General features: G+C 36.3%; 35 protein-coding genes and 3 tRNA genes. 21 read left to right on the forward strand and 17 right to left on the reverse strand.

Translation table 11 applies throughout. The annotated features are described in order from the left end of the window. Positions 1–144 precede the first annotated feature (144 nt). The 3 genes from ACFIO5_RS06865 to ACFIO5_RS06875 form a co-directional block, all read right to left on the reverse strand. A tRNA-Val gene (locus ACFIO5_RS06865) sits at positions 145–219 on the reverse strand. 97 nt (positions 220–316) lie between these two features. Continuing rightward, complete coding sequence (gene cpdR / locus ACFIO5_RS06870) at positions 317–679, reverse strand: cell cycle two-component system response regulator CpdR (protein WP_005773448.1); 363 nt, start codon at positions 677–679, stop codon at positions 317–319. An 842-nt stretch (positions 680–1,521) separates the two neighbouring features. Then, entirely contained in the window at positions 1,522–2,439 is a 918-nt protein-coding gene (locus tag ACFIO5_RS06875; protein WP_375655011.1) for a serine aminopeptidase domain-containing protein, read from the reverse strand. Positions 2,440–2,699: 260 nt separating this feature from the next. On the opposite strand from ACFIO5_RS06875, the gene ACFIO5_RS06880 reads away from it, so the two are divergent. After that, entirely contained in the window at positions 2,700–3,167 is a 468-nt protein-coding gene (locus tag ACFIO5_RS06880) for an Hsp20 family protein (protein ID WP_375613075.1), read from the forward strand. Positions 3,168–3,419: 252 nt separating this feature from the next. Here the strand turns inward: ACFIO5_RS06880 and ACFIO5_RS06885 are convergent. Then, a tRNA-Pro gene (locus ACFIO5_RS06885) sits at positions 3,420–3,496 on the reverse strand. A gap of 607 nt (positions 3,497–4,103) precedes the next feature. Between ACFIO5_RS06885 and ACFIO5_RS06890 the strand changes: the two genes are divergently transcribed. Next, the gene (locus ACFIO5_RS06890) at positions 4,104–4,469 is read left to right on the forward strand and encodes an iron-sulfur cluster assembly accessory protein (protein WP_375633160.1); all 366 of its coding nucleotides are present in this window, start codon (positions 4,104–4,106) and stop codon (positions 4,467–4,469) included. Between the two features lie 70 nt (positions 4,470–4,539). On the opposite strand, the gene mazG is transcribed toward ACFIO5_RS06890, so the two are convergent. The 8 genes from mazG to ACFIO5_RS06930 all read right to left on the reverse strand — a co-directional run bounded on the left by mazG (position 4,540) and on the right by ACFIO5_RS06930 (position 18,242). Next, positions 4,540–5,355 (reverse strand): nucleoside triphosphate pyrophosphohydrolase, encoded by an 816-nt coding sequence (mazG, locus tag ACFIO5_RS06895; RefSeq protein ID WP_375633159.1) that lies wholly within the window; start codon positions 5,353–5,355, stop codon positions 4,540–4,542. A 33-nt stretch (positions 5,356–5,388) separates the two neighbouring features. Continuing rightward, entirely contained in the window at positions 5,389–6,318 is a 930-nt protein-coding gene (locus ACFIO5_RS06900) for a lipid A biosynthesis lauroyl acyltransferase (protein WP_273791402.1), read from the reverse strand. 6 nt (positions 6,319–6,324) lie between these two features. Then, the gene (locus ACFIO5_RS06905) at positions 6,325–7,353 is read right to left on the reverse strand and encodes a zinc-binding dehydrogenase (protein WP_375633158.1); all 1,029 of its coding nucleotides are present in this window, start codon (positions 7,351–7,353) and stop codon (positions 6,325–6,327) included. Between the two features lie 57 nt (positions 7,354–7,410). Further along, positions 7,411–8,685, reverse strand: coding sequence for a beta-ketoacyl-ACP synthase (locus ACFIO5_RS06910; protein WP_375633157.1), 1,275 nt, complete (start codon positions 8,683–8,685; stop codon positions 7,411–7,413). A 15-nt stretch (positions 8,686–8,700) separates the two neighbouring features. Next, complete coding sequence (locus tag ACFIO5_RS06915) at positions 8,701–9,876, reverse strand: beta-ketoacyl-ACP synthase (RefSeq protein WP_375705167.1); 1,176 nt, start codon at positions 9,874–9,876, stop codon at positions 8,701–8,703. Between the two features lie 10 nt (positions 9,877–9,886). Continuing rightward, a complete protein-coding gene (locus ACFIO5_RS06920) occupies positions 9,887–10,171 on the reverse strand; it encodes an acyl carrier protein (RefSeq protein ID WP_005773457.1) in 285 nt (94 codons plus the stop codon). 189 nt (positions 10,172–10,360) lie between these two features. After that, entirely contained in the window at positions 10,361–12,679 is a 2,319-nt protein-coding gene (locus ACFIO5_RS06925) for an NADP-dependent malic enzyme (RefSeq protein WP_375705168.1), read from the reverse strand. Between the two features lie 1,003 nt (positions 12,680–13,682). Further along, positions 13,683–18,242 (reverse strand): hypothetical protein, encoded by a 4,560-nt coding sequence (locus tag ACFIO5_RS06930; protein WP_375705169.1) that lies wholly within the window; start codon positions 18,240–18,242, stop codon positions 13,683–13,685. A 652-nt stretch (positions 18,243–18,894) separates the two neighbouring features. Here ACFIO5_RS06930 and hfq point away from each other — a divergent pair. The 4 genes from hfq to ACFIO5_RS06950 all read left to right on the forward strand — a co-directional run bounded on the left by hfq (position 18,895) and on the right by ACFIO5_RS06950 (position 23,729). Next, positions 18,895–19,134 carry an RNA chaperone Hfq gene (hfq, locus tag ACFIO5_RS06935; RefSeq protein WP_005773461.1) on the forward strand — a complete coding sequence of 80 codons (240 nt, stop codon included), beginning with the start codon at positions 18,895–18,897 and terminating at the stop codon, positions 19,132–19,134. A 53-nt stretch (positions 19,135–19,187) separates the two neighbouring features. Next, entirely contained in the window at positions 19,188–20,525 is a 1,338-nt protein-coding gene (hflX, locus tag ACFIO5_RS06940; protein ID WP_375633154.1) for a GTPase HflX, read from the forward strand. 149 nt (positions 20,526–20,674) lie between these two features. Beyond that, positions 20,675–22,501 (forward strand): hypothetical protein, encoded by a 1,827-nt coding sequence (locus ACFIO5_RS06945; RefSeq protein ID WP_375642967.1) that lies wholly within the window; start codon positions 20,675–20,677, stop codon positions 22,499–22,501. A 151-nt stretch (positions 22,502–22,652) separates the two neighbouring features. After that, a complete protein-coding gene (locus tag ACFIO5_RS06950) occupies positions 22,653–23,729 on the forward strand; it encodes a COX15/CtaA family protein (protein ID WP_375636981.1) in 1,077 nt (358 codons plus the stop codon). A 20-nt stretch (positions 23,730–23,749) separates the two neighbouring features. Here the strand turns inward: ACFIO5_RS06950 and argC are convergent, their stop codons facing one another. Beyond that, positions 23,750–24,682 (reverse strand): N-acetyl-gamma-glutamyl-phosphate reductase, encoded by a 933-nt coding sequence (gene argC / locus ACFIO5_RS06955; protein WP_375633151.1) that lies wholly within the window; start codon positions 24,680–24,682, stop codon positions 23,750–23,752. 323 nt (positions 24,683–25,005) lie between these two features. On the opposite strand from argC, the gene glyA reads away from it, so the two are divergent. From glyA to nusB, 6 genes are all read left to right on the forward strand, one after another. Further along, complete coding sequence (gene glyA, locus ACFIO5_RS06960) at positions 25,006–26,319, forward strand: serine hydroxymethyltransferase (protein ID WP_375634485.1); 1,314 nt, start codon at positions 25,006–25,008, stop codon at positions 26,317–26,319. 11 nt (positions 26,320–26,330) lie between these two features. Continuing rightward, positions 26,331–26,813: a transcriptional regulator NrdR gene (nrdR, locus tag ACFIO5_RS06965; protein WP_375633149.1), complete on the forward strand. Its 483-nt coding sequence runs from the start codon at positions 26,331–26,333 to the stop codon at positions 26,811–26,813. Continuing rightward, positions 26,806–27,936: a bifunctional diaminohydroxyphosphoribosylaminopyrimidine deaminase/5-amino-6-(5-phosphoribosylamino)uracil reductase RibD gene (ribD, locus tag ACFIO5_RS06970; protein WP_375633148.1), complete on the forward strand. Its 1,131-nt coding sequence runs from the start codon at positions 26,806–26,808 to the stop codon at positions 27,934–27,936. The genes nrdR and ribD overlap by 8 nt, the downstream gene beginning before the upstream one ends. Further along, the gene (locus ACFIO5_RS06975) at positions 27,918–28,535 is read left to right on the forward strand and encodes a riboflavin synthase (RefSeq protein WP_375633147.1); all 618 of its coding nucleotides are present in this window, start codon (positions 27,918–27,920) and stop codon (positions 28,533–28,535) included. The genes ribD and ACFIO5_RS06975 overlap by 19 nt, the downstream gene beginning before the upstream one ends. 81 nt (positions 28,536–28,616) lie before the next feature. Beyond that, positions 28,617–29,072 carry a 6,7-dimethyl-8-ribityllumazine synthase gene (locus ACFIO5_RS06980; protein ID WP_375611572.1) on the forward strand — a complete coding sequence of 152 codons (456 nt, stop codon included), beginning with the start codon at positions 28,617–28,619 and terminating at the stop codon, positions 29,070–29,072. 2 nt (positions 29,073–29,074) lie between these two features. Next, entirely contained in the window at positions 29,075–29,545 is a 471-nt protein-coding gene (nusB, locus tag ACFIO5_RS06985) for a transcription antitermination factor NusB (protein ID WP_015856452.1), read from the forward strand. Positions 29,546–29,620: 75 nt separating this feature from the next. On the opposite strand, the gene ACFIO5_RS06990 is transcribed toward nusB, so the two are convergent. Then, positions 29,621–30,100, reverse strand: coding sequence for an outer membrane protein assembly factor BamE (locus ACFIO5_RS06990; protein WP_375618522.1), 480 nt, complete (start codon positions 30,098–30,100; stop codon positions 29,621–29,623). A 221-nt stretch (positions 30,101–30,321) separates the two neighbouring features. On the opposite strand from ACFIO5_RS06990, the gene ACFIO5_RS06995 reads away from it, so the two are divergent. The 5 genes from ACFIO5_RS06995 (at position 30,322) to ACFIO5_RS07015 (ending at position 34,215) form a co-directional block, all read left to right on the forward strand. Beyond that, positions 30,322–30,879, forward strand: coding sequence for a YceD family protein (locus tag ACFIO5_RS06995; protein WP_375618504.1), 558 nt, complete (start codon positions 30,322–30,324; stop codon positions 30,877–30,879). A 149-nt stretch (positions 30,880–31,028) separates the two neighbouring features. Beyond that, positions 31,029–32,099, forward strand: a complete 1,071-nt coding sequence (gene plsX / locus ACFIO5_RS07000; protein WP_375618503.1) for a phosphate acyltransferase PlsX — start codon at positions 31,029–31,031, stop codon at positions 32,097–32,099. Between the two features lie 49 nt (positions 32,100–32,148). Continuing rightward, positions 32,149–33,123: a beta-ketoacyl-ACP synthase III gene (locus ACFIO5_RS07005; RefSeq protein ID WP_375607115.1), complete on the forward strand. Its 975-nt coding sequence runs from the start codon at positions 32,149–32,151 to the stop codon at positions 33,121–33,123. Positions 33,124–33,200: 77 nt separating this feature from the next. Next, the gene (locus ACFIO5_RS07010; protein ID WP_375633144.1) at positions 33,201–33,515 is read left to right on the forward strand and encodes an integration host factor subunit alpha; all 315 of its coding nucleotides are present in this window, start codon (positions 33,201–33,203) and stop codon (positions 33,513–33,515) included. Between the two features lie 196 nt (positions 33,516–33,711). Then, a complete protein-coding gene (locus ACFIO5_RS07015) occupies positions 33,712–34,215 on the forward strand; it encodes a MerR family transcriptional regulator (RefSeq protein ID WP_375633143.1) in 504 nt (167 codons plus the stop codon). Between the two features lie 1,047 nt (positions 34,216–35,262). Here ACFIO5_RS07015 and thrS read toward each other — a convergent pair. The 3 genes from thrS to ACFIO5_RS07030 form a co-directional block, all read right to left on the reverse strand. After that, positions 35,263–37,239 (reverse strand): threonine--tRNA ligase, encoded by a 1,977-nt coding sequence (gene thrS, locus ACFIO5_RS07020; protein WP_375636985.1) that lies wholly within the window; start codon positions 37,237–37,239, stop codon positions 35,263–35,265. Positions 37,240–37,351: 112 nt separating this feature from the next. Continuing rightward, entirely contained in the window at positions 37,352–37,702 is a 351-nt protein-coding gene (gene yidD, locus ACFIO5_RS07025; protein ID WP_375633141.1) for a membrane protein insertion efficiency factor YidD, read from the reverse strand. After that, positions 37,703–38,131 carry an iron-sulfur cluster assembly scaffold protein gene (locus tag ACFIO5_RS07030; RefSeq protein ID WP_375634486.1) on the reverse strand — a complete coding sequence of 143 codons (429 nt, stop codon included), beginning with the start codon at positions 38,129–38,131 and terminating at the stop codon, positions 37,703–37,705. It lies immediately after the preceding gene. A 125-nt stretch (positions 38,132–38,256) separates the two neighbouring features. Between ACFIO5_RS07030 and folE the strand changes: the two genes are divergently transcribed. From folE to ACFIO5_RS07050, 4 genes are all read left to right on the forward strand, one after another. Continuing rightward, positions 38,257–38,868 (forward strand): GTP cyclohydrolase I FolE, encoded by a 612-nt coding sequence (gene folE, locus ACFIO5_RS07035; protein ID WP_375633139.1) that lies wholly within the window; start codon positions 38,257–38,259, stop codon positions 38,866–38,868. Positions 38,869–39,005: 137 nt separating this feature from the next. After that, positions 39,006–39,090: transfer RNA gene (locus ACFIO5_RS07040), tRNA-Leu, on the forward strand. Between the two features lie 192 nt (positions 39,091–39,282). After that, positions 39,283–40,455, forward strand: coding sequence for an alpha/beta hydrolase (locus ACFIO5_RS07045; protein ID WP_375618498.1), 1,173 nt, complete (start codon positions 39,283–39,285; stop codon positions 40,453–40,455). A gap of 137 nt (positions 40,456–40,592) precedes the next feature. Further along, entirely contained in the window at positions 40,593–41,099 is a 507-nt protein-coding gene (locus ACFIO5_RS07050; RefSeq protein ID WP_015856440.1) for a hypothetical protein, read from the forward strand. Positions 41,100–41,522: the final 423 nt, after the last annotated feature.

The following is a 41,522-nucleotide window of genomic DNA, read 5'->3' on the forward strand; positions in this document are numbered from 1 at the left end:
ACTTCAAAGAAACATTAGAAACATTGTGCGAAGCGTGCTTTATAGAGAAATGTTAAAAATCCTATTCCCTTAACTTTATTAAGGTATCCCTCACTTAAAAAAACATATGTAAAATCAATAAATTATTGTTGATATAAAATGCAATGGTGGGCGTGACAGGGATTGAACCTGTGACCCCTACGATGTCAACGTAGTGCTCTCCCGCTGAGCTACACGCCCATTCATTGATGTTGCATACACCATATAGAATGCCAAACGTCAATGCCTAATTTTATTTTCTCTTTCAACAGATGCAAATAACTTTAAAAAATACTTTTTAAGCAGCGATAAGGATCTTTTCAACTTCATTGACAAGTTCACGTAAGTGAAATGGCTTAGAGAGAACCTTTGCATCAGGAGGGGCATCACTATTTGAATTGAGTGCTACCGCTGCAAAACCCGTAATGAACATTACTCGTAAATCGGGGTCAATCTCAGTCGCACGTCGTGCAAGTTCGATTCCGTCCATCTCTGGCATCACAATATCAGTCAGGAGAAGGGAAAATGGCTCTTCTTGTAAACGTTCATATGCGCTAATACCATTATCGAAATCGGCGACTTCGTAGCCTGCACGTTCTAGGGCTTTTACGAGAAAGCGACGCATATCGTTATCATCTTCTGCGAGCAGGATTCGTTTCATGATTATATTCCAATGGCTCCATTTGTCAGAGTTTTGCCGCATCAATTATACAATATAGAGTATTTATAAAAAAGATGGTAAAATGCTCATAATTGAAATGAATGGCAAAATGGTTAATTCTTACATTCTGATTCAAAATACAGCATATTCGTTGTGAGTTGGTTAAATTCGAAATATATGTGATTTTGAAAAAAGAAGGGGTTCTCTAAAACTACTAAGATGATTTATTACTATCTTTTCTTTTAAAGTTACTGATTATTATCAGAATTCCATTAAAAAACTTATGAAAACCGTTATTGTAGGGTTTTCATATATCGAGAAATTAGAAGAATATTATGTTAATTTATTGTTTTTAAAAAGTTCTCCTAAGAAATAGAAATTTTATAGTTATTTGTTTTTATAGAGATTTGTAATAAATATTATAAATGCGCTTTATTTCAATTTTTTTCTTAAATAGATGAAAACTATTGTTTTCCTAGATATAATATTAAATTATCACTTAATAAAAGATCAAAAATAGTATTTTGATGCTTTATTTGTAAATATGTATCATGTTATATTAAGATATATTTATTATTTTTATTTATATAAATAGTTTTTTTATTAAGTTATTTTTTATGATGTAAAATAATATTATTTAATGTAATGATATACTTTGTATATTAGTTTTTTATTAGAATGCGTGGTGAATATTTAGGTCATGGCTTGCCTGTAAAGGCTAGAAAACGAATCATATGAGTGGTTGGAAAGAAAAATCTATTATATTTATAAAGTGTTTGTAGATCCAATGCTCGTAGAAATTTTCTTTTTTGATGGGGTGGAGCGGAAATTAAGGTTTAGTGTTATTTTACAGATACATTATCGGGAATAAAGGCATCAAATGCAGCCCAAAATTGTTTTTTATAATCTTCGTTAACCATAATTGTATCCAGTTCAGCGCCTGTAATAGTAATACTTTCTGTTAGACGTGTGTGTTGGCATAATTGCCGCACTTCAATGTTGTTTGCAATATTGTTTTGATTGGCAAGAATAAAGAGTGTTGGGATTCGTAAATTTCCATGAAGTACATTTCTCTTCATAGAATCAATCGCATTAAATACTGAAGCCATCCATTGGGATGTTGGGGGCTTAATGGAAGGGAGCGGCACTTTATGTATGTGTCCCAATTGTATATTTTTTTGTTTTGTCTTGTTTAATTTTTTCCCATCTTTCACTGGTATAAAGCCAAGACCTATATCAGAAAGAAATTGTGTTAATTTATGTTGAAAACTATTCGTTTTATTGCCGAATGGAGCAAAAAGAGGAGAAACACAGAGCAATCTATTAAACTGATGATTAATGAGATCTAATCCGCTAAGTGCTATCAATCCACCTATGCCATAGGTGAGCATAGAGTAAGGCGGCGGATAATTAGGATAAACAATATTTTTAAGAAATTTATATAAGTCATTAATATCATTATTTATATCAAAACAATGATATCGTCTTTGTTTTCTTATCTTGAAGGATATTTTTTTTTGATCAAAGCAGTCAAATATTGCTGTATGAAAACCGCGTTTAGAAATTTCATTTATTAATAAAAAATATTTTTCTAAAGTATTTGCGTAGCTTTTGAGAATAACAATTGTTCCCTTAGATTTTTTCACCTCAGGATATGTTATAGCAAAACGAATTTCGTGATCTATTGCTATTTTAAGAGTATCATGATGGATATTAAGAGAAGTGGAACCCCAGTCTATGGGATAAAGAGGTGTTTCCAATTGAAATCCTTTTTACAGTGTATTTGCCGTTTAGTGCTTTGATATTTATGTAATGAAGAAAGAGGATTAAAAAAGGGGTATATTGCTTTTTAGATAGTTTTTATCAATTTAGGTCCCAAAGAGTTGAAATAAAGAAAAACGATTACTAGATAATATAGTGCGGTTGCCATGATGGGGCCGCAGGTTCACAAGTAAGTTTGCCATGTGGGAACTTTGTGAATTAATTATAAATTATAGTCGCTCTAGAGGAGGGCAATATTATGCGTCAAGTAGATTTTTCACCATTTTATCGTTCCACAGTAGGTTTTGATCATCTTTTTAACTGGTTTGATTCTAGAACACAACCAGACGAAGTTTCTTCTTATCCCCCTTATAATATCGAGCGTTTAACTGAAGATTCTTATAGAATTTCTATGGCTGTTGCTGGTTTTTCTCAAGATGAAATTGATATTGAAACGCATTGTAACCAGCTGATCGTTAAGGGAGACAGAAAGTCTAAAAATGATGATGAAGAGCGAGAATTCCTTTATCGAGGTATTGCTTCGCGTGCTTTTGAACGGCGTTTTCATTTGGCTGATCATGTTAAGGTTATTGGGGCAGAACTTGGAGATGGGCTTCTTCATATTCAGCTTAAAAGGGAAATGCCAGCTGAATTAAAACCCAAAAAGATAACCGTACAGATGTCACCATCCATTACAAAAAATGATAACAGCGACGTTATCGTGTAAAGAAAATTTAGAAAATATGAGATCGGATAATTATAAATTTTTCTGAAGAATAAAAAACGCGAGGCAAAAGGTCTCGCGTTTCGTATGTGTTTTCCTAAGAGCGAAGCGCATTTTAATAAAACAGCTTATCTCGAATTTATGATAAAATATCATTGCACATTATTCTACGTTGAAGAAAAAAATCATGTGTGTGCAATTGAAATGCATAATAATTCACTTTTTAAGTAAGCTTATTTTATAGCATTTTAAAAATGGTCGGAGCGGCGGGATTTGAACCCACGACCCCTTGACCCCCAGTCAAGTGCGCTACCAAGCTGCGCTACGCTCCGAGTTCGTGTAAAACGATTAAATGACTGTTTCTTTAAAGGCAAGAGAAAAAATAAACAGAATAAAATCTAAAATGCTTTTGCACTTAGAGCTTTTGAAAGTAAAAATTTTGGACATCAATATTTTGTTGTTAATTCAAGATAAATAACGAATTTGTAAAATTCTTTGTGATCATTAAATTTTTAGCTTTATAGTTAATAGATGTATGCATTTAATTACTTTTGAGATTGTGAGGAGGGGGGTAAGATTGGTGACTTTAGGGGTATGAATTGGAGCAAATGAGTGCGGAAGGTATATTGTTTTCTTACCTAATCGTTACTTTTCTAAAAAGATAAGGATTTTCAAAAGAAGAGGAGTGAATGTATGGTTTTGAAAAGTTTCGTTTTTTTAGAGTTTTATAGATGAGGTATTTTGCATTTTATGTGGATAAAAAATTGTAAGTTCTGGATTGTATAATTACAAATCTCATTTTACGGGTATGTATTTTTATCCAAATAAACAAGGTCAGAATGCTTTAATTTATGTTTCGTTTTTTTTCTAAAAGATCAGATAAAATATTATAGAGGAAAAACTTTCAAAGTGTCTATTGAACTAAGAAAAGAGTAAACTATGAGCCGTTTTTCGGTAATAAATTTGACGCAAGCAGCAGTGGATCGTGTTAAAGCGATTATGGATGCAAAAGATGCACAGGGTATTCTTGTTGGTATCAAAAAAGGTGGTTGTGCAGGGATGGAGTATACAATTACTCTTGTCAAAGAAAAGGGGATAGCTGCGGATGTTGTTGAAGTGAATGGTGCCCGTGTTTTTGTAGCACATGATGCGGTATTATTTTTATTAGGAACGCAGATGGATTATGAAGTGACAACGTTGCGGTCTGGTTTTGTCTTTAAAAATCCTAATCAAGTTTCAGCATGCGGGTGTGGCGAATCGGTGGAACTTCGTCCTGCTACGCAGGATCAATATAAAACAAATTGAGCTGAGCTAAATTATAATTTAGTAATTTTAGAGGGGCTTGTTCTTTTAGGTAGAAGAAATCTACTATTTTTTATCGTTCATTTTTAGCTTGCTTCCAAAGTGCTTCCATTTCATTCAAGGATGCGTCAGTGAGTGTTTTAGATTGAGTGGATAGCTTTTCTTCAATATAGGCGAAACGATTTCGAAATTTTATATTCGTTTTTTTTAATGCTTTTTGTGAATCAATCGCTAAGTGGCGCGCGAGATTAAGAAGTATAAAGTAGAGATCTCCAAACTCTGCTTCTATTTCTGAGTTTTGTTTACTTTTGATGGCTTCTTTGAGCTCTTCCAGTTCTTCTTCTATTTTTTCAAAAACTTTATCACTTTTTTGCCAATCAAAACCTACTTTAGCTGCTGCTTCTTGTAAAGCAAGTGCCTCTTGGTTTGCTGGCTGGATTTGTTTTACTGTTGCGAGTATGCTTGTGGAGGAATTGTTGTTTTTTTCTTCGCACATTCTTTTTTGTTCAACCTGTTCTCTTTTTTTTATATATTCCCACTCCTCTTTTATAAATCCTCGTTTTTTTTGCTCGGCATTTCCAAAAACATGAGGATGGCGTCGAATCATTTTTTCCGTGATTGCATAAACAACATCTTCAAAAGTAAAGCTGCCTTCTTCTTGTGCTATGGTAGCATGATAGACAACTTGTAAAAGAAGATCCCCAAGTTCTTCACAGAGATCCTTTCGATTTTTTCGTTCAATGGCATCGATGACTTCGTAAACTTCTTCGAGCATATAGGGTATGAGGGATTCAAAAGTTTGTTTTTTATGCCAGATACAACCATTATCAGAGTTTCGTAATGCAGTGATAATTGTAGTGAGATCTCTGATATCTTTTGAGGCTAACATTTTGCACTTCCTTTGTAAGCAATAGAGCTTATGTTAGATGTCCCAACGTCTATGTAACCACATCCATTGTCCAGGATATTCACGGACCCAAGATTCAACAATATCATTTAATTTTTGCGTAGAAGCAGCTATATCGATATCATTTTTTTCATCACGTGGAAGTTCTACATGTTCATATAACTCTAAACGATGACGTCCACTAGGCAAACGAATACAACGTGCTGGATAAATATCACAGTCATATTGTCGAGCAAGTTTTATAATTAAGGGGTTTGTTTTAAGAGGTCTGTTAAAAAATGTTCCCATGATACCGCGGCGAAATTTTTGATCAACGAGCATACCAACATTTTCACCTTCTTCTAATTTGGCTGCTAATGCCCATGCTGCACCGGCCTTGGAGGGAACAAGATGTCCCATAGAAGTTTGTCGTGCTTTAAGGATTCGTTTGGCAACATAGGGATTATTGGGTGGTCTAAATAATACCGTAACATTAAGATCAAAACTTTGTGCACAAATAGGCAGAAGTTCAAAATTGCCAGTATGTGCGGTGAAAAAAATATGTGGTTTTTTTTCATTTTTTAATCGCTCAAATATTTCAATGCCTTTAACCTCAATGAAACCTGGCTCGTCTGCATGAGGATCAAAATCAAAAATTTTATCAAGAAAAATATATTCAGCTAGGAAACGTCCTATATTTTCCCACATTTCTATTGCAATCGCACGGAGTTCTTGCTCTGTTTTTTCTGGATATGCACTCCTAAGGTTTGCAAGTGTGATTTGATGACGATGTACAAGGGGACCAATTTTTTTTGCTAACCAAGCAAAAAAAGAAATTCCCATTTTGGCTGGAAAACATTTTAGAATAAATAAAGAACCAAAGAGTAGATATGCCCATAACAAGTAGGATATTTTTTTAGCTATAATTTTAATACGATATATGAGATTTTTAAGAGAAAGCTTCATCATGATTTAATCGATTTTAAGGATAATTTTACCAAAAACATCACGACTCTCCATTCGTTTTAAAGCTGTATCAATTTCATCCAGCCCAACAATTGTATCAATGACAGGGTGTACGGCTTTTTGTGCCATTTTTTGCATGGCATTTTTCATATTTTCCATACGGCAGCCAAATGAACCGAATATCTTGAGCTGTTGCTGGAATAATTGCATGAGATTTATTGGTGCTGAAACACCAGAGGTAGAACCGCAAGTCACTAAGCGTGCTCCTTTTTTCATACATAACAGAGAACCGTTCCATGTATCGACACCAACATGCTCAAAAACAACATCAACACCTTTTTTTTGGGTTAATTTACGCACTACACCTTCAAAACGATCTTTACGATAATTAATCACATGATCTGCCCCAAGAGAGTGCGCTTTTGCAATTTTTTCATCTGAACCTACAGTTGTGATAACTGTACAGCCCATGTGTTTTGCAAGTTGAATGGCTGCAGAACCAATACCTGAGCCACCAGCCTGTACCAGGATTGTTTCTCCTGCTTGTAGTTTTGCGTTATCGAAAAGCATATGTTCTACGGTACCAAAAGTAATTGGAGCAACTGCTGCTTGCAATTCATCACATTGGGGAGGTGATGGAACTAATAAACGTGCTGGCAAATTGACAAGCTCACACGCAAATCCATCAAGGTGAAAACCATAGACTCCCTTTACATTACTGCAAAGATTATCCCGTCCTTCATGACAAGCTTGGCATACTCCGCAGGTTTGTGCACCATAAATTGAGACAATCTGTCCAAGTTGGAGATGTTCAACGCCATCTCCTATTTGTATAACCTCACCAGAGGCTTCTGCACCAATGATGAGTGGCATTTTTCTTTTCGCAAAAGCCATGCCACGCCATCCCCATACATCAATATGATTAAGAGCAACGGCTTTTATCCGCACAGTTACTTCACCTATACTAGGTGAAGATGGCGGGGAAATATTGGTGATTTCAAGCCGACGATCATCGAAGAGTTTCAGTGCACGCATTATCATCCCCCTTAAATATATTATTGGTTAGCGTTATAAAATTTTATTATTAAAGGATTATCCTTTATATGCAGTGATAACAAGACTCATATTTTGACCACCAAATCCAAATGAGTTTGACAAAACCGCATTGACACAGGACTTACGGCTATGATGAGGAACAACATCTAAAGGGATAGTAGGGTCAGGATTATCATAATTTATTGTCGGTGGAAGTATTCCCGATTGAATGGTTAAAAGCGAAAAAACCGCTTCTATTGCACCAGCAGCAGTTAATGTATGCCCAATCATTGATTTATTAGAAGAGACAGGAATATGCTCTAAAAGATCACCGAATACTGTTGATAATGCAAGATATTCCATTTTCTCATTTTCAGGTGTTGAAGTTCCGTGGGCATTAATATAGTCAATTTCATTGATGGTTATTTTTGCATCGTCTAAAGCTTTGCGAACGGATTCAATTGCTGGTGATGCATCGGGTTTTGAACGTGTACGGTGAAAGTCATCGGCGGTTTCTCCACAGCCAGCTAAAATTCCTAAAACTGTAGCATTACGGTTTAATGCGCTTTGAAGAGATTCAAGAACAAGAGCGCCTGAGCCTTCTGCCATAACAAAACCATCTCGATCACGGCTAAAGGGTTTTGCTGCTTTTTCTGGAGGCTCATTCTGAGTTGAAAGAGCAGATAGTAGCGAAAAACGAATAAGAGATTCTGCTGAAACTGATCCATCTGTCGCAATTATGAGAGCTCTATTTGTCTCTCTCCGTCTAATAGACTCAACACCTAATTGAATTGCTGTTGCACCAGATGCACAGGCAGTGGAAAGTGTAACAGGAAGTCCTTTTGTGCCAAATGTTTTTTGAAGTTTTTCTGCAATTGCACCAAATTGTGTGGATTCAAAAAGCGTCTCATGGAGTTTATCCTTACAGACTTTAAGAAGATGTGCATAAGAAGGCTCATTATTGAATTCTTCCTCTTGATCAAGACTAAAACGTGCTTTCCATTCAAGTTCAACAGGAGGAGCAGCTAGAAAGAGTGGTCCATTAAAATTTTTTTTATCAATAGTAGCTTGTTCTAAAGCTTCTTCAGCAGAAAGATGTGCAAGCTTCTCAGAGAGAGCTGAAGCACCAAGTGTACTTTCTTTAAGAAAATCAATTGTTCCAGCAATATATGTATTTAATCCCTCAACGGGAAAACGTGTTATTTTGTGGATACCACTTACACCGCTAGTTAATTTTTGCCAATTTTCATGTTTCCCTTGTCCCAGTGATGTGACAATGCCTGCACCAGTTATTGCTACAAGTGGACGCCCAAAATGATCATGATATTTCACTATAGAAATTCCCCTTCAAACAGCAGTAAGACGCACAATACCTTCAGCTCTTTTTATACCAATCGTTGTAACAAATATTTCACGTACTTCTTTAGAAAAAGGTTTTTCATGAGGACTTAACACTGGAAAACCGCGTTTTTTTTCAATTGAAAGTGCTGCAAGAGCTAGAGCTAGAGGAAATTGTGCTTCCCGCATATAACCAAATAATGTTGTAATGCCACGGTAAAATAGATCAGCATTATCAAGAGCATTTTGTTCTGCTTTTGTTGCTTCGTGAGCTCCTGAGGCTGCTGAAATGGCTAAGGCAGATTTAGCGCCCGCAGTTTTTAACATTGTTGCAATTGAATCTCTAAGTGGAATTTTGGTTCTATCTGTTTGGTCTGTAATAATTTGGCTAATTTCAGCATAAGCACGTGCGTTGCGTTTTTTGGCATGTTCTCCACTTTCAATAACTAGGAAGATCCCACCAGAACCTGCTATGACACCGCCGCCTGGATAGATTCCACGATCCCACACTGGGCTCCATCCATTATGGGTTAAAAGACCACCAAGCTCATGCGCCAACAACATATCATAACTTTGTGCATTATAGGAACTTCCTACAAGAGCATGGGTACTTTGACCTGATTTAATACGAGCTACAGCAATTTGAAGTGCAGAAAGACCACTGCCTTCTTCTCCCATAAATGTACGAGATGATCCAGTGACTTTATGAACAATTGAAATGTTTCCTGCCAAAAGGTTTGAAAGTTGTGCCAAAAATAATGTTGGACGAAGTTCAGTTGAAAGAGCAACATTTAACATAGAAGCATGATCGGCAACTGCGCGCGCTTTAGAAAGAATCTGTGTATCAACAGTAATATCACGTTCTCCCCCACTTGCCGCTACGATCATATCCATTGTTGAAGTGAGTTGTTCATTATTTTTTATGCCGGCATCATCAAGAGCAAGACCAGCCGCATAGGTACCAAGACGCTGCCATGTTCCCATTTGCCGTTGATCACTTTTTTTAGGAATTTGTAAACTCCAATCAATTTCGGGCAATTTATGAACCGTGTAAGGTGAAAAAGTTGTATAATCTAGGTTTGGTGTACGGATTGGATCATTTAAGAGATTCCAATGTTGATCAGTTCCTTCCCCCAGAGAGCTTATGAGACCTATACCAGTGATGAATACAGATTGATCATGCATGGCGAAAAAACTACTCCGCCTGTTTTAAGGCAACGAGATCATCAATTTTTGCACAAAGGTTTTTAAGAACAAAGTATTCTTCTGTTGCAACGGTACCTTCGTTGACTTCTTGTGTCCATTGTTCTAGAGGGACTTTTATTCCAAAAGCTTTATCAATAGCGAAAACAATATCAAGAAAATCAAGACTGTCGATTCCTAAATCGTCAATTGTATGACTCTCAGGTGTAATTGTATTGCGATCAATTTCACTGATTTCTGCAATGATATCAGCAACTTTATCAAACGTGGAAGGCAATGTACGGATTCCTTATTATAGAGTTAGTAAATTCAAAATACATTTAATATTGTTCTTCTAGCCTTTTTTCTCTTTAAAAAAAAGACTTAATCCAGAATATAGCTGTCTTTATCTATAGAGAAAAGAGGTTTACAGTACATGAAATACTATATCTCAATATTTAAAAAACTTTGAAATTTTATTACGCATTTATTTTACGAGACTATTTTTTCTATTGGCAGCAAGGACAGCAAGGGCTGTTATATTAACAACTCCCCGGGAAGTTACTGAAGGCGTTAAGATATGGGCGGGACGTGCTGCCCCGATTAGAATAGGACCAACATGGAGTGCATTTGTGAGGCTTTTAACAGTGTTGAGCGTGATATTGGCTGAATCAAGTGTTGGAAAGACAAGCAAATTAGCTTCACTTTTAAGACGAGAATTAGGAAAAACACGATCACGAAAAACTTTGGAAAGGGCAGCATCAGCATGCATTTCACCATCTGCTTCTAAATCAGGGTGTAATTTGGCAAGAATTTCTGTTGCACGTCGCATTTTACGCGCACTTTCTGTGTTTTTAGAACCAAAGTTTGAGTGTGATAATAAGGCTGCTTTTGGTGTTATTCCAAATGCTTCAACTTCTTGAGCTGCCAACACAGTCATTTCAGCGATTTCTTCTGCAGAAGGATTTTCATTGACGTAAGTATCTGTAAGGAAAAGAGTACGTTGTTGAGAGATAAGCAAACTCATAGCAGAAAAACGGTGAACATGAGGATCAAGACCGATAATTTGTTCAATCAATTCAAGTTGACGTTCAAAGCGTCCTTCTAAGCCGCAAATCATTGCATCTGCTTCTTCACGCATAACGGCAAGGGCAGCAATAGCCGTTGTTGATGTTCTCACTACTGTTTTTGCCATTTCAGGCGTAACACCACGCCTTCCTGTATAATGAAAAAATAAATTAACATAATCACGAAAACGTGGATCATCTTCAGGGTTTGTTAATTCAAAATCTATACCGGGACGAATTCTTAAACCAAAGCGTTTTAATCTTGCTTCTACGACATGTGGACGGCCGATAAGGAGGGGCGTTGCTGTTTGTTCTTCAATGACAATTTGTGCCGCACGAAGGACGCGTTCATCTTCACCATTGGCATAGATGACGCGTTTACGTTTTGCTGTTTTTGCTGCAGCAAAAACAGGTTTCATTGTTAAACCAGAAAGAAAGACAAATCGATTGAGGATATCATAGTAGGCCTCCATATCTTCAATGGGACGAATGGCAACACCAGTTGTCATTGCTGCTTTAGCAACAGCGGGGGCAATACGCAGTATTAAACGCGGATCAAAAGGAGAGGGGATTAGATAGTCTGGTCCAAAATTGGGTGGTTCTTTTGAGTATGCACGTGCTACAACATCTGAAGTTTCTTCACGTGCAAGGGCAGCAATCGCATGAACAGCGGCCATTTTCATTTCTTCATTAATTGCACTAGCACCTACGTCTAATGCACCACGGAAGATATAGGGAAAACAAAGGACATTATTAACTTGATTGGGATAATCAGAGCGTCCTGTGCAGATCATTGCATCTGGTCGTATAGAGCGTGCTTCTTCAGGCATAATTTCTGGTACTGGATTAGCCAGTGCTAAAATGAGTGGATTTTGAGCCATTCTTTTAAGATATTCAGGCTTTAAAACACCACCTGCAGATAGGCCTAGAAAAATATCCGCATCATCAATAATATCAGATAAAGTTCGTGCGTCCGTTTTTTGTGCGTAATTGATTTTCCAACGATCCATAAGGGTCTTGCGACCTTCATAAACAACTCCCTCTAAGTCACTAAGCCAAATATTTTCAACTTTTGCCCCAAGACGAACCAAAAGATTAAGGCAAGCGAGGGCAGCAGCACCTGCACCTGAGGTAACTATTTTTGCATTTTCAATTTTTTTTCCTGAAAGATTTAAGGCATTTAATACAGCCGCAGAAACAATAATGGCAGTTCCATGTTGGTCATCATGAAAAACTGGAATTTTCATTTTAGCACGAAGCTTTTCTTCGATGTCAAAACATTCAGGAGCCTTAATGTCTTCAAGATTAATACCACCAAATGTAGGTTCTAAAGTCGATACCGTTTGTACCATTTGTTCTATATCGGATGCATCAATTTCAATATCAAAGACATCAATATTCGCAAATTTTTTGAATAAAACGGCTTTACCTTCCATAACTGGCTTTGAAGCAAGAGGGCCAATATTTCCTAAACCAAGAACAGCAGTTCCATTGGATATAACAGCGACTAAATTAGAACGGGAGGTATATTGAGCAGCAAGATTAGGATCTTCATGAATTGCAAGACATGGTGCAGCAACACCTGGAGAATAAGCAAGAGCTAAATCACGTTGGTTATCAAGAGGTTTTGTTGCTTGTATTTCCAATTTTCCAGGTTTAGGGTACTGGTGATAAAAAAGTGCGGCACTGTCAAGTTCAGCTTTTGGTGAACTGAAATCACTATTTCGTTCTCTAGACATTTTTATGATATCCAAGTTAGCGTATGTGTATATGAGATGTTCCATCTACGATAAGGTTTTGTCCACTAATAGATCCTCATTTCTCTGAATATCAAAATGCATGAGTATGAGAAAACTCTTCTGGATCGTAAAACCAGTTTGATGATTCTTTTTGTTTGTGTGCATGAATAATTTCATTGATAGAAGCACGATTAGTTTTTTCTTTCCTTAATAAAACGCGTAAAAATTGATTAGTCTACAAACGAATAAAATATTACTAATAATTACATTACCAAGCCATTATTTTTTTTGCAATGCTTACAACTTAAGGAAAGAAAAGAAGAGTGTTTTCTATTAACTTCATCTTCTTTATTTAAATTTCTATAGGGAGGTAGAAGAAATTTTAAATAACAATTTGCAATTTATAAATTATTTTTGCAGCTATTTAAAAGGAAATTGGAACTTTAAAAATGGGAGTTGTTTTGTTTATTATTCAATTGAACTCTTAATAATGCAAACTTTATAATTTATAATGAATCATCTCGTATGTTGAATGAGAAATTTGAATACAATAAGATTCTTTTAGCTCAAACTCATCTAATATAATAAAAAATATTTACTTACATAATTCAAACGAGAGTAATATGTGGATAAAAAACATTAAAAAAAATAAATAGAAGTGTTTCTATGAGCTATTTTAATACAAAAGCATGAATTTTTTTCACAATTAATAAAAATAATTATTACCGATTTTGTACCTTTATGAAACTATGAAAAATAAAGGAGTTAAGAAAAAGATAAGGAAATAGAAAACATGCTTTATCATTCTTAGAATGATACGTTGTTTGATAAGCCATTACGCTTCTTTAGGGTTATTGCTTAGGATATCAAAGAAAACCGCATGCCAATTATCCCAACCTTTGAAGTACAAAGCTACAGTTGAAAAAAAAGCATTCTATGATGAGCCATTAAAACAACTGGAGAGAGAAAGTGGAAAAAATATCTTTTTCCACTTTCTTATTTGTTATTGGATTCGACCACTTGCATGAGCAAGCATAGTATAAACTTTTCCGGTATCTGATATCAAGTACTTGCGAACTGAGTTGGAAGAGCCAGAACTGCGCGATATATCACGTAAGAGCTTTTCGAAATCTGTAACATATTGATTCACTGAACGTTTAAACCCAAAATCGCTCATATATTTTTTCTTAATCATTTCAAATATTTTTTGTCCATTTAAGGTATAAAGGCGTTCTGTTACGATGTTTTTTTGTCCACGTTGATAATGATCCCATAGCTCAACAATGGCATTGTGATTAATAGCTTGCACTATACCAGAAGCTAATGAATTAAGAGAGCAGTTTGCAGGAGATGGTTTTGTTTGCACTGATGTTAAAACATCATCACTAGGGGGAGCATCATAAAATGTTTCTTCACGTGAAGCTCTTTCTAAGAGATTTGATACCCATTTATTTGGTCTTTTTTTGCTTTGATCTTGTTGCAAAATAGGCTTAGGTGGCACAATCTTTTTAACAGACTCAGTGGAACTGTCACTTTTTTGATTAAACATTGATGATGTAGGAAATGCTGACATTAGCTGTTTTTGTGCGCTCTTTTGATCATTTTGTATAACACTGACTAAATCTTGTAACGCTGTAATCTGTTCATTCAAAGCTGTGCGAATTGTTTGCGTTGTTTCTTTTGTTTTTTCTGGAAGTTTTTTTACATTTTCATTGATATCATTATTAATCTTTGAAAGCTCTAAACGAACTTCATCAGCGGAGCGACGTATATCTTCTGCTGCTTCTGAAAAACGCGTTGATGCTTCACTAACAAGCTTATTAAGTGATTGTTGGAATGAATTTGTGGAGTTACGCGCATTCTTATCAGAGCGTTCAAGTGCTAAGTTGAAGATTTTTTCATAATGCCCAATCATTTGATTAATTTCATGAGACTTTGAAACAAGAGCATCGCTTAATACAGAAAGCGTATTATGTTTTTCTTCAAGTGTTGCACTAAGTGAATTTTCAGACTGTTCAAGAACATGAATAGTTTGGGAAAGTGTCTTTGCATGTTCACCAAAACTGCTCGTTATATGATTAATTTGTTCAAAGGTACTCTTTGAAAGTCCTTGCAGAATTTCAACATTAGTATTGAGCGCTTGATTTGAAGCTGACAAACGCTCTGCTACTTGGTCCGTGTTGCGGAAAAAATTATTCGTACTCTCATTAAACTGCCCATCAATATTTTGAACAGCCGATAATAAAACATTACTATTTTCCTGAAAATTGTAAATTGATTGATTCAACTGTGTTAAGATGGATGAGACATTATTAACAAGCTCTTCCTTCATAATCGTTATTGTTTGAAGTGTTTCAGAGTTAGCTTTGGTTAAGCTATTCACTAAAGATTCGTTATGTGCATAAATTCTTTGTTCAGCATCTTGTGTGGAAAGAGAGAGTTGTTCACCGATATGCTGTGTTAAAGAATCAATTGATTCTGTCGTATTTTGCGCTGCTTGATTTAAGTGATTTGTAAGCTCTGTTATTTTTCCAACATGTTTTGAAATTTGTGTTGTTGTTTGATTTCCAGCATCTTCCAGACGGCTCGTTACATCAGAGAGTTGATATCCTAAATTATTTTTAAGATTTTGCATAGAGTGATGAAGAACATCACAGCGTTCATTAAGAACTTGTTCTATTGCTGTTGTTGATGTGTGAATAGTTTCATTCAATAATGCTTGTGCATTATGACTGGCTGTTGCGAAAGCTTCGACAGTATGCGCTGTTTGTTCAGACAGAACGGACAGAACTTTTTCACTGGTATCATAAACAGTTTTTTTGACATTTGATACAATGCGATTGCCTGATTCTGAGAGAATATTTTCTGCTTGTGCAGTAACATTTGTAACAGATGAAAGAATTTGTTCACTCGTAGAAGAAAGAATATCAGAAGCTTTTATAATCTTATTATGCAGGTTATCTGTCACTGTATTAACAGAGTCTTCTAAGGTTACACGCATATTGTCAACACTGCTTTCCAGCGCTTGTTGAATTATCTGACTTTGCTCATTATTAATCATGAGAGACGTTTTTAATGTGTCAGAACGTTCCTCAATAACAGATGTTTGCATATCAATGGCTTCACAGATTTGGCTAAATTTTTCAGATAATGTTTCCTCTAGCGTTGTTGTCCGTTCAAAAATTTTGTGTGCACGATCTTCTAGATCTGTATCGAATGATTCCATACGTGTTTCAAGGGTTTCAAAGAAAACACCACTCGATTGAGAGAGCGTATTCTTTAAAATTTCGGCATGGCTTTCAAGGTTTTTGATATGATCTTGAACCGTTTCAGTAATGTTTTTATTATTGGCGACAATTGCACTCTCAACTAAATCTATTTGTTGTTTCAATGCAACATCGACACGTATATCACTTTTTGCAATGAGGTTATGGATTGTTTCCATGCGTTGTTCAAGTGTGCGTGCTTGATCGGCAAGAACTTCATTGAGAGAAAAACTATTAATCGCTAAAGAGTCGCGCAGAGCATCGGCACGGATATCAATATTTCTCGCTTGTGCTTCTAAAGCATCTTGGGTTGTATTACAACTTTGTACAATGACATCTTGTAACTTTTCAGTGCATTGAATGATGTTTGTAATATGATTTTCAGCTTGTTTATCAACGACTTGAACATTGTCAGCCAAAACTTTTTCAATATGAGAAGTATTTTGGGATAAAACATCAATTTGATTTCTTAATGTATCGGCAATTTTATTCTTCTCGTTATCGAGCATGTCTGCCATAAGAGCTCGTTGATCAGAAAGTTGTACTTTAAAATCTTGTGAACGTTCTTGTATGATATCAACAATGGCATTGTCGACATATTGAATTTCTTCTCTCAGACTTTCTTTACTTTTATCAATTGCAGAAAGAATAGCTTCACGTCCATTTGTAAATGCATGGGTAATGTCTGCTGTTTTTTCTTGGAGGTTCTCATTTATTTTCAAGACATGAGCTTCCAAGAAGTTACCAAGTTTTTCAGCATTATCCTCTAAAGCCTGACTGCGTTCTATAAAGGAATCAATGATGGAATCACTATGTTCTTTAAGAGAAAGATCAACCGTTGCTAAACGTTGTTCAAAGGCTCCAATTGCTTGCGAGGTTACGTTATCAAATTTAGAAGAGAGTTTATGTGCTTGGTCGTCGAGCTTTAAGATCTTCTCATCAAAATTCTGTAGAGATTGATTATTACGATCAATAAGAGCTTTATCCAAGGCTTTAAACTTTTCATCGACAGCGTGCAAAGTTTGATCTGTTACTGCTTGTATATGTGTTGCAATTTTAGCAACATGTACTTCTGCTTTTTCAGCTGTTTCATTAAAAGTTTTTTCTATTTGTTTTTCATTATGATCAAATCGTTTTGCAAAGCCATCGAAGTTTTTTCCTAATTCATGAAAAAATTCCGTGTTTTTCTGCTGAATTTGTGTTGTTGTTTTGTTAAATTTTTCAACAAGCTGATTTGTTACGCCATCACCAGCATAGGAAAGTTTTTCAACGAGGTCTTCGCCTTGTTTTTGTAAAGTTTGAGAAAGGGTTTGTGCAAGCTTTTCAACATTGGTTACAATGTTAGAGGTAACCAAACCAAATTCATCACTCAGTTGTTCTTGGGTTCCTTTAATTGTTGATTGTACGCGATCTGCATGATTCAAAATGGCTATGCGTTCATTACTCAATTCTTTGATTAATGTGTGAATGCGTGATTCATTTTCAGCATAGGCTTGTTCTAGATTATGAACTTCACCTTGTATGATTGCTTCAAGTTCAACAGCACGTCCGAGGGTACGTTCAATACCTTCGTTCATTGCTGCTACTTCTTCACGAATGGTTTGCCCTATAGCAATAGCTTGTTTTTCAGATAGATGTTGTGGTTCACTAAGGCGCTGTGCAGCATTGGTCATAAGAAGCGCAATATTATGCAAGTCGTTTGAACGTTTTGTTAATTGAGCAACGCCCCAAGATATAAGGATAGGAATTGCTGTTCCGGCTGCTACAGCAAGTCCTGTTGGGGATGTAACAAAAGTGCTGATATTGGATAAGGAGCTGAGTCCGGTAGGTGCGAGCTTATGCGCAATAAAAGCTCCTCCCGTTGCCCATAAAGCACTAAGCGCTGTTGTATACCAGTAGACTCGAGAGGAAGAACGCTGCTTGAATGGTCCAAAATTTACAGGGGTTGTTATATCATCATTTGCGGGAAGAAGTTTTGTAGGCAATAATGTATTATGAACAGTTCCACCTGAAATATCAGGTGAAGGTTTTGGAGCAAAAAGCTGTTCAACAACGGATTTATCAATAACAGCTTCATCATGAATATTAGAAACAAAAGTTGACGTACCGTTTTCAGCAAAAAATTCTTCTTCTGCCATTGCAATTTTTTGAATCAGATCATCGACATTAACAACATTTTCAGAATTATTGGATGATATTGTTTCAAATCCTGTGTCATCGAAATCAAAGTTCATAGCTTTTGTGAGGGCTTCTTCAACTTCAACTTCAAATGTTTGCAATTTTGTTCTGCGTGCCATACTCGCCTCGTACTCTTACAGCCGGAAAAGGGATACGTCCTCTTCCACATAATTTCTACATACTAGCTGTTAATTATTTAGAAAGGAATATGCTTAGGGAAAAATTTTAAAAACTTATCAAGATAAAGTTAACGCGGTTTCTTATACCCTGTTTAAAAATGTTATAAAATATAGTGAAAACAATTTATTATTTAAATCTAACTAAAACAAAAATACTGTTTACAACTTGTGTTTATAGAAAGCTTTATAAGCCGGCAGTCTTTGAAATAAGGACTTTAATAGCGGTTATATATACAGTAAGGTGCAAATGCCTCTCTTTAATATCGATAATCGTTAATAAATGTTGTTGTCCGCTTACTTTTATTGATTCTAAACGAAGCAGATTCATCATCACATATAGTCTGTAATAGCTTAGGATGTATAAAAGTATGCCTTTGAATTGTAAGCTCATAAAAAAGTAAACGTGGAAAAATTTTTAATTTAATATAGCTTTTCGTAAGTTGTACTTTATTATTGTCTTAAAGAGCCGTTTTTTCTCTAATTTCAGTTGTTTGTTGCTGAATTTTTAAGCTTCTACGTTGACAATTGGATATTTTTCAGTCGATATGCATGCACGAATATTTTATGCAATCTAGATAAAGGTGTAAGAATAATGGCAGAGCGATCACAACACCTGCAAGATGTGTTTTTAAATACGGTGCGTAAGCAAAAAATTTCCCTTACAATTTTTCTTGTCAATGGCGTTAAACTCACGGGTATTGTAACTTCATTTGATAATTTTTGTGTTCTTTTGCGCCGAGATGGACACGCGCAATTAGTTTATAAGCATGCTATTTCTACGATTATGCCTGGACAGCCTGTACAGATGTTTGAGGGTGAAAGTCCTGAGTAAACATATCATTTTAAGATAGACCTCTTATCCCATTTAAAAGTACTTAGATTGCTATGATAAATGAAAATGAGAGATTAGGAGGGGTATTTTCGCAGAATACAGGACAGGTGCGCGCACTTGTTTTGATACCGATTTTTCAAGAAAATAGAAGTGAAAGCTCTTTGAGAGAGTGTTCTATATCTTCTCGTGTTAAAGAATCATTGGGGTTAGCACGTGCTATAAGGTTAGAAGTTGTTAATTATGAAACGATAAATATTGCAACGCCTCGCTCTGCGACTCTCTTTGGAAAAGGTAAAGTAGATGCGTTAACCTGTTATATAGATGAATATTCTATTGAGCTTGTGATTGTAGATCACTTTTTAACGCCAGTACAGCAGCGTAATTTAGAAAAATTGTGGAATTGCAAAGTTATCGATAGAACGGCTTTGATTCTTGAAATTTTTGGGGACCGTGCACGAACAAAAGAAGGAGTTTTGCAAGTAGAGTTAGCGCGTTTGTCCTATCAAAAAGGGAGGCTTGTGCGGAGTTGGACGCACTTGGAAAGGCAACGGGGGGGGCGTGGCTTCCTAGGTGGACCTGGTGAGACGCAAATTGAAGCAGATAGGCGTCTTTTACAAGAAAAAATTATTCGTATTCGCCGCGAATTGCAAACGGTTATTAAAACGCGTGCACTTCATAGAGCAAAAAGGAAAAAAACATCTTATCCTGTTGTGGCACTGGTAGGATATACGAATACAGGAAAGTCAACTCTCTTTAACCGTTTAAGCGGTGCAGATGTTTTAGCAAAGAATATGTTATTTGCAACGCTTGATCCGACTTTGCGCAAAGTTGTTCTTCCCCATGGAAAAACTGTTCTTTTGTCTGATACTGTAGGGTTTATTTCTAACTTGCCAACGAATTTGATTGCAGCTTTTAGAGCAACCCTTGAAGAAGTGGTTGAAGCGGATCTCATTCTTCATGTAAGAGATATGTCAGATCTTGATCATCGAGCACATGCCCAAGATGTTTTAGAAGTGCTTTCAAGTCTTGATATCGATATTGATGATATGGAGCACATCATAGAAGTTTGGAATAAGATTGATATGTTAGATGAGCAAGCATTGAATGTTTTACAAACAAGCGCAAAGACGCGATTAAATCCTGCTCTCATGGTATCAGCACTTAAAGGGGATGGACTCGATCAATTATTAAGAGCCATTGAAAAGCTAATTTTTGGAGAGGTGCAAAGCATTGAATATCTTTTACAACCTCATGAAATGTCGCTTATTGATTGGTTTTATGAAAACTCTGCGGAAATAGTGCAAGAAGGGCATGATGATGGGTCTATTACCATTAGAGCGGTTGTTACTTCTGAAGCAAAAAAACAACTAGAGAGCCTCAAAAAAATATGAATTAAGTTCTTTAAAAATATTTTTGAACATTTGTGCTTAAATTTTATATTTTTATTATCTCAAAATAATATGACAGCAAGTTAAGAGGATAGTTACTACTTTCTCTTAATAAAACAATATGAAGAAGTATTTTGCTGGTTAAAATAAAGATGAGTCTTACATGTAATAAAAGACTATTCGTACGTACCGTATGGCGAAGCATTTTGATTGTTTTGCTATTACAAATTCTATGTGTATCTTTGATTTGGTTGTATTATTTTGTCCAGCCCCGTGGTTACCAAGCAACTTTAACATTTTCATTATCTGATTCTGTAGGAAAGCCATTACCAATTAAAAAGCAAGACAATGTTATCGCTTTTTTGTTTTCACAGCCTATGTTCTTCAATGATTCGAATTTTTCTTTAAGTGCTTCTTATAAGAAAAAAAATCATGAAAATATCCGTTTATCGCGTCATGGTGATTTTATCGATCTTATTTTTGAAGCCGAGACACTTGAAGCAGCTCAACGTGGGTTGGAAACTTGGTTTTCCGCATTTTCACAAGCAATCATAAAACAGAAACAATTCTTGTTAAATGATAAATTAGAAGACAAACAATATGATAATATTGCAATCCTTAATATCGTGCAGGAATTTCGTAAATCTATTGATTCTTTTATTCAGCGTGGTGTAAAACAAACAGAACTTCATAATCTTTCGATGCAATTAACGCAAGCAACTTTAAAGCGTATTCATTTAACAAGTTTGAATTCAACGATTAACATGATGCGTGAAAATGGGCAGTCTTTACTGTCTTTATCGTTTATTGCAGGCAATTCAGCAATTGTTTCTCTGGAATCTAAACGTGATCTCTTGGAAACGCAAAGAGCACATATGGCTGCACAATTAGGGTGGACACATCCTCAAATTAAAGCGATGACTGCAGAATTAGAGACAGTTTCTCATCAATTAAAAAATAAAATTTTACAGATTGTTTATCAAGTTCATTCAGATGAGTTTATTGCAACGGAATTGGAAAAACAGCTTCAAAAAAGGGTGAGTTTTTTTATAAGAGATCAATCCCAATCTTTGAATGAAATATTTAATGAATTTGAAAATAAAATAAAAGCAGCGATCGATGTCCAAAATAAAGCGATGAGCAAGTCTGTTCAACGAAGAGAAAAAGTCATTGGTTCATATTGGGGATTGAGTGATAATCCTCTTCTCTTACAAAATACAAATATCCACGTGGTTATGCCAATAACGTTAGCACCAATTTCTTTTATGGCTCTTTATGGAAAAAATATTCTTGTGAGTGCATTGGCCAGCTTCCTTACTCTTTTGCTAGGAATCTTGTTATTCTATCCGTGCTTTAAAAGGAAAAAAGACCAAATCTCAGAAGAGGATTTGAGATCAAAAGAAAATTCTCTTAAGAAGAATGAGAATATTTTAGTCTCTCAAGAAATGAAAAATTTTGAAGCTTTTATTACGATAGAGGGATTATCTGATGTTTTGAAATGGCGTGCTTCAACCATTATTTCAATCATTGGACCAGAGGCTGCACGGACAGCGGCAAAGCTTTCACTTCATCTCACAAAAGAGAACAAAACAATTTTGTTGGTCGATATTTCTGGTCAACAAATAGAGAAAGTCATTGGTCCACATCGCGGACTGAGTGATATTTTAACGGGCAATGCCAAGTTGCATGATGTTATTTACCGTGATTATGATACGGGGGTTGATATTCTTCCTCAGGGGGTAACAAGTGCCATTTCAGCACAAGATTTTTCAAATGATATTTTTCATATATTACAAGAATTTAAAAAAGAATATGATTTTATCATCCTAGAGATGGCAAGCGAACCAAAATATGGGTTTGAGCAATTTGCAGAGCTAACAGACTATTATATTTGTAATACTGTTCTTAATGAACAAGAATGGATGATGCGGATGGTAGACAGCTTTCCAAAGACTGTTTATCGCGTTGTAGCATCATAAGCTTCGTAAAGTAAAAAAGAAATATGTATCGCATGTTATAGTGGTACGCTTGTTTTTTGCTAAAGTTGTAGTACATACTAAAATAGACAAAGAGTTAATGTTTAAATTTTAAAATGCATTTTAGTTGGAGAGAAGCGTGGGGCAATCAGAGATGGTAGTAAAGAGATTAAACAATAGCATTTTAACGCCTGTGCAAAAGGAAAATAGAAAACATATACAGGTGTGGCTTTACTCTATTTTATTGCTGTGTTTGGCAATTGTCTTAGTGGGTGGCGCTACTCGTTTGACGGGATCAGGATTATCTATAACGGAATGGAAGCCAATACACGGCGTTATTCCACCGATTGGTGTGGATCAATGGCAAGAGGAATTTTTAAAATATCAACAGATAGCACAATATAAGCTGCTTAATCCTGATATGACCTTAAGTGCTTTTAAGGTCATTTTTTGGTGGGAATGGGCGCATCGTGTTCTTGGGCGTCTTGTTGGTCTTGTCGCTTTATTGGGGCTCATTTGGTTTTGGGCGACTAAGCGTGTTGAAAAAAATATCTTACTCCCGCTTATTGTTGTACCTATTCTTATCGCCTTTCAAGGCTTTATTGGTTGGTGGATGGTTGCTTCAGGGATTGGGCAAAGTAGTTTAACAAGTGTGAGCCAATATCGTTTGGCATTTCATCTTATAACGGCATGTTTTGTTATTGTTTTTGTTACTTATTTATCTCGAGGGCTTGCAGAATATTCAGAAAAGCCAGCAAATCAAAAGGTGCAATATTTTGCGGCTTGGCTTGTTATTCTCGTCTTGATAGAGATTTATTGGGGTGCTTTGGTTGCAGGGCTTCATGCAGGAAAAGTCTATAATACATGGCCCCTTATGGATGGTCAGATTATTCCTGATGGATTGTTACAGCATCGTCCTGTTTGGCTCAATTTATTCGAAAATCCCTTAACGGTTCAGTTTATTCATAGATTTTTTGCTTATTTTTTATTGATTGCCTCGGCTATTCATGCTTTCTATGTACAAAAAAATGTTCCCCGTTCAACCCACTCTCGTCGTGCATTTCTTATCTGTGGTATGATTATTATCCAAGCACTTTTAGGTATTTTGACACTGTTACATGAGGTTCCGATAAGTTTGGGGCTCATTCATCAAAGTATGGCATTAGTCGTGTTGTGTTTTGTTGTTGCGCATTGGCGAGCAACAAAAGGGGCTTATCCCGTTGTTGAATAAAAGTTTGTGAGTAGGGAGGTTTAGTTGCCTGAAAGCATTAAATCGAGGTTTTGGATAGCTGCAGCTGATGCGCCTTTTCCTAAATTATCGAATAGGGCGCTGAGATTGAAAATACCTTCACGATCATTTCCAAATACGAACAGTTTCATACCATCTTTATTGGCTAAATACTCTGGATTAAGTCTTTCAAGTGAAACAGTTTCTTCTTGTGATGCGACTAAAATGGTATTTTGTCCTTCGTAATGGTTTGCGAGAATTTCGCGCAAATCAGAACAGTTTGCTGATTTTGTGAATAAATGGCGATGCAGAGGAAGATTCACAATCATTCCTTGGGGAAAACGACTCACACTTGGTATAAAAACTGGGGTTTGATTGATTTGTCCATAGATTTTAATTTCTGGCACATGTTTGTGTTCAAGATTAAGACCATAGATAAAATAATTGTCCTGAATATTTTGTTGAGATTGATTTTCCATTTGTAAAATCAACTGTTTTCCACCACCGGTATAGCCGGAGATTGCATTAATCGAGATGGGATAATCGGCGTCTAGCAGTCCTGCTTCACGGAGTGGGCGAATCAAACTAATGGCACCGGTAGGATAGCATCCGGGATTGGTTATATAATGTGCTGCTTGGATGCGCTTTCTTTGTCCTGCTGTCATTTCAGGAAAACCGTAAACCCAGTCTGGTGCAACACGGTGGGCTGTCGAGCTATCAATAATCCTAATGTTTTTATTTTTTTTAAGCCAATGAACTGTTTCGCGTGCAGTATCATCTGGAAGACACAAAATAGCAATATCGGCTTGATTAAGATAGTCTTGTCGCAGATGAACATTATGGCGATCTTTATGAGCAAGAGAGAGTAGTTTTAAATCTGTACGCCTTTCTAAGCGTTTTTGTATTTGTAGTCCGGTTGTGCCATGTTCACCATCAATAAAAACTTTGGTTAGCATTCTTATTTGCCTTCGTATTAACTTTGCCTATTATATTCAGCTTTTCACATTATAAATTATTTTTAATCATTAAATTATTGAATTTCTTTAGATTATAGATACCTTTTGTAAAAGGTGTAAACAAATAAGAGTGTAAAAAAAGAAATGTAATCTCATTTTTTACCATTCTCGAGAGGGAAGTTTTTCGTTGTTTTTATAACAAAGAACTAAGATAAATATTTACCTCATTATTTTTGAGTGTAAGTAGTTTAAAATGTTTGGTTTGCATGGTTTGCTGTGTTATCGTTCCTTGACTTTATTTTTTTATGTTAGGAATGTGTTTTATGACTCAGCAAGAAAATGACGCACAAAAGCGCTTTTTTAATGATAATTTACAAACTGTTGATGGTGCAATTTTTGACGCAATTAGAGGGGAGTTTGAGCGTCAACAACATGAAATTGAGCTGATTGCTTCAGAGAATATTGTTTCAAGAGCGGTCCTTGAAGCGCAGGGGTCTGTTTTAACCAATAAGTATGCAGAAGGTTATCCAAGAAAGCGCTACTATGGTGGGTGTCAATTTGTTGATGTCGTTGAAGATTTAGCTATTGAAAGGGCAAAACAGCTTTTCGGTGCTGCGTTTGCGAATGTACAGCCTAATTCTGGTAGCCAAATGAATCAAGCTGTCTTTTTAGCTTTACTTCAGCCTGGTGATACATTTATGGGGTTGGATTTAAATGCTGGTGGTCACCTTACGCATGGTTCACCTGTTAATATGTCAGGAAAATGGTTTGATGTTGTTTCCTATGGTGTGCGTCAAGAAGATCAGATTATTGATATGGATGAGGTTGAGCAGCTTGCAAAAGAACGTAAGCCAAAACTTATTATAGCAGGGGGCTCATCTTATCCACGGCTATGGGATTGGGAAAGATTCCGTGAAATTGCAGATGAAATCGGTGCTCATTTACTCGTTGATATGTCTCATATTGCTGGTCTTGTTGCTGGTGGCGTGCATCCTTCACCTGTTCCACATGCGCATATTGTAACAACAACAACACATAAATCGCTTCGAGGTCCACGTGGTGGTTTAATATTGACAAATGATGAGGCTTTATCCAGAAAAATTAATTCTGCAATTTTTCCTGGTCTTCAAGGTGGTCCTTTAATGCATGTGATTGCCGCAAAGGCTGTTGCGTTTGAGGAGGCTTTGCGTCCCTCTTTCAAGAGTTATAGTGCTAATGTTGTCGCTAATGCGAAAACTTTAGCAAAAACATTACAGGGTAATGGTTTTAATATTGTTTCTGGTGGTACAGATAATCATTTGTTGTTGGTTGATTTACGTTCCAAAAATCTAACAGGTAAACGTGCTGAATTGGCTTTGGGACGCGCTCATATTACCTGCAATAAAAATGGCATTCCTTTTGATTCTGAAACGCCATCTATAACATCAGGAATTCGTTTGGGATCACCTGCTGCCACGACGCGTGGTTTTTTAGAAAAAGAGTTTATTCAAGTTGGTCATCTGATTTCAGAAGTTCTTGATGGTCTTCGGAGTGCAAAAAGTGATGAAGATAATCATGTCGTTGAAATGGCTGTTGAGAAAAAGGTAAAAGATATAACGAATCAATTTCCTCTTTACTCTTATCTTACCACTCGTTAAGGATACAAAGGATGCGCTGTCCTTACTGCCAATATGAGGATACACAGGTCAAAGACTCACGTCCAGCAGAAGAGGGGGCAGTGATTCGCCGCCGCCGTGTGTGTTCCGTTTGTGGTGGTCGTTTTACAACTTTTGAACGTGTTCAGTTGCGTGAGCTCTTGGTTGCTAAAAAAAGTGGACGATGTGAACTCTTCGATCGTGATAAGTTAATGCGATCAGTTGATGTGGCTGTACGTAAGCGCAATATTGATCCTGATCATATTGAACGAGCAATTTCTGGCATTGTACGCCAGCTTGAAAGTTTGGGAGAACCAGAGATTGCTTCAGAAAAAATTGGGCATCTTGTGATGGAAGCATTGAAAAGAATTGATGATATTGCTTATATTCGTTTTGCTTCTGTGTATCGAGATTTTCGTAATGCAAGCGATTTTCACGATGTTATAGATGAATTGTCAAAGGGTATCGCGGATACAGAATCTCGTTTTGATGAATAAAAAAGTGCAAGATGAACGGTTTATGGCTGCAGCTATTCGTTTAGCAGAACGTCATGTCGGTCTTACAGGTGAGAATCCTTCCGTTGGTACGTTAATTGTGCGAAACGATAATGGTGCTGTGGGGGCTTTTATTGTTGGCTATGGCGTAACAGCTATTCATGGGAGTCCTCATGCGGAAGTGCAAGCTTTACACATGGCAGGTTCTTTGGCTCAAGGAGCGACTGCTTATGTTACTTTAGAACCTTGTGCGCATTATGGAAAAACTTCGCCGTGTGTGAATGCGCTTATTGATTCAGGTGTTTCTCGAGTTGTTGTTGCGCTGACTGATTGTGACAAGCGTGTTGATGGTCATGGTATTGCTCTTTTACGAGCAGCGGGTATTGAAGTGGTTGAGGGCATTTTAGCTGAAGAGGCTTTTGAATCCTTATGGACGCATTGGTGCATAAGGAAGATACAACGCTGTGCGGTCACTTTTAAAATGGCAATTTCTGCCGATAATGGTGTTGGAAAAAGAGAGAAGGGCAGCGTAAAAATTAGTGGAACACTTTCTCATGCTCATACGCATATTCTACGTGCTCAAAATAATGCTATCCTCGTTGGTATTGGTACTATATTAGCAGATGATCCACAACTCAATTGCCGCTTGCCAGGGATGGAAATGCGCTCACCAATTCGTATTATTTTGGATGCAGATTTATCTATCCCCCTTGATGCAAAAGTTGTCCAAACAGCCATAAAAATTCCTACATGGGTTATTTGTGATGTGGATCTTTCAAAGAAAAGCAAAAAAAATGCATTGGAGCAATATGGTGTGTCTGTTTATTCGGTCGAGATGAACAATGGTTGTGTAGAACCCTTTGCTCTTTTACAGATGCTTTATAAACATGGGATTAATAGTGTTTTATTGGAAGGGGGCGTCAAGACAGGGGAAAAATTTTTGAATGCTGGTTGTGTTGATCATTTGATATGTTTTCATACCCCTATTGTTTTAGGCAAAAATCGTATTGAAGCCCCTCATTTTGGAAATTATCTCTCGCAGTTTCATGAGATTGAGACAAGAATGTTTGGAAATGACCGTTTTTATAAGTGGAGACGTAAGACATTATGTTCACAGGAATTATAACGGATATTGGTTGTGTTGAAGATGTTCAACCTTTAAAGCAGGGGATGCGTTTAAAGATTTCTACCCGCTATGCTATAGAAAGCTTAGCAATTGGCGCGTCAATTGCTTGTTCAGGAATTTGTCTGACAATTGTAGAGCGAGGATTAAAGCAAGAAGATACCAATTGGTTTGTTGTTGAGGCGTGGGAAGAAACATTACGTTTAACGAATCTTGCACAATGGATAAAAGGAACTTTTGTTAATTTGGAACGTTCGCTTCGATTGGGTGATGAAATGGGAGGACATTTAGTTTCTGGTCATATTGATGGTTTGGCTGAAATCATTGATCAAAAAAATGAAGGGGATGCAATTCGTTTTTATTTAAAAGTTTCAAGACAATTTATGCCTTTCATTGTTAATAAGGGATCTATTGCACTTAATGGGACATCTTTGACTGTTAATGGTGTTGAGGATTGTGTTTTTGATGTTCTTATTATTCGCCATACACTTGAAATGACAACGTGGGGACAAGCTAAAATTGGAGATCGGGTCAATTTGGAAATTGATCAACTTGCTCGTTATGCTGCAAAACTTTTTGCTTTAAAAAGAGAAGATGAATAAGCCAACACTCTATTGATCGTTTTCAGAATTTTATGCTTTATAACTTTGATTTTTTTGATTCGTTTTTTGTGGAATTCCATTATGATGAAAGAGATAGGTAAAAAGCCTCACGTATTGATTGTTGAGGCACGTTTTTATGAGGGGATTTCTGATGCACTTTTGAGAGGTGCAGTGAATACTTTGCAAAAAGCTGAAGCAAGTTATGATGTTGTAACGGTTCCTGGAGCATTAGAAATACCAAGTGCAATAGCTTTTGCTGAACAAAACAAGATATCGTATGATGGTTATGTTGCTCTTGGTTGTGTTATTCGAGGTGAAACATATCACTTTGAAATTGTTGCTAATGATTCTTGTCGTGCATTGATGGATTTAACTGTTCATCAGCACTTGGCTATTGGAAATGGTATTTTGACTGTTGAAAACGAAGAACAAGCATGGGTGCGTGCAAAATTAGATGACAAAAATAAAGGTGGTTTTGCGGCTGAAGCTGCTTTATGTATGATCGCTCTAAAAAAGAGATTTGGAGATAATCGTTAAATATGGCTGATATAAAAAGCAGACATTTTCCGCGTTCAGCCAATAAACGTGGAGCAGCAAGACTCGCTGCAGTTCAAGCACTCTATCAAATGGATATCGTGGGTTCGGGGGTGATGGAAACGGCAGCTGAGTATGAGGCTTATCGTTTGGGAAAAGATATTGATGGAGACCAATATCTTGAAGCTGATTTTCAATGGTTTTTGGCTATTATAACGGGTGTTGTAAAAGATCAAAAGCAGCTTGATCCTCTGCTTCATCAACAGCTTTCTGCAGAGTGGTCTCTTTCACGTCTTGATTCTATATTGCGAGCAATTTTACGAGCAGGTTTATGGGAGTTGATCAACCGTAAAGATGTTCCCGTTGCGGTTGTCATGAATGAGTATGTTGACATAGCAAAGGCGTTTTTTGAAGGTGATGAGCCAAAACTTGTTAATGCAGTTCTTGACAGTATGGCAAAAAAAGTTCGCCTCTAAGAGTTACAAATCCCCCTATTATAGATCTGATATTATCAGACCTATAATATTGAAACGGTATGCAGACTATATAATTCAGTTATGGGGTGGCAAATTCGCAGGGCCTTTTATAATTTGAATTAAGAAAGGATGTTCTTTTGTTACAGTTGGCGTTGTTTGTGTAATAAAATCAAACACTTGACCGTCTTGTAATCCGTAATTTGCAACTTTTGCAACCTGATTATTTTTATTGAAGTAAATGGCTAAAACTTTGCGATCAATAATCTTTGTTTTCATAAACTGCATCCCACGATAACGTGTCTGTGAGATGTAATAAAAAACTTCATTATCATATTTTGTTTTTAATGAGGGGGTCCCTAAAGTTAAAAGAACTTGCTCTTGACTTGAGCCAATAGAGATAGAACTTAGAGCATTTTTATCAAGAACATAGCCTTCTCTATAAATTTGGCTCGAACCTGAAGAATCAAGAAGGCTACACCCAGAAAGCATTCCTATGCTTGCTATTGATAGACCAATCAATAATTTACGTTTGATTAAGGCTATTATGTGAGGCATTTGAAACAATAGTATCTCCTTTTTATACTGAGATGTAGGACAAGAAGGCAACCTCAAGTTTTTTCTAATTTTAACTTAATCTACCGTAGCTTACACTGAGTTTCCCTGTTATAAAGCAAATTATGCCATATAGAATTTCTTTAGAAAAGAAAAAAATGCATAAATACTTGAGATAAATAAAAACATAGTGCTTTACGCGTTTTTATGTTTGGGAGTTGTCAATGAATGTTCAAAATGTTCCTCAAATGACATTTGCTTTGGCTTATCCAATATCTGTACGTTCTCTACCTGCTAAAGGTATAAGGGTTCATTTTTGTGCAAACAAAAAAGAATGTACACATTTAGCCCAGAACCATGATTTAATTGAAGTAAAATCTTGTGAGGGAAAATTCCATATTTTCCCGTGGAAAAAACGCGGAGTGCGTATAAAAGGTCTGTTGCAAGCGCGTATACTACAGTTATGTGTTGTTACATTAGAACCATTAGAAAATATCCTTTGTGAAAATATTGAGGTTGTTTTTGTTCCTGAAGATTCAAATTTGATGAAGCCCAAAATATCAGAGGATACAGGGGAATTGTTTTTAGATGTGGAGGGGCTTGATACTCCTGAAGTATTTTATGATGATAAAATTGATATTGGCGCAATCATGGAAGAGTTTTTTGAGTTGTCTATTAATCATTATCCACGTAAAGAAGGGATAAAGATGAATATGGGTGAAAATTTAGAAGAAGCAGAGCGAAAATTCTCTCCATTTTCTGTTTTGAAAAATTGGAAGTGATTGTAAAAACATACAAAAAATATCTATTGTATGCTAAACGGTATTTTCTGCGAAGCGATTTTCGCAAGATGTGCTGTGTGAGTATTCAGGAGCCAAAAATCATAATATGTATTTAAAGATGTAAATGAAAAGATGTGGGATATGCAAGCGTGATTAGAATTTCTGTGGATGTCATGGGCGGTGATTACGGTCCAGAAGCAGCTATTGCAGGAGCAGCAATTGTACAAAAATATTTATCAAATATTTATTTTCTATTTTATGGAGTAGAGGAGGCTGTTCGTCCGGTTTTAAAAAAATATCCCTGTTTGGATTCTGTATCGCGCTTTTGCCCTACAGAAAGTTATACACGCATGGATGAAAAGCCAAGCCAAGCACTTCGTAATGGACGTGGTAAATCATCAATGTGGTACGCCATTGAAGCGGTAAAAAATGGTGAAGCTGATGCTTGCATTTCTGCTGGTAATACGGGTGCACTCATGGCCATGTCTTATTTTTGTTTGAAAATGCTTGCAGAGGCTGAACGTCCTGGTATTGCGGGTATCTGGCCAACACTGCGCAGTGAGAGTATTGTTTTAGATATTGGAGCAACAATTGGTGCCTCTGCTAGTCAGTTGGTTGATTTGGCGGTTATGGGAGCAGGTATGTTTCGCGCTTTATATCACACTGAAAGACCAAGTGTTGGGCTTTTAAATGTGGGGGTGGAAGAGGTTAAAGGACTTTATGAAATAAAAAAAGCAGGAATGATATTGCGTGAAGTGCAATTAGAAGGATTGGAATATAAAGGATTTGTTGAGGGCAATGACATTGGAAAAGGAACAGTCGATGTTGTTGTGACAGAGGGGTTTTCTGGTAATATTGCTTTAAAAACCGCAGAAGGAACCGCGCGACAGATAGGAGAGATTTTAAACTCTGCAATGCGCAGTTCTTTTTTAACATCTCTTGGTTATTTTTTATCACGGGGTGCTTTTCGTATACTGAAACATAAAATGGATCCTGATAGGGTGAATGGAGGAGTGCTTTTAGGTTTGAATGGTGTTGTTATAAAAAGTCATGGCAGTGCTAATGCTAATGGCTTTGCTTCTGCTATCCGCGTTGGTTATAAAATGGTTAATAATGGACTTTTACAAAAAATAACGGCTGATTTACGGCGATTTCATGAAAATAAAGAAACACTTTTTGACCAAGAAGATGAAGCGGTGATGAATGGAGAGTCCTTATGATAAGCTCTTATAATAGAAATGAAAAATTTGAAGAAAAGGTAAGAGCTGAATGATTCGGTCAATTATACGTGGTGTAGGAAGTGCTTTGCCGAAAAGAAGTTTATCAAATGATGAGATTGCAAAGTTTGTTGAAACGTCAGATTCATGGATTGTTCAGCGTACAGGAATACGCCAACGTTATATTGCCAGTGAAAATGAAACAACTGTTTCTTTAGGAGTTGAGGCTGCGCAAGCAGCACTTACAAATGCTGGTTTAACAATAAAAGACATCGATTGTATTATTTTAGCAACGTCTACCCCGAATCGTACTTTTCCTGCTTCTGCTGTTGAAATTCAGCATGCTTTGGGAATGAGCCATGGATTTGCTTTTGATATTCAAGCTGTTTGCTCTGGTTTTATTTTTGCTTTAACAACAGGAGATTCTTATTTACGGTGTGGGGGAGCTAAAAGAATTTTAGTTATTGGATCCGATACATTTTCTCGAATTTTAGATTGGGAAGATCGTACGACATGTGTTTTGTTTGGTGATGGTGCGGGTGCTGTTATTTTGGAAGCACAAGAAACTGAGGGGGATATTGCTTTTGAGCGTGGTATATTGTCTGCGAAATTGCGCTCTAATGGTGCTTATATAGATAAGCTATATGTTGATGGTGGACCTTCAACAACACAAACGACAGGCTATTTGCGTATGGAAGGACGAGAAGTTTTTAAATATGCTGTTGGTATGATAACGGATGTGGTTGATGATTGTTTTGCAGCTGCAGGTATGGATTCTTCACAACTAGATTGGTTTGTACCTCATCAGGCTAATAAGCGCATTATTGAAGCATCTGCTAAAAAGCTAGGAATTTCACTAGATAAAGTTGTGATTACCGTTGATCAACATGGTAATACGTCTGCTGCATCAGTTCCGTTGGCTTTAACAACAGCTGTTTGCGATGGAAAAATAAAAGAAGGAGATCTTATCATGTTAGAAGCCATGGGAGGTGGATTTACATGGGGAGCAATTCTTATTCGTTGGTAAATTATGGCTACTTGACCATATTTCAAGAAAACGTATAAGTCATTTTGTAATTTTTAATATTTTAATAGGTGGTTATAATGACAAGTAAGACAGTAACGCGTGCAGATTTAGCGAGCGTAGTTTGTAAAAGAGTGGGCTTGTCACATACTGAATCAGCAGCTTTAGTCGAATTGGTTTTGGATGAGATTTGCAACTCACTTGTAAGAGGTGAAGCGGTTAAATTATCTTCTTTTGCAACTTTTCAGGTTCGCAGTAAAAATGAACGTGTTGGACGCAATCCAAAAACAGGTGTTGAAGCACCTATTCCGCCGCGACGTGTTGTGACGTTTAAGGCTGCCAATGTTCTTAAACAGAGAATTTTAGATTCGTATCGTGCAAAACAGAAAAAATGATATCTCATAAATAAATGCCATGGTATGTTTGGTATTTGTTAAAGAAATGTATAAAATAAGGGTCTTTGTTTTTTAGAAAAAGACTGGTGAGGAAGGTGTCAATGATGGTCTTATTTTTGACTAATCTTGTTGAGAAATTGAGACAGAATGAGTCATTGTAAAGTAATTTATTTTGTTTTAAATAAGGTGTTACAAAATGGATAAAAGCTCTGATGCTTTTCGCACAATTAGCGAAGTAGCGGAGTTATTGGAGCTTCCGCAGCATGTCTTAAGATTTTGGGAAACACGTTTTAGGCAGATTAAACCAATGAAACGTGGGGGAGGAAGGCGCTATTATCGTCCGGTCGATGTTGATTTGCTCAATGGTATTAAGCAGTTACTATATGATCAAGGTTATACGATAAAAGGTGTGCAACGCCTTTTGAAAGAAAATGGTGTTGCTTTTGTAACTGCATTGGGTAATGGTGATCTTGATGCTATGAATGTGGTCATAGAGAAGAAACATGCAGGACAAACTTCTGAAAATGCTAGCAATAAGCCTAAGAAATCTTCTTTTGGGCTTTTGAGTTTCATGAGGAGTGAAGGAGAAACATCTGTCGGTTCTGTGAATCTTTACAAAGATAAAACTGATAAAGCATTGTTACAAGAAATTCTGTTTGAACTCATTGAATGTAAGCGTGTTCTTGATAGAGCACGATAATAATATTTTTTTGTTTTATATGTGTTTCGTAGATATTTAGATGTTTTATGGATGTGCCCAGAATTTTATACGTTCAACGAGTAGTCATATATCGTATGTGTATATTTAACGAGTTTTTTATAAGAGTTTTTCATTTGGTAAAACATGAAGAAGAGAAAGAATAAACGCTGAGTTTTGCCATTTTTTGATTTGGCTTTATAAAAATTAAGGCAATATCTCATCAGTGTAGATTGCGGGATGTAGAATGCCATTAGCTTACCAATTCATGTGCTTGTTTTAAAGAGATGTTTCTTAAGGCTTCTTAATCTTATTTTACCATAATGCCTCGTGAATGATTAATGGTAAACTCGTTGAGTACCGCTATTTTTATACTTATGAAGGTTCAAGTCGGCATCATCATTATAGTTATAGCCTGTTCTCAATGACTGCAACAATCCTTAGCACTTTAGGCGGCTCATTGTAGGCATTTTAAAAGTCCTTTCTCAATAATTTTTATCCATACACTCATTCCGCTTGTTTCGTGCAAGCAAATGATTTTGATAGATTCAACATAAACATATTAAAAATAAGAGAAGCCTATGATATTCGAAACCTTATTTAATATGAATAACGATATATTATCATTATAAATCAATATCTTGTCCTTTTTTATAAGGGCTTATCTTACGAATAAGAAATATCATTGTTCAGCTAATTTTACATATTTTTTATTAATAAATATAATCTTGTTTTCAGTTTTCTTGCTTGATGTTGCTATAATTATTGTAATGATCTATCCATGATAGTAGCAGAATCTTTTCATTATAAAGGTAAAAGATTAATGTTATTATTAATATTCAATTGTCTATGATTTTTGCATTTAAACAGCTCATAGCTTACATTCAACTTTTTCACCAATCCACCTTGTAGAGAGAGAGCACGTTACTCTTTCTGATGATAGGTCATTGTGCATGAAACAAAAACACACTACAATATCAAATTATTTCATTTTGTACAAAAACTGAAGATTTATAGTAAAAAATTAACGTATTACCATCTTCTGTGATATTATGCATTTATGACACGTTGCAAATCTGGAGGTGTTGCTTCATTTGAGAGTTGTTTAATCACATCTTCTACAGATAAAAGGGTTTGATTTGTACTTCCTAAGCGGCGTATATTTACGCTGTTTGTTTCAGCTTCACGTTTGCCACATACCAAAATTACGGGGACTTTTTGTAAAGAATGTTCTCGTATTTTATAGTTAATTTTTTCATTGCGGAGATCTATTGTTGCGGAAAGCCCAACAGCTTTAAGTTTTGCTGTTATTTTTTGGGCATATTCATTTGCTTCGGATGTAATTGTTACAACAACAATTTGTTCAGGAGCAAGCCAAAGTGGCATATGTCCAGCAAAATTTTCGATTAATATACCAAGAAAACGCTCCATTGATCCCAAAATAGCACGGTGGATCATAACAGGTTGACGTTTTTCTGAATCTTTATCAATATAGAATGCACCAAAACGTTCAGGGAGATTAAAGTCTATTTGTGTTGTTCCACATTGCCATTCACGACCGATAGCATCCTTTAATGTATATTCAAATTTTGGACCATAAAATGCTCCTTCACCTGGAAGGATGCTTGTTTTGATTTGTCCTGCAAATTTTGTTTCAATCGTTTTAAGGACAGATTCCATGATACTTTCTGCATGATCCCATAATGCATCAGATCCAACTCGTTTTTCTGGACGTGTTGAAAGCTTAAGACTAATTTCTTTAAAACCAAAATCAGCATAAGTTGATAAAATAAGATCATTAATACTGAGACATTCATCGGCTAATTGTTCATCAGTACAAAAAATATGCGCATCATCTTGTGTAAAACCACGCACACGCATAAGACCATGTAAAGAGCCTGAAGGCTCATAACGATGAACAAGTCCAAATTCAGCAAGTCTAATAGGCAAATCACGATAAGATTTTAAACCATGTTTAAAAATTTGCACATGACCAGGGCAATTCATTGGTTTAAGGGCATAAACATTCCCATGATCTGAATCTTCTGCTGCTGAAATTACTTTGAACATATTCTCCTTATACCAACCCCAATGGCCAGATATTTCCCAGAGTGACCTATCGAGAACTTGTGGTGCATTAACTTCAGCATATTGATGATCATCAAGGCGTCTACGCATATAGCTGATCAAATTTTGGAACATTTTCCAACCTTTTTTGTGCCAAAAAATCATTCCTGGCCCTTCTTCTTGAAAGTGAAATAAGTCCATTTCACGTCCCAAGCGGCGATGATCACGTTTTTCAGCTTCTTCTAGCATATGGAGGTAGGCTTTTAAGTCATTTTCATTTGCAAATGCTGTTCCATAAATTCTCGTGAGCATTGGATTATTGGCATCGCCACGCCAATAAGCTCCTGCAACTTTCATTAATTTGAAAGCATTCCCAATTTGCCCTGTAGATTGCATGTGCGGTCCGCGACAAAGATCAAACCACTCCCCTTGATAATAAACTTTTAAATCTTGATTTTCAGGAATGCTATCAATAAGTTCAACTTTATAAAATTCTTTTTTCTCAGAAAAAACTTTTCTTGCTTTTTCACGAGACCAAATTTCTTTTCTAAAAGGTTTATTGCGTTGGATAATTTCACGCATTTTCTGTTCAATGACGGTGAGATCATCTAATGTAAAAGGTTGTTGGCGTGCAAAATCATAATAGAATCCATTCTCAATGACAGGACCTATTGTTACTTGCGTTTCAGGAAAGAGCTCTTGCACTGCTTCAGCAAGGACATGGGCGCAATCATGCCTTATGAGCTCAAGAGCGCGTGAATCTTCTCGGGTAATAATCTCTACTTGACCAGATTGTCCCAATGGATCCGATAAGTCTCGCGTGATACCATCAAGACTATAGGCGACTGCTTTTTTTGCAAGTGATTTAGAAATAGATTCTGCTAATTCCAAGCCTGTCATTTCGGCGGGGTAATTACGTTTTGAACCATCGGGAAAAAAAAGAGAAATAGAGCAAGACATAAAAACACCCTTTTAATCCAATTCCGCTAACGATTGCGGATGGTTTCGTGAAAATTGAGTAAAAAGCTTATAGACTAATTTTTTTATCAATACATGTGAAAAAAGAAAAGGATTATTTGTTGTGTTTGTCAGAAATTTTCCAGTAACACCAAGGTTTATAAAAACAGCAAGAATTTCCAAGCGATGGAGGGACTGGATCAAAGCCATCTGTTCCAAAGGGTCCACAACGCATGATACGAAAGAGTCCCATCCATGCACCAGCCCAAAGCCCATGGCGTGCAATCGCTTCATATGTATATTCTGAACAAGTCGGGGCATGGCGGCACTGATTACCTATAAGGCTCGAAAGTGTTATTTGATAGAAACGTATTAAGAAAACACCCAATAATCGTCCGGGCGTTTTTTGCCAAGTGCCTGTGTAATTCCGAGTCAACTTTTTTTGTCTAGATTGTGATTTGAACATTTATTTTTCTTCAATTTTTTGAATGCAGTCTATCGTTGCATCAAAGGGTAGTAGTGTTGCTGCATGGCGCACTTTATAGTCTTTAATGGGCTGTAAGCAAGAAAAATCCTCAAATGGAGCTTGAGGAGAAGGACCATTTTGCGTTAGCATTTGGTAGATAACTTCACGCAATATTTTAAGATCTTGAGTTGTTTGTCCGATGATATGAGATGCTAAAAGTGAAGCTGAAGCTTGCCCTAGCACACATACATGTATTTCGTGAGCAAAATCGGTAATAATACCATTTTCCACTTTTAAATCTACAGTGATTGTCGAACCACAAAGGTGTGCATGTTTTCTTGATGTTGCATCAGGATTATTAAGACGCCCAATTTTGCCTATATGTGCAGCATATTTAAGTATTTTATCATTATAGATATTATCAATCATGCGCTATTGCCTGAAATTTTGAGAGTCGTGATTGTTTAAACTTTTAATTCGCTTATATAGAGATTATACAAAATGAGATAGGTATGGAGCAAATGCTTTGTATAGAGTAAGCTTGGAGTTTTTGAATGCGTAATGTTGTTAAAGAAGACACAAATTTATCTGAAGAAAAGCGTCCGAGTATTGAAGAGGTGGAAGAGGCGATTCGTACATTACTCTTATGGATAGGGGAAAATCCAAATAGAGAAGGGCTTTTAGATACTCCAAAACGTATAGCCAAGGCATATCGCGAGCTTTTTAATGGTTATAGTCAATCGGTTAAAGAAACCTTAGGTACAGTTTTTGAAGAGGTTTCAGGATACAATGAAGCCGTAATCGTAAAGAATATACCTTTTTATTCACACTGTGAGCATCACATGATCCCAATTATTGGGAAAGCACATATAGCATATCTTCCTAATGCAAAAATTGTTGGTCTTTCAAAAATTGTACGTGTTGTAGATATTTTTTCTCGTCGTTTACAAACTCAAGAAGCTATGACAGCGCAAGTGGCTCACGCGTTAAAAACGTATCTGAAGCCTCATGGTGTAGCAGTATTGATTGAGGCTGAGCACATGTGTATGGCTATGAGAGGAATCCAAAAACAGGGCTCTACAACAATTACAAAAAACTTTCATGGTTATTATGAAAAAGATCAAGCGGCACAAGCACATTTTATGATGATGGTTCAAAGGTCATAGTAAAGCCCATATTTCTCGTAATCTTTATTAAGTTATAAAGCATCCGGATAAAATAAATTATGAGAAAAAGAAAATTGGCTTGTACCTTTCTTTATGATTTGTTAAAGGCTAAAAACCGAGATTTTTTCTTTCCACGTGCGGTCGTGGCGGAATTGGTAGACGCGCAGCGTTGAGGTCGCTGTGGGGCAACCCGTGGAAGTTCGAGTCTTCTCGACCGCACCAGTTAGCAGTGAGTCTCTCCATAATGAGATGAAGTTATGTTAGAGAGAGGGGATTTATAGGCATTATAGAAAAATCTTTTTTGTATGTTATTTGTTGGTGTGTTGCCAATAATGTTTCGTTTTTATTACTTTATCTATGCATTTGAAATGTTATATTTTTATAAGGTGGGGTGAAGTTGCAGTGAGAAGTATAATGATTCTGAGATATTTAACACTTCTTATTTGTATTTCTTTATTATCAGCGTGTAGTGATTCACGTGCTGTACTTTGGCATGGGGTGCATGCAACACCTTCTATGACTGCCGTAGAAAGGGAAGTTGAAGGGAAACCAGTTTCTCCAAAAGCCATCGTTCCAGTGTATGTTGCAACGAGTCGTATGATGCAAAATAATTACGCTCAACCTTATGGTGCAGAGCGATCAAATAAAGTTCATTATAATCGTGTTGACGTAGGAATTCCTCAGCAACATGTAAAGGGAGTTGTTGAAATAAATGCCTATAAACCTACGCATGATAAGTATTTTGCAGCAGTAGCATTGCAAAAATACGATAATAAAGAACAGTTTAAACAGCGATTAAATGCTGCTTTAGCAAAAAAGCCAAAAGGAAAAAGAGAAATTTTTCTTTTTATCCATGGGTATAATAATAATTTTGCAGATGGTACATTTCGTACAGCACAGTTTACACACGATTATTCTTTAAATGTTGTCGCTGTGCATTATTCTTGGCCTTCGGCCGGATCAGTTCCTCTTTATATTTATGATCGTGACAGTGCTAATTTTGCCCGTGACGGATTGATAGAGCTTTTAACACTTATTAGTGAAACCAATGCTGATCAAATTTCGGTTATTGCACATTCTATGGGCAATTTTGTTATAATGGAAGCATTTAGAACGTTAGCGTTACAGGGAAAATATAGGCCTATTCGTCGTATTACAAGTTTATTAATGGCTGCACCAGATATTGATGTTGATGTATTTGAGCGCCAACTTAATGATATAAAAAAACTCCCGCAGCCAACCGCTATTTTAGTATCCAGAGCGGATAAAGCTCTTGCGGTTTCAGGACGTCTTACGGGTGGACATCATCGTGTGGGCGATGGCTCAGATATTGAAATGTTGCGTAAAAATGGAATAGCTGTTCTTGATTTCTCTCATGTGGATGGGGGGGCACACAATGTCTTTGCATCTTCGCCAACATTGATGGCTCTTTCTCGAGAAGGTTCTTTGGCTTCCACAATTATGCAAGGTACAGAATTGTCACCTAGTCAAGCCCTTCTTGCTGATGGTAGTAGTGTGTTGGAAAAAACAACACATCTTATCCTTTATACACCTGTACGTTTTCTCTCTCCACGGATTCCACGTTGATCGTGAAAAGAGAGAAGAGGCTCCATCGAATAATGTATTGGAGGTAATATTTTTTAGCACTTTCTTTAGAATGGTCTTGTAAAATGAAAAATAAATGGCGGGATGAATGTAAAAAACAGTCATTAGGTGAGTTTGTGATGATTGCACGGAAACGCTATGTTAATACGCCTACAGTTGTTGATTATTTATCTCATTCCGCAATTAAGTTATTAGACATTCATGCTATGCTTGTGAAGGTGAGAAAAGGTGATATGGGGGAAAAACCAAATTTATTGCGTCAAATTGATTCTACAAAAAAACAGTTAGATGAGATAAGCCATGCTCTTATTTTAGAATATCGTAAACGCCAAGAAAATGAGCGTTTTTTAAAACAAATTCTGCTATCCATTTCCGATCAACTTTTTGCACTTAATAATGGTTTTAAGGAAACAGGACGTCTTTTTTTTCAAGAAGTTAGAATACTTCAGTCTCAGATGCAATGTTTGTATGAGGGAAAGGAGAGGCTGCATTTGTTGAATAGCCAAGAATCTTTTTGTTCTCCATCAAAGATTGATGAAGTCATTAAACAGTTACAAAAAGCACGAGAAAAGCTTATTCTTGAAAGCCCACATCTCTTTGAAAAAAGCACAAAAGCTAAACAATGAAAGTTCTTTAGTTGAGCAGATTGATAATTTGAATTTTACAGCAAAAACGCTGTTAGATAGAAGGCTATAACCTTTTTAAAGAAAAGAATTTGCTTTAATAAATGAAACGCATGTATTTTATAATCTCACTCTTTATTGCATTAAAGCTTTAGAAGACTTTGGTTATATCTTTGCTAAAGTTAAGGCTGATGAATTAGGTGGCTTTATTGAAAATAAATGTTTGTGGAAAGAATTTTACAAAAAACTTTCTGATTCTTTTAATAATAGCCCGCCGGATAATTTTACCAATGTTATGAAGTTGTTAGTGTATTCATTAGGCAAATAAAAAGCAAGTAAAATAAAATATTTATGTCTAATATAAGGGAATAGGTGAATCTTGATTCTATTGAGTTTTTTTGCCTCTATCCCTCATCTTTTTGAAGC

The organism is Bartonella sp. AA86SXKL, from assembly GCF_042196885.1.

Bases quoted from the DNA above. Each gene is read 5' to 3' on its own strand.
- cpdR (WP_005773448.1), bottom strand. From the start codon at position 679: ATGAAACGAATCCTGCTCGCAGAAGATGATAACGATATGCGTCGCTTT.
- ACFIO5_RS06880 (WP_375613075.1), top strand. From the start codon at position 2,700: ATGCGTCAAGTAGATTTTTCACCATTTTATCGTTCCACAGTAGGTTTT.
- ACFIO5_RS06890 (WP_375633160.1), top strand. From the start codon at position 4,104: ATGAGCCGTTTTTCGGTAATAAATTTGACGCAAGCAGCAGTGGATCGT.
- mazG (WP_375633159.1), bottom strand. From the start codon at position 5,355: ATGTTAGCCTCAAAAGATATCAGAGATCTCACTACAATTATCACTGCA.
- ACFIO5_RS06900 (WP_273791402.1), bottom strand. From the start codon at position 6,318: ATGAAGCTTTCTCTTAAAAATCTCATATATCGTATTAAAATTATAGCT.
- ACFIO5_RS06905 (WP_375633158.1), bottom strand. From the start codon at position 7,353: ATGCGTGCACTGAAACTCTTCGATGATCGTCGGCTTGAAATCACCAAT.
- ACFIO5_RS06915 (WP_375705167.1), bottom strand. From the start codon at position 9,876: ATGCATGATCAATCTGTATTCATCACTGGTATAGGTCTCATAAGCTCT.
- ACFIO5_RS06925 (WP_375705168.1), bottom strand. From the start codon at position 12,679: ATGTCTAGAGAACGAAATAGTGATTTCAGTTCACCAAAAGCTGAACTT.
- ACFIO5_RS06930 (WP_375705169.1), bottom strand. From the start codon at position 18,242: ATGGCACGCAGAACAAAATTGCAAACATTTGAAGTTGAAGTTGAAGAA.
- hfq (WP_005773461.1), top strand. From the start codon at position 18,895: ATGGCAGAGCGATCACAACACCTGCAAGATGTGTTTTTAAATACGGTG.
- hflX (WP_375633154.1), top strand. From the start codon at position 19,188: ATGATAAATGAAAATGAGAGATTAGGAGGGGTATTTTCGCAGAATACA.
- ACFIO5_RS06945 (WP_375642967.1), top strand. From the start codon at position 20,675: ATGAGTCTTACATGTAATAAAAGACTATTCGTACGTACCGTATGGCGA.
- ACFIO5_RS06950 (WP_375636981.1), top strand. From the start codon at position 22,653: ATGGTAGTAAAGAGATTAAACAATAGCATTTTAACGCCTGTGCAAAAG.
- argC (WP_375633151.1), bottom strand. From the start codon at position 24,682: ATGCTAACCAAAGTTTTTATTGATGGTGAACATGGCACAACCGGACTA.
- glyA (WP_375634485.1), top strand. From the start codon at position 25,006: ATGACTCAGCAAGAAAATGACGCACAAAAGCGCTTTTTTAATGATAAT.
- nrdR (WP_375633149.1), top strand. From the start codon at position 26,331: ATGCGCTGTCCTTACTGCCAATATGAGGATACACAGGTCAAAGACTCA.
- ribD (WP_375633148.1), top strand. From the start codon at position 26,806: ATGAATAAAAAAGTGCAAGATGAACGGTTTATGGCTGCAGCTATTCGT.
- ACFIO5_RS06975 (WP_375633147.1), top strand. From the start codon at position 27,918: ATGTTCACAGGAATTATAACGGATATTGGTTGTGTTGAAGATGTTCAA.
- ACFIO5_RS06980 (WP_375611572.1), top strand. From the start codon at position 28,617: ATGATGAAAGAGATAGGTAAAAAGCCTCACGTATTGATTGTTGAGGCA.
- nusB (WP_015856452.1), top strand. From the start codon at position 29,075: ATGGCTGATATAAAAAGCAGACATTTTCCGCGTTCAGCCAATAAACGT.
- ACFIO5_RS06990 (WP_375618522.1), bottom strand. From the start codon at position 30,100: ATGCCTCACATAATAGCCTTAATCAAACGTAAATTATTGATTGGTCTA.
- ACFIO5_RS06995 (WP_375618504.1), top strand. From the start codon at position 30,322: ATGAATGTTCAAAATGTTCCTCAAATGACATTTGCTTTGGCTTATCCA.
- ACFIO5_RS07005 (WP_375607115.1), top strand. From the start codon at position 32,149: ATGATTCGGTCAATTATACGTGGTGTAGGAAGTGCTTTGCCGAAAAGA.
- ACFIO5_RS07010 (WP_375633144.1), top strand. From the start codon at position 33,201: ATGACAAGTAAGACAGTAACGCGTGCAGATTTAGCGAGCGTAGTTTGT.
- ACFIO5_RS07015 (WP_375633143.1), top strand. From the start codon at position 33,712: ATGGATAAAAGCTCTGATGCTTTTCGCACAATTAGCGAAGTAGCGGAG.
- thrS (WP_375636985.1), bottom strand. From the start codon at position 37,239: ATGTCTTGCTCTATTTCTCTTTTTTTTCCCGATGGTTCAAAACGTAAT.
- yidD (WP_375633141.1), bottom strand. From the start codon at position 37,702: ATGTTCAAATCACAATCTAGACAAAAAAAGTTGACTCGGAATTACACA.
- ACFIO5_RS07030 (WP_375634486.1), bottom strand. From the start codon at position 38,131: ATGATTGATAATATCTATAATGATAAAATACTTAAATATGCTGCACAT.
- folE (WP_375633139.1), top strand. From the start codon at position 38,257: ATGCGTAATGTTGTTAAAGAAGACACAAATTTATCTGAAGAAAAGCGT.
- ACFIO5_RS07045 (WP_375618498.1), top strand. From the start codon at position 39,283: ATGATTCTGAGATATTTAACACTTCTTATTTGTATTTCTTTATTATCA.
- ACFIO5_RS07050 (WP_015856440.1), top strand. From the start codon at position 40,593: ATGATTGCACGGAAACGCTATGTTAATACGCCTACAGTTGTTGATTAT.